At 55.6% G+C, this 57,671-nt stretch carries 53 protein-coding genes and 2 tRNA genes (1 of these 55 running past the window's edge); 24 read left to right on the top strand and 31 right to left on the bottom strand.

Annotation, left to right across the window (positions count from 1 at the left end; all coding sequences use genetic code 11):
* The first annotated feature begins 25 nt into the window (after positions 1-25).
* Both ACTJJA_RS22900 and ACTJJA_RS22905 read left to right on the top strand, forming a co-directional pair.
* Positions 26-102: transfer RNA gene (locus tag ACTJJA_RS22900), tRNA-Asp, on the top strand.
* 53 nt (positions 103-155) lie between these two features.
* Positions 156-231: transfer RNA gene (locus tag ACTJJA_RS22905), tRNA-Trp, on the top strand.
* A 97-nt stretch (positions 232-328) separates the two neighbouring features.
* Here ACTJJA_RS22905 and hdfR read toward each other — a convergent pair.
* Positions 329-1,150, bottom strand: coding sequence for an HTH-type transcriptional regulator HdfR (gene hdfR, locus ACTJJA_RS22910; RefSeq protein ID WP_182402035.1), 822 nt, complete (start codon positions 1,148-1,150; stop codon positions 329-331).
* Positions 1,151-1,268: 118 nt separating this feature from the next.
* Here hdfR and ACTJJA_RS22915 point away from each other — a divergent pair, with 118 nt between their 5' ends.
* Positions 1,269-1,607, top strand: coding sequence for a DUF413 domain-containing protein (locus ACTJJA_RS22915; protein ID WP_008501577.1), 339 nt, complete (start codon positions 1,269-1,271; stop codon positions 1,605-1,607).
* Positions 1,608-1,636: 29 nt separating this feature from the next.
* Here ACTJJA_RS22915 and ACTJJA_RS22920 read toward each other — a convergent pair whose 3' ends face one another.
* Entirely contained in the window at positions 1,637-3,157 is a 1,521-nt protein-coding gene (locus tag ACTJJA_RS22920) for a YifB family Mg chelatase-like AAA ATPase (RefSeq protein WP_440669274.1), read from the bottom strand.
* 342 nt (positions 3,158-3,499) lie between these two features.
* Here ACTJJA_RS22920 and ilvL point away from each other — a divergent pair, with 342 nt between their 5' ends.
* The 7 genes from ilvL (at position 3,500) to ilvA (ending at position 10,050) form a co-directional block, all read left to right on the top strand.
* Complete coding sequence (ilvL, locus tag ACTJJA_RS22925; protein ID WP_001311244.1) at positions 3,500-3,598, top strand: ilv operon leader peptide; 99 nt, start codon at positions 3,500-3,502, stop codon at positions 3,596-3,598.
* An 86-nt stretch (positions 3,599-3,684) separates the two neighbouring features.
* A complete protein-coding gene (ilvX, locus tag ACTJJA_RS22930; RefSeq protein WP_166792073.1) occupies positions 3,685-3,735 on the top strand; it encodes a peptide IlvX in 51 nt (16 codons plus the stop codon).
* A gap of 2 nt (positions 3,736-3,737) precedes the next feature.
* On the top strand, positions 3,738-5,384 hold the full coding sequence (gene ilvG, locus ACTJJA_RS22935) for an acetolactate synthase 2 catalytic subunit (protein WP_440669275.1): 1,647 nt from the start codon (positions 3,738-3,740) through the stop codon (positions 5,382-5,384).
* Positions 5,381-5,644, top strand: a complete 264-nt coding sequence (ilvM, locus tag ACTJJA_RS22940) for an acetolactate synthase 2 small subunit (RefSeq protein WP_006179206.1) — start codon at positions 5,381-5,383, stop codon at positions 5,642-5,644. The genes ilvG and ilvM overlap by 4 nt, the downstream gene beginning before the upstream one ends.
* An 18-nt stretch (positions 5,645-5,662) precedes the next feature.
* Positions 5,663-6,592, top strand: coding sequence for a branched-chain-amino-acid transaminase (gene ilvE, locus ACTJJA_RS22945; RefSeq protein WP_014885677.1), 930 nt, complete (start codon positions 5,663-5,665; stop codon positions 6,590-6,592).
* Positions 6,593-6,652: 60 nt separating this feature from the next.
* Complete coding sequence (ilvD, locus tag ACTJJA_RS22950) at positions 6,653-8,503, top strand: dihydroxy-acid dehydratase (RefSeq protein ID WP_421511229.1); 1,851 nt, start codon at positions 6,653-6,655, stop codon at positions 8,501-8,503.
* A gap of 2 nt (positions 8,504-8,505) precedes the next feature.
* Positions 8,506-10,050: a threonine ammonia-lyase, biosynthetic gene (ilvA, locus tag ACTJJA_RS22955; protein ID WP_010436672.1), complete on the top strand. Its 1,545-nt coding sequence runs from the start codon at positions 8,506-8,508 to the stop codon at positions 10,048-10,050.
* 45 nt (positions 10,051-10,095) lie between these two features.
* Here the strand turns inward: ilvA and ilvY are convergent, their stop codons facing one another.
* Positions 10,096-10,986, bottom strand: a complete 891-nt coding sequence (ilvY, locus tag ACTJJA_RS22960; RefSeq protein WP_010436673.1) for an HTH-type transcriptional activator IlvY — start codon at positions 10,984-10,986, stop codon at positions 10,096-10,098.
* A gap of 152 nt (positions 10,987-11,138) precedes the next feature.
* Here ilvY and ilvC point away from each other — a divergent pair, with 152 nt between their 5' ends.
* Positions 11,139-12,614, top strand: a complete 1,476-nt coding sequence (gene ilvC, locus ACTJJA_RS22965; RefSeq protein ID WP_440669276.1) for a ketol-acid reductoisomerase — start codon at positions 11,139-11,141, stop codon at positions 12,612-12,614.
* A gap of 37 nt (positions 12,615-12,651) precedes the next feature.
* Here the strand turns inward: ilvC and trmL are convergent, their stop codons facing one another.
* From trmL to ACTJJA_RS23010, 9 genes are all read right to left on the bottom strand, one after another.
* On the bottom strand, positions 12,652-13,125 hold the full coding sequence (gene trmL, locus ACTJJA_RS22970) for a tRNA (uridine(34)/cytosine(34)/5-carboxymethylaminomethyluridine(34)-2'-O)-methyltransferase TrmL (RefSeq protein WP_440669277.1): 474 nt from the start codon (positions 13,123-13,125) through the stop codon (positions 12,652-12,654).
* Between the two features lie 45 nt (positions 13,126-13,170).
* Positions 13,171-14,511: an MFS transporter gene (locus ACTJJA_RS22975; protein WP_440669278.1), complete on the bottom strand. Its 1,341-nt coding sequence runs from the start codon at positions 14,509-14,511 to the stop codon at positions 13,171-13,173.
* A 180-nt stretch (positions 14,512-14,691) separates the two neighbouring features.
* The gene (lldD, locus tag ACTJJA_RS22980; protein WP_440669279.1) at positions 14,692-15,879 is read right to left on the bottom strand and encodes an FMN-dependent L-lactate dehydrogenase LldD; all 1,188 of its coding nucleotides are present in this window, start codon (positions 15,877-15,879) and stop codon (positions 14,692-14,694) included.
* Positions 15,876-16,649 carry a transcriptional regulator LldR gene (gene lldR, locus ACTJJA_RS22985; protein ID WP_010436677.1) on the bottom strand — a complete coding sequence of 258 codons (774 nt, stop codon included), beginning with the start codon at positions 16,647-16,649 and terminating at the stop codon, positions 15,876-15,878. Before lldR ends, lldD begins: the two co-directional genes overlap by 4 nt.
* Positions 16,646-18,301 carry an L-lactate permease gene (gene lldP, locus ACTJJA_RS22990; RefSeq protein ID WP_010436678.1) on the bottom strand — a complete coding sequence of 552 codons (1,656 nt, stop codon included), beginning with the start codon at positions 18,299-18,301 and terminating at the stop codon, positions 16,646-16,648. Before lldP ends, lldR begins: the two co-directional genes overlap by 4 nt.
* Positions 18,302-18,580: 279 nt before the next feature.
* The gene (locus ACTJJA_RS22995) at positions 18,581-18,943 is read right to left on the bottom strand and encodes a YibL family ribosome-associated protein (RefSeq protein WP_010436679.1); all 363 of its coding nucleotides are present in this window, start codon (positions 18,941-18,943) and stop codon (positions 18,581-18,583) included.
* Between the two features lie 57 nt (positions 18,944-19,000).
* Positions 19,001-19,591, bottom strand: a complete 591-nt coding sequence (gene mtlR, locus ACTJJA_RS23000; RefSeq protein WP_440669280.1) for a mannitol operon repressor MtlR — start codon at positions 19,589-19,591, stop codon at positions 19,001-19,003.
* Positions 19,588-20,736, bottom strand: a complete 1,149-nt coding sequence (gene mtlD, locus ACTJJA_RS23005; protein WP_440669281.1) for a mannitol-1-phosphate 5-dehydrogenase — start codon at positions 20,734-20,736, stop codon at positions 19,588-19,590. Before mtlD ends, mtlR begins: the two co-directional genes overlap by 4 nt.
* A gap of 97 nt (positions 20,737-20,833) precedes the next feature.
* Positions 20,834-22,741: a PTS mannitol transporter subunit IICBA gene (locus tag ACTJJA_RS23010; RefSeq protein WP_010436684.1), complete on the bottom strand. Its 1,908-nt coding sequence runs from the start codon at positions 22,739-22,741 to the stop codon at positions 20,834-20,836.
* A gap of 661 nt (positions 22,742-23,402) precedes the next feature.
* On the opposite strand from ACTJJA_RS23010, the gene ACTJJA_RS23015 reads away from it, so the two are divergent.
* From ACTJJA_RS23015 to selB, 5 genes are all read left to right on the top strand, one after another.
* Positions 23,403-23,759: a DUF3302 domain-containing protein gene (locus ACTJJA_RS23015; RefSeq protein WP_010436687.1), complete on the top strand. Its 357-nt coding sequence runs from the start codon at positions 23,403-23,405 to the stop codon at positions 23,757-23,759.
* Positions 23,760-23,761: 2 nt separating this feature from the next.
* A complete protein-coding gene (locus ACTJJA_RS23020) occupies positions 23,762-24,898 on the top strand; it encodes an HlyD family secretion protein (protein WP_089599703.1) in 1,137 nt (378 codons plus the stop codon).
* A 91-nt stretch (positions 24,899-24,989) separates the two neighbouring features.
* Positions 24,990-25,598 (top strand): glutathione S-transferase, encoded by a 609-nt coding sequence (locus tag ACTJJA_RS23025; RefSeq protein WP_440669282.1) that lies wholly within the window; start codon positions 24,990-24,992, stop codon positions 25,596-25,598.
* Positions 25,599-25,700: 102 nt separating this feature from the next.
* A complete protein-coding gene (gene selA / locus ACTJJA_RS23030; RefSeq protein WP_440669283.1) occupies positions 25,701-27,086 on the top strand; it encodes an L-seryl-tRNA(Sec) selenium transferase in 1,386 nt (461 codons plus the stop codon).
* Positions 27,083-28,921: a selenocysteine-specific translation elongation factor gene (gene selB / locus ACTJJA_RS23035; RefSeq protein WP_440669284.1), complete on the top strand. Its 1,839-nt coding sequence runs from the start codon at positions 27,083-27,085 to the stop codon at positions 28,919-28,921. Before selA ends, selB begins: the two co-directional genes overlap by 4 nt.
* A gap of 3 nt (positions 28,922-28,924) precedes the next feature.
* Here the strand turns inward: selB and ACTJJA_RS23040 are convergent, their stop codons facing one another.
* A complete protein-coding gene (locus ACTJJA_RS23040; protein WP_440669285.1) occupies positions 28,925-29,809 on the bottom strand; it encodes an ROK family protein in 885 nt (294 codons plus the stop codon).
* Positions 29,810-29,974: 165 nt separating this feature from the next.
* Between ACTJJA_RS23040 and exaC the strand changes: the two genes are divergently transcribed.
* On the top strand, positions 29,975-31,513 hold the full coding sequence (gene exaC, locus ACTJJA_RS23045) for an acetaldehyde dehydrogenase ExaC (protein ID WP_042716601.1): 1,539 nt from the start codon (positions 29,975-29,977) through the stop codon (positions 31,511-31,513).
* Here the strand turns inward: exaC and ACTJJA_RS23050 are convergent.
* Complete coding sequence (locus ACTJJA_RS23050; RefSeq protein ID WP_303569431.1) at positions 31,510-32,475, bottom strand: LysR family transcriptional regulator; 966 nt, start codon at positions 32,473-32,475, stop codon at positions 31,510-31,512. The two genes, exaC and ACTJJA_RS23050, sit on opposite strands and share 4 nt — an antisense overlap.
* Before the next feature lie 117 nt (positions 32,476-32,592).
* On the opposite strand from ACTJJA_RS23050, the gene ACTJJA_RS23055 reads away from it, so the two are divergent.
* The 3 genes from ACTJJA_RS23055 (at position 32,593) to ACTJJA_RS23065 (ending at position 34,150) form a co-directional block, all read left to right on the top strand.
* The gene (locus tag ACTJJA_RS23055; RefSeq protein ID WP_440669286.1) at positions 32,593-33,333 is read left to right on the top strand and encodes a MipA/OmpV family protein; all 741 of its coding nucleotides are present in this window, start codon (positions 32,593-32,595) and stop codon (positions 33,331-33,333) included.
* Positions 33,334-33,542: 209 nt separating this feature from the next.
* Complete coding sequence (locus tag ACTJJA_RS23060; RefSeq protein WP_071993467.1) at positions 33,543-33,728, top strand: type II toxin-antitoxin system HicA family toxin; 186 nt, start codon at positions 33,543-33,545, stop codon at positions 33,726-33,728.
* 14 nt (positions 33,729-33,742) lie between these two features.
* Positions 33,743-34,150, top strand: a complete 408-nt coding sequence (locus tag ACTJJA_RS23065; protein ID WP_440669287.1) for a type II toxin-antitoxin system HicB family antitoxin — start codon at positions 33,743-33,745, stop codon at positions 34,148-34,150.
* A gap of 3 nt (positions 34,151-34,153) precedes the next feature.
* On the opposite strand, the gene ACTJJA_RS23070 is transcribed toward ACTJJA_RS23065, so the two are convergent.
* The 3 genes from ACTJJA_RS23070 to ACTJJA_RS23080 form a co-directional block, all read right to left on the bottom strand.
* A complete protein-coding gene (locus ACTJJA_RS23070) occupies positions 34,154-35,230 on the bottom strand; it encodes a type I restriction endonuclease (RefSeq protein ID WP_440669288.1) in 1,077 nt (358 codons plus the stop codon).
* A gap of 205 nt (positions 35,231-35,435) precedes the next feature.
* On the bottom strand, positions 35,436-37,385 hold the full coding sequence (locus tag ACTJJA_RS23075; RefSeq protein WP_440669289.1) for a glycoside hydrolase family 127 protein: 1,950 nt from the start codon (positions 37,383-37,385) through the stop codon (positions 35,436-35,438).
* A gap of 10 nt (positions 37,386-37,395) precedes the next feature.
* Entirely contained in the window at positions 37,396-38,796 is a 1,401-nt protein-coding gene (locus ACTJJA_RS23080; RefSeq protein WP_420985866.1) for an MFS transporter, read from the bottom strand.
* Between the two features lie 225 nt (positions 38,797-39,021).
* Here ACTJJA_RS23080 and ACTJJA_RS23085 point away from each other — a divergent pair, with 225 nt between their 5' ends.
* Positions 39,022-39,840: a helix-turn-helix domain-containing protein gene (locus ACTJJA_RS23085; protein WP_440669290.1), complete on the top strand. Its 819-nt coding sequence runs from the start codon at positions 39,022-39,024 to the stop codon at positions 39,838-39,840.
* Here the strand turns inward: ACTJJA_RS23085 and araD are convergent, their stop codons facing one another.
* From araD to yiaK, 8 genes are all read right to left on the bottom strand, one after another.
* Entirely contained in the window at positions 39,841-40,536 is a 696-nt protein-coding gene (gene araD, locus ACTJJA_RS23090) for an L-ribulose-5-phosphate 4-epimerase (protein WP_440669291.1), read from the bottom strand.
* Entirely contained in the window at positions 40,530-41,390 is an 861-nt protein-coding gene (locus ACTJJA_RS23095) for an L-ribulose-5-phosphate 3-epimerase (RefSeq protein WP_010436719.1), read from the bottom strand. The genes araD and ACTJJA_RS23095 overlap by 7 nt, the downstream gene beginning before the upstream one ends.
* A 2-nt stretch (positions 41,391-41,392) precedes the next feature.
* A complete protein-coding gene (ulaD, locus tag ACTJJA_RS23100) occupies positions 41,393-42,046 on the bottom strand; it encodes a 3-keto-L-gulonate-6-phosphate decarboxylase UlaD (protein ID WP_440669292.1) in 654 nt (217 codons plus the stop codon).
* Entirely contained in the window at positions 42,043-43,548 is a 1,506-nt protein-coding gene (locus ACTJJA_RS23105; RefSeq protein ID WP_440669293.1) for an FGGY-family carbohydrate kinase, read from the bottom strand. Before ACTJJA_RS23105 ends, ulaD begins: the two co-directional genes overlap by 4 nt.
* Positions 43,549-43,643: 95 nt before the next feature.
* Positions 43,644-44,963 (bottom strand): MFS transporter, encoded by a 1,320-nt coding sequence (locus ACTJJA_RS23110; protein WP_440669294.1) that lies wholly within the window; start codon positions 44,961-44,963, stop codon positions 43,644-43,646.
* 48 nt (positions 44,964-45,011) lie between these two features.
* On the bottom strand, positions 45,012-45,938 hold the full coding sequence (locus tag ACTJJA_RS23115) for a DUF4862 family protein (RefSeq protein ID WP_440669295.1): 927 nt from the start codon (positions 45,936-45,938) through the stop codon (positions 45,012-45,014).
* A 26-nt stretch (positions 45,939-45,964) separates the two neighbouring features.
* Entirely contained in the window at positions 45,965-46,432 is a 468-nt protein-coding gene (locus ACTJJA_RS23120) for a YhcH/YjgK/YiaL family protein (RefSeq protein WP_089599684.1), read from the bottom strand.
* A 10-nt stretch (positions 46,433-46,442) separates the two neighbouring features.
* The gene (gene yiaK / locus ACTJJA_RS23125) at positions 46,443-47,441 is read right to left on the bottom strand and encodes a 3-dehydro-L-gulonate 2-dehydrogenase (protein ID WP_172701678.1); all 999 of its coding nucleotides are present in this window, start codon (positions 47,439-47,441) and stop codon (positions 46,443-46,445) included.
* Positions 47,442-47,666: 225 nt separating this feature from the next.
* Between yiaK and yiaJ the strand changes: the two genes are divergently transcribed.
* Positions 47,667-48,485: an IclR family transcriptional regulator YiaJ gene (gene yiaJ, locus ACTJJA_RS23130; protein ID WP_010436731.1), complete on the top strand. Its 819-nt coding sequence runs from the start codon at positions 47,667-47,669 to the stop codon at positions 48,483-48,485.
* Positions 48,486-48,488: 3 nt separating this feature from the next.
* Positions 48,489-48,944, top strand: coding sequence for a 4Fe-4S dicluster domain-containing protein (locus ACTJJA_RS23135; protein ID WP_440669296.1), 456 nt, complete (start codon positions 48,489-48,491; stop codon positions 48,942-48,944).
* 4 nt (positions 48,945-48,948) lie between these two features.
* Here ACTJJA_RS23135 and avtA read toward each other — a convergent pair whose 3' ends face one another.
* Positions 48,949-50,205, bottom strand: a complete 1,257-nt coding sequence (gene avtA / locus ACTJJA_RS23140; RefSeq protein ID WP_440669297.1) for a valine--pyruvate transaminase — start codon at positions 50,203-50,205, stop codon at positions 48,949-48,951.
* A gap of 195 nt (positions 50,206-50,400) precedes the next feature.
* A complete protein-coding gene (locus ACTJJA_RS23145; protein WP_440669298.1) occupies positions 50,401-52,431 on the bottom strand; it encodes an alpha-amylase in 2,031 nt (676 codons plus the stop codon).
* A gap of 314 nt (positions 52,432-52,745) precedes the next feature.
* Here ACTJJA_RS23145 and ACTJJA_RS23150 point away from each other — a divergent pair, with 314 nt between their 5' ends.
* The gene (locus ACTJJA_RS23150; protein WP_089599674.1) at positions 52,746-53,570 is read left to right on the top strand and encodes a protein bax; all 825 of its coding nucleotides are present in this window, start codon (positions 52,746-52,748) and stop codon (positions 53,568-53,570) included.
* Between the two features lie 39 nt (positions 53,571-53,609).
* Here the strand turns inward: ACTJJA_RS23150 and xylR are convergent, their stop codons facing one another.
* The 4 genes from xylR to xylF form a co-directional block, all read right to left on the bottom strand.
* A complete protein-coding gene (gene xylR, locus ACTJJA_RS23155) occupies positions 53,610-54,788 on the bottom strand; it encodes a D-xylose utilization transcriptional activator XylR (RefSeq protein ID WP_089599673.1) in 1,179 nt (392 codons plus the stop codon).
* A gap of 34 nt (positions 54,789-54,822) precedes the next feature.
* Positions 54,823-56,004 carry a xylose ABC transporter permease XylH gene (xylH, locus tag ACTJJA_RS23160; RefSeq protein ID WP_010436746.1) on the bottom strand — a complete coding sequence of 394 codons (1,182 nt, stop codon included), beginning with the start codon at positions 56,002-56,004 and terminating at the stop codon, positions 54,823-54,825.
* Positions 55,982-57,523 (bottom strand): xylose ABC transporter ATP-binding protein, encoded by a 1,542-nt coding sequence (locus tag ACTJJA_RS23165; protein WP_010436748.1) that lies wholly within the window; start codon positions 57,521-57,523, stop codon positions 55,982-55,984. The genes xylH and ACTJJA_RS23165 overlap by 23 nt, the downstream gene beginning before the upstream one ends.
* 71 nt (positions 57,524-57,594) lie before the next feature.
* Positions 57,595-57,671: the 3' end of a D-xylose ABC transporter substrate-binding protein gene (gene xylF / locus ACTJJA_RS23170; RefSeq protein WP_440669304.1), read on the bottom strand. It continues 916 nt past the right edge of the window; 77 of the gene's 993 nt are visible here — the last part of the coding sequence; its start codon lies off the right edge, out of view — the gene reads right to left on this strand; the stop codon is at positions 57,595-57,597.

The raw sequence follows: 57,671 nt of genomic DNA on the forward strand, positions 1-57,671 counted from the left end.
CCGGTGGTTACAAGCAGTCTTCGGTGGAGCGGTAGTTCAGTCGGTTAGAATACCTGCCTGTCACGCAGGGGGTCGCGGGTTCGAGTCCCGTCCGTTCCGCCACTTATTAAGACATCAAGCCTGCCTTTTAGGCAGGCTTGATGGTAAGAAACTTTAGGGGCGTAGCTCAGTTGGTAGAGCACCGGTCTCCAAAACCGGGTGTCGCGAGTTCGAGTCTCTCCGCCCCTGCCATATAGAATCCTTTGCTTCGGCAAAGGATTTTTTTTGCCTGTAATACGACAAATACCTCTTCTAATAAAGAAGCCTGCATCTCTGCAGGCTTTTTGCGTTAGTCCATGATATTGATTTTTAGAAGATCTTTAATCTGCGACTGCTTATCGCTGTTCTGCAGCCAAATAGCATATAACGGTCTGGAAAGCGTCGTGGAATCTGCGACGGTATGCAGACCCGGTCTGCTGTCTGCCCAGCGAGTAGGTAGCCAGGTGCAGCCCTTTAATAAAGGCAGCTGCTGGCAGGCAATCTCCGCAGAGCTTGTTGTTAACTGGGGGACATCATCGCTGGCAATCAACCCAGACTCATGTTGCTGAAAATCCGGGCCCCATTCCAGACGCAGATAATTCAGGTCGGCTTTCATCATTGATGGCTCAGAAGCATAAAGCGCAAGACCAAACTGCCCTACGATCTGGCTGCTAAATTCGTCCATCTTGGGGGCTTCGGTCGTGATCAGAAGATCCAGTTGGCGCTCATGGAGTTGCTTAACCAGCGACTGACGTTGCGCAATTCTGGCCTCAAATTGCAGATGCCCGTGTGAATGATACAACCGACTCAACCATTGACTGAGCATGCATTCCCACAGGGATGCGCTGGCCCCAATTGAGAATTCATTGTGTCTTGAGGTATGCGCAACCTCTTTACGCGCCGCTTGCCAGGTGTTCATCAATGTCTCCGCATACGGAAGCAGTTTTTCACCGGCAGGCGTGAGGCGGATATTGTTGCGATGGCGGGTAAAAAGATTCACACCCAGTTGATTTTCCAGCTGTCGAATACGAAAACTGACTGCTGACTGCGTCAGGTAAAGGGCTTCAGCGGCTCGCCCGAAGTGACGCGTTCTGCTCACTTCAAGGAAAGTTTTTAGCAATTCCGTATCCACATCTTTCTCCACAAAATTATTTGTCGTTATGATTTAAATGTTTTGTTTTACACTCTGTCAAGCGTAACTAATACTCCGCGCCATAAATAGCTCGGCCAAAGAATTAGGAGCGTGTAGGATGGCGGAAAGCTTTACGACGACTAATCGTTTTTTCGACAATAAACATTATCCGCGCGGGTTCTCTCGTCACGGCGATTTCACCATCAAAGAAGCTCAACTGCTTGAGCGCCATGGTTATGCCTTTAACGAGCTGGATCTGGGTAAGCGTGAACCTGCTACCGAAGACGAAAAACAGTTTGTTTCTGTGTGCCGTGGTGAGCGTGAGCCGCAGTCTGAAGCAGAACGTGTATGGATCAAGTATATGGCACGCATTAAGCGTCCAAAGCGCTTCCATACGCTGTCTGGCGGTAAGCCGCAGATGGAAGGTGCAGAAGACTACACCGAGTCTGACGACTAAGATGGTGAGAAGGGGCTACGGCCCCTTTTTTATGCCAGCAACTTCTGTAGATGCAGCAGCAAGCGGTCGATAGCGCGATAGCTCAGCGCTTCCTGCAAATGTTTCCTTTCAATGTCAGTACAGCCCTCCACGTCAGCAATGGTTCTGGCCACTTTCAACAGACGCTGCCACGCGCGTATGGACAGCCCAAACCGCGTCAACGTCTCTTCCAGCCACCCCGCATCCTCACCGTTAAGTGAACAAAACTGTCGGATCCCGGCATTATCCAGCCGCGCATTCAGTCTGTTCTGACGAGCATACTGTCGCGCCTGCGCCGCGATAACCCGCTCGCGAACATTCGCAGAGCTTTCACTCTGTATACCCGTCTGCCTGAGTATGCCAGGCGGTGGAAGCGGGATTTCCAGTGATAAATCGAAACGATCGAGGAACGGGCCGGACAGCTTTCCCAGATAGCGCAGCGTCTGCTCTGGCGTGCAGCGGTTATGATTCCCCTGATAGTGTCCCGTGGGGCTGGGGTTCATCGCCGCGACGAGCTGAAACCTGGCGGGATAGCTTAGTTTGGCACGCGTGCGTGAGATATGTATCTCGCCGGATTCAATGGGTTCCCTCAGTGCATCCAGCACGCGGCGCTCAAATTCAGGCAGCTCATCGAGAAACAGAATGCCATTGTGCGCCAGTGAGATCTCACCCGGCCCCGGAATAGACCCACCGCCGACCATTGCCGTCAGTGAAGCGCTATGATGCGGGGAACGAAAAGGACGTCGGCGCCACTGTTTTTGCAGCGACGTAGAACCGATCAGGCTATATATGGCGGCGCTTTCCAGCGCTTCATGATTATTAAGCGGTGGGAGCAACCCACTCAACCTGCTCGCCAGCATGGTTTTACCCGTACCCGGTGGGCCAATCAGCAGAAGATTGTGTCCACCCGCTGCCGTGATCTCCAGCGCCCGTTTCCCTTGCTCCTGTCCCATGATCTCGCTGATATCCTCTGGTACATCCGTTACCTCATCGTCACACTCTTCCGGTTCGGACAGCTCATGTCGCCCTTCCAGCCAGGCACACACTTCCTGAAGATGCCCCGCTATAAGGCATCCCTTTTCTGCAATAAGACTCACTTCTGATGCGTTTTCATTGGCGACAATGATTTGCCGCCCTGCACGGATTGCCTCCAGCGCTCCGGATATTGCACCGGGAACGCCTCTTAACGCGCCTGTGAGCGCGAGTTCGCCCACGAACTCGTACGAGCCTAGCCTGGTTGTATTAAGCTGCTCAGAAGCCGCGAGAAGCGCAATCGCGATAGGTAAATCGTATCGTCCCCCCTCTTTGGGTAGATCGGCGGGGGCAAGGTTGATGGTGATCTTCTTCGCGGGGAAGGTATAACCGCTATTTATTATTGCGCTGCGAACGCGATCCCTCGCCTCTTTAACCGTCGTTTCCGGTAGCCCGACAAGCGTGAGTCCCGGCAGCCCATTACTCAAATGAACCTCTACGGAAATCAGCGGTGCCTTCACCCCGAGAGCCGCACGCGTATAAACAACTGACAGTGACATTTGCACTACCTCCTGGTGTGACTATGTCAGCGCATGTATTGTCTTTTTAGCGTCATTTTGTGAATTTAAGGCACCTGTTCAGGTATTTTCACGCCGTATTCATACCATTGCATAATCATGGAAGCCTTCTCGCAGAACGTGAAAAACCGCGTTTTGACGCTGTAGTCCGCCGTGAAAAAAATGAAAAATATTCATTTTCTATTTTCCTCATATAAAACAACGATTTTAAGAAATATGATTTGCTGGCTAATCAAGTGAGCCATAAATAAATCTTGTGTTTGTTTTGAATTCTGTGATAACTCTTTAGGTATTCCTTCGAACAAGATGCAGAAAGAACTGAAAATGACAGCCCTTCTACGAGTGATTAGCCTGGTCGTGATTAGCGTGGTGGTGATTATTATCCCACCGTGCGGGGCTGCACTTGGACGAGGAAAGGCTTAGAAATCAAGCCTTAACGAACTAAGACCCCCGCACCGAAAGGTCCGGGGGTTTTTTTATGACTAAAAAACGTAAACGAGGAGCAGAGTATGACGACTAGCACAAAATTCTGTTTCTCCAGATTTATGACGGGGAACTAACTATGAATGGGGCACAATGGGTTGTACATGCGTTGCGCGCGCAGGGAGTAGAAACCGTATTCGGTTATCCGGGTGGCGCAATTATGCCGATTTACGATGCACTGTATGACGGCGGCGTGGAACACCTGTTGTGCCGACACGAGCAGGGTGCAGCGATGGCGGCCATTGGTTACGCCCGTGCCACAGGCAAAACCGGTGTCTGCATGGCCACTTCAGGCCCAGGCGCAACTAACTTAATCACCGGTCTTGCGGATGCCCTGCTGGATTCCGTTCCCGTTGTCGCCATCACCGGGCAGGTGGCGTCTCCGTTCATCGGTACCGATGCTTTCCAGGAAGTCGACGTCCTTGGTTTATCGCTGGCCTGCACCAAACACAGCTTCCTCGTCCAGTCTCTGGAAGAGCTGCCGCGCGTAATGGCTGAAGCATTTGAAGTCGCGAATTCTGGTCGTCCTGGTCCGGTTCTGGTCGATATCCCGAAAGATATCCAGGTGGCACCTGGCGATCTGGAACCCCACTTCTCTACCGTTGAAAGCGACAATGCGTTTCCGGATGCGGAAGTTGAAGAGGCCCGTCAGATGCTGGCGCAGGCGAAACAGCCGATGCTGTACGTCGGCGGTGGCGTCGGCATGGCACAGGCCGTTCCAGCCCTGCGCGAATTTATCGCAACAACGCAGATGCCAGCGACCTGCACGTTGAAAGGTCTGGGTGCCGTAGACGCGAACTACCCATACTATCTGGGCATGCTGGGGATGCACGGCACCAAAGCGGCAAACCTGGCGGTGCAGGAGTGCGATCTGCTCATCGCCGTAGGCGCCCGTTTTGACGACCGCGTCACCGGCAAGCTGAATACCTTTGCGCCGAACGCCAAAGTCATCCATATGGATATCGACCCGGCGGAGATGAACAAGCTGCGTCAGGCGCACGTCGCGCTGCAGGGCGATCTCAACGCGCTGTTACCGGCACTGCAGCAGCCGCTGGATATCAACGCGTGGCGTCAGCACACCGCAGACATGCGCACTGAGCACGCCTGGCGTTACGACCATCCCGGTGAGGACATCTACGCGCCGCTGCTGTTGAAGCAGCTGTCCGACCGTAAACCGGCTGACAGCGTCGTCACAACTGACGTAGGCCAGCACCAGATGTGGTCCGCGCAGCACATGACCTACACCCGCCCGGAAAACTTCATCACCTCCAGCGGGTTAGGGACGATGGGCTTCGGTCTGCCAGCAGCCGTTGGCGCGCAGGTTGCCCGCCCGAACGATACCGTTATCTGTATCTCCGGTGACGGCTCCTTCATGATGAACGTTCAGGAGCTCGGCACCGTTAAGCGTAAGCAGTTGCCGCTGAAAATCGTCTTGCTCGACAACCAGCGTTTAGGGATGGTTCGCCAGTGGCAGCAGCTGTTCTTCCAGGAGCGTTACAGCGAAACGACTCTCACCGATAACCCCGATTTCCTCACCCTGGCCAGCGCCTTTGGCATCCCTGGCCAGCACATCACCCGTAAAGATCAGGTTGAAGCGGCGCTCGACACCATGCTGAACAGCGATGGGCCTTACCTGCTTCATGTCTCAATCGACGAACTCGAGAACGTCTGGCCGTTGGTACCGCCTGGTGCCAGTAACTCACAAATGATGGAGAAATTATCATGATGCAGCATCAGGTCGCCGTACAGGCTCGCTTCAACCCAGAAACCTTAGAGCGCGTTTTGCGCGTGGTGCGTCATCGTGGTTTTCAGATTTGCTCTATGAATATGGAAACGGCCACAGACGCCCAGAACATCAGTATCGAATTAACCGTTGCCAGCCCGCGGTCGGTCGACTTACTGTTTAGCCAATTATCAAAACTGGTAGACGTTGCCCATGTTGCCATCTGCCAGAGCACAACCACATCACAACAAATCCGCGCTTAAGCGTGACAGGACGAAAAAATGACGACAAAAAAAGCTGATTACATTTGGTTCAACGGTGAGATGGTTCGCTGGGAGGACGCGAAGGTCCACGTGATGTCCCACGCGCTGCACTACGGTACCTCCGTGTTTGAAGGCATCCGTTGCTACGACTCTCACAAAGGACCAGTGGTGTTCCGCCATCGCGAACACATGCAGCGTCTGCATGACTCAGCCAAAATTTATCGTTTCCCGGTTTCTCAAAGCGTTGATGAGCTGATGGAAGCCTGTCGCGAAGTGATCCGTAAAAACAACCTGACCAGCGCCTATATTCGTCCGCTGGTCTTCGTGGGCGACGTCGGCATGGGCGTGAACCCGCCAGCCGGTTACAACACCGATGTGATCATTGCCGCGTTCCCATGGGGTGCCTACCTGGGTGCTGAAGCCCTGGAGCAGGGGATCGACGCAATGGTCTCTTCCTGGAACCGCGTGGCGCCAAACACCATCCCGACAGCCGCGAAAGCGGGCGGCAACTACCTTTCTTCCCTGCTGGTCGGTAGCGAAGCGCGCCGCCACGGCTATCAGGAAGGTATCGCCCTGGACGTGAACGGCTACATCTCTGAAGGCGCGGGTGAAAACCTGTTTGAAGTAAAAGACGGCATCCTGTTCACGCCGCCGTTCACCTCGTCCGCGCTGCCGGGCATCACCCGTGACGCCATCATCAAGCTGGCGAAAGATCTGGGTATCGAAGTGCGCGAGCAGGTGCTGTCCCGCGAATCGCTGTATCTGGCCGATGAAGTGTTCATGTCCGGTACCGCGGCTGAAATCACGCCAGTGCGCAGCGTAGACGGTATCCAGGTGGGCGAAGGCCGCTGTGGCCCGGTCACCAAACGTATTCAGCAAGCGTTCTTTGGCCTCTTCACCGGCGAAACAGAAGATAAATACGGCTGGTTGGATCAGGTTAATCACTAAGTATAAATTTGGGACGGCACGCACCGTCCCATTAAATAGTCAGACGGGAGTAAATAAAGCATGCCTAAGTATCGTTCAGCCACCACCACCCACGGCCGTAATATGGCGGGTGCCCGCGCACTGTGGCGCGCCACCGGAATGACCGACGCCGATTTCGGCAAGCCGATTATCGCCGTGGTGAACTCCTTCACCCAGTTCGTACCGGGCCACGTGCACCTGCGCGATCTCGGCAAGCTGGTTGCCGAGCAAATCGAAGCCTCCGGCGGCGTGGCGAAAGAGTTCAACACCATTGCGGTGGATGACGGTATCGCGATGGGTCACGGGGGCATGCTCTATTCACTGCCGTCGCGTGAGCTGATCGCCGACTCGGTTGAGTACATGGTTAACGCCCACTGCGCCGATGCGATGGTCTGCATCTCCAACTGCGACAAAATCACCCCGGGGATGCTGATGGCCTCCCTGCGCCTGAATATTCCGGTGATCTTCGTCTCCGGCGGTCCAATGGAAGCGGGGAAAACCAAGCTCTCCGACAAAATCATCAAGCTCGACCTGGTCGATGCGATGATCCAGGGTGCGGACCCGAAAGTCTCAGACGAGCAGAGCGACCAGGTTGAGCGCTCCGCGTGTCCGACCTGCGGCTCCTGTTCCGGTATGTTTACCGCCAACTCCATGAACTGCCTGACCGAAGCGCTGGGTCTTTCTCAGCCGGGTAACGGCTCGCTGCTGGCGACCCACGCCGACCGCAAACAGCTGTTCCTTAACGCCGGTAAGCGCATCGTTGAATTGACTAAACGCTACTACGAGCAGGACGATGCCAGCGCGCTGCCGCGCAACATCGCCAGCAAAGCCGCGTTTGAAAACGCCATGACGCTGGATATCGCCATGGGCGGTTCCACCAACACCGTTCTGCATCTGCTGGCCGCCGCGCAGGAAGCCGAAATCGACTTCACCATGAGCGACATCGACAAGCTGTCCCGTAAAGTGCCGCAGCTGTGTAAAGTCGCGCCGAGTACCCAGAAATATCATATGGAAGACGTACACCGCGCGGGCGGCGTGCTGGGCATTCTGGGCGAGCTGGATCGTGCGGGCCTGATGAACCGTGAAGTGAAAAACGTGCTCGGCCTGACGCTGCCGGAGTCGCTGGACCAGTACGACGTGATGCTGACCAAAGACGACGCGGTGAAAAAAATGTTCCGCGCGGGTCCTGCCGGTATTCGCACCACCCAGGCGTTCTCCCAGGACTGTCGCTGGGACACCCTGGATGATGACCGCGCTGAAGGCTGTATCCGCTCGCTGGAGCACGCCTACAGCAAAGACGGCGGTTTGGCCGTGCTGTACGGTAACTTTGCGGAAAACGGCTGCATCGTGAAAACCGCAGGTGTGGACGACAGCATCCTGAAATTTACCGGTCCGGCGAAAGTGTACGAAAGTCAGGATGAAGCAGTAGACGCTATCCTCGGCGGTAAAGTGGTGGCAGGCGACGTGGTCGTCATTCGCTACGAAGGGCCGAAAGGCGGTCCGGGCATGCAGGAGATGCTCTACCCAACCACCTTCCTGAAATCCATGGGCCTCGGTAAAGCCTGCGCGCTGATCACCGACGGACGTTTCTCCGGCGGCACCTCCGGCCTCTCTATCGGCCACGTTTCGCCGGAAGCGGCAAGCGGCGGCAACATTGCGATCATCGAAGACGGCGATCTTATCGAAATCGACATTCCGAATCGCGGCATTCAGCTCAAGCTGAGCGATCGGGAAATTGCGGCCCGTCGTGAAGCGCAGGAAGCCCGCGGCGACAAAGCCTGGACGCCGAAAGACCGCCAGCGTGAAGTCTCCTTCGCCCTGCGCGCCTATGCGAGCCTTGCCACCAGTGCAGATAAAGGCGCGGTGCGCGATAAATCTAAACTTGGGGGCTAATGATGGCCGAGTCACAACCCTTATCCGCCGCTCCCGAGGGGGCGGAATATCTGAGAGCGGTGCTACGCGCGCCGGTCTATGAAGCCGTGCAGGTCACGCCCCTGCAGAAAATGGAAAAACTCTCGTCGCGCCTCGACAATGTCATTCTGGTGAAGCGCGAAGACCGTCAGCCGGTGCACAGCTTCAAGCTGCGCGGCGCCTACGCGATGATGGCCGGGCTGACCGACGAGCAGAAAGCGCGCGGCGTGATTACCGCCTCGGCGGGCAACCACGCCCAGGGCGTGGCGTTCTCGTCTGCCCGTCTGGGGCTGAAAGCGCTGATCGTGATGCCGGTCGCTACCGCAGACATCAAAGTTGATGCGGTCCGCGGTTTCGGTGGTGAAGTGCTGCTCCACGGGGCTAACTTCGACGAAGCAAAAGCCAAAGCGATTGAGCTGGCGCAGCAGCAGGGTTTCACCTGGGTGCCGCCGTTCGACCACCCGATGGTGATTGCCGGGCAGGGCACGCTGGCGCTGGAACTGCTGCAGCAGGATGCCCATCTCGACCGCGTGTTTGTGCCGGTCGGCGGTGGCGGCCTCGCGGCGGGCGTCGCGGTGCTGATCAAACAGCTGATGCCGCAGATCAAAGTCATCGCCGTTGAAGCGGAAGACTCTGCCTGCCTTAAGGCGGCGCTGGATGCGGGTCATCCGGTAGACCTGCCGCGCGTCGGGCTGTTTGCCGAGGGCGTGGCGGTGAAGCGCATTGGGGATGAAACCTTCCGCCTGTGCCAGGAATATCTCGACGACATCATCACCGTCGATAGCGACGCCATCTGCGCGGCGATGAAAGATCTGTTCGAGGATGTGCGTGCGGTGGCGGAACCTTCCGGCGCGCTGGCGCTGGCGGGCATGAAAAAATACATCGCGCAGCATAATATTCGCGGCGAGCGTCTGGCGCACGTGCTGTCTGGTGCAAACGTGAACTTCCACGGCCTGCGCTACGTTTCCGAGCGCTGCGAGCTGGGTGAACAGCGTGAGGCGCTGCTGGCGGTGACCATTCCGGAAGAGAAGGGCAGCTTCCTGAAGTTCTGCCAGCTGCTGGGCGGCCGTTCGGTGACGGAGTTTAACTACCGTTTTGCCGATGCAAAAGACGCCTGCATTTTTGTCGGCGTGCGTCTGAGTCGCGGCGTGGAGGAGCGCAAAGAGATCCTCAACCTGCTGCATGAGGGAGGCTACAGCGTGGTCGATCTCTCTGACGACGAGATGGCAAAGCTGCACGTGCGCTACATGGTCGGCGGGCGTCCATCGAAGCCGCTCAAGGAACGCCTGTTCAGCTTTGAGTTCCCGGAATCGCCGGGCGCGCTGCTCAAGTTCCTGCATACTCTTGGAACACACTGGAACATCTCTTTGTTCCACTACCGCAGCCACGGCACCGACTACGGCCGCGTGCTGGCGGCATTTGAACTGGGCGAGCACGAGCCGGATTTCGAAACGCGGTTGAACGAGCTGGGCTACGAGTGCCATGACGAAACCCACAACCCGGCGTTCCGCTTCTTCCTCGCGGGCTAAGGGTTGAGCTGCGTGTAGGCTGGGTAAGCGCAGCGCCACCCGGCTTTAGTGGTTCGGCAATATCTTCCAGAACGCATCAATAAGCGGCTCATGCAGCCGCTTTTTTTGTGCGCACACGCCAAGCTCAAACGGCGTTTTCTCGTCGCTGCGCTCTAAAATCATCACGCGATTGCGCACCGGCTCCGGGCTGTTGTCCAGCACCACTTCCGGCAGCAGCGCCACGCCGCAGCCCAGCGCCACCATCGACACCATTGCCTCATGGCCGCCGACCGTGGCGTATATCGATGGGTTGCTGATCTTCTGACGACGGAACCACAGCTCAATGCGGCGGCGAACCGGGCCCTGATCGGCCATGATAAACGGCACCGTGGACCAGTCCGGTTTTTCCACCGACACCTGATTACGCACCGGGCAGGGCAGCGCCGGGGCAATCAACACCACCGCCAGATTTTCCAGCATGGAGAACGCCACCGCGCCCGGCAGGGTTTCGGGTTTCCCGGCAATGGCGAGATCTGCTTCGCCCGTCACCACTTTTTCCATTGCGTCGGCGGCATCGCCGGTGGTGAGCTTAATTTCGACCGACGGATGCGCCGCGCGGAAGCGGTCGAGAATGGGCGGCAGATGGCTATAGGCGGCGGTCACGGAGCAGAAAATATGCAGCTCGCCGGAAAGCGACGGCCCTTGCTGGTCGATGGTGTGTCGCAGCTGCTGGTACTGCAACAAGGTCTGCTGGGCAAAGACGCGCAGTTCTTCACCGGCTTCCGTCAGCGTGACGGTGCGGTTATCGCGCACGAACAGCGGCTGGCCGAGGTCTTCCTCAAGGCGCTGGATCTGGCGCGAAAGCGTGGAGGGGCTGACGTGCATCGCCCGGGCGCTGCGGCCAAAGTGACGGCTTTCCGCCAGGTGCAGGAACATTTTCAGATCGCGTAAATCCACCGATTCCACTCCCTCTTTTTACATTGCAAAAACTGCAACATGACGTTGTGAATATATCAATTTCCGCAATAAATTTCCTGTTGTAATGTGGGTACATTCTCGCTGAAACGCGAACCGAACAATAAGACACACAACATCACGAGGTATCACCCATGGCTAACTACTTTAATACACTGAACTTGCGCCAGCAGCTGGCGCAGCTGGGCAAATGCCGCTTCATGGCGCGCGACGAATTTGCCGATGGCGCGAGCTACCTTCAGGGTAAAAAAGTGGTCATCGTCGGCTGTGGCGCACAGGGTCTGAACCAGGGCCTGAACATGCGTGACTCCGGGCTGGATATCTCTTACGCCCTGCGTAAAGAAGCGATTGCCGAAAAGCGTGCTTCCTGGCGTAAAGCGACCGAAAACGGCTTCAAAGTGGGTACCTACGAAGAGCTGATCCCGCAGGCGGATCTGGTGGTTAACCTGACGCCAGACAAGCAGCACTCAGACGTTGTGCGTTCCGTACAGCCGCTGATGAAAGACGGCGCGGCGCTGGGTTACTCCCACGGCTTCAACATCGTTGAAGTGGGCGAGCAGATCCGTAAAGACATCACCGTAGTGATGGTGGCACCGAAGTGCCCGGGTACCGAAGTGCGTGAAGAGTACAAACGTGGCTTCGGCGTGCCGACCCTGATCGCGGTTCACCCGGAAAACGATCCGAAAGGCGAAGGCATGGCGATTGCCAAGGCATGGGCAGCGGCAACTGGCGGCCACCGTGCGGGCGTTCTGGAATCGTCCTTCGTTGCTGAAGTGAAATCTGACCTGATGGGCGAGCAGACCATTCTGTGCGGCATGCTGCAGGCCGGTTCTCTGCTGTGCTTCGACAAGCTGGTGGAAGAGGGTACCGACCCGGCCTACGCGGAAAAACTGATTCAGTTCGGCTGGGAAACCATCACCGAAGCGCTGAAGCAAGGTGGTATTACGCTGATGATGGACCGTCTGTCCAACCCGGCAAAACTGCGTGCTTACGCGCTGTCTGAGCAGCTGAAAACCATCATGGCACCGCTGTTCCAGAAACACATGGATGACATCATCTCCGGCGAATTCTCTTCCGGCATGATGGCGGACTGGGCGAACGACGATAAAAACCTGCTGACCTGGCGCGAAGAGACCGGTAAAACCGCGTTTGAAAACGCTGCACAGTTCGACGGCAAAATCAGCGAGCAGGAGTACTTCGATAAAGGCGTACTGATGATCGCGATGGTGAAAGCAGGCGTTGAGCTGGCATTCGAAACCATGGTGGACTCCGGCATCATCGAAGAGTCTGCGTACTATGAATCACTGCACGAGCTGCCGCTGATCGCGAACACCATCGCCCGTAAGCGCCTGTATGAAATGAACGTGGTTATCTCTGATACCGCAGAATACGGTAACTACCTGTTCTCTTACGCTTGCGTACCGCTGCTGAAAGAGTTTATGACCACTCTGCAGGCAGGCGATCTGGGCAAAGCGATTCCAGAAGGTGCGGTTGACAACGCGCAGCTGCGTGACGTAAACGACGCGATCCGCAGCCACGAAATCGAGAAAGTGGGCCAGAAACTGCGCGGCTACATGACCGATATGAAGCGTATCGCGGTAGCAGGCTAAATCGACGAATCGGGTGGCGAAAGCCACCCGACATGTTTCAGCTACGCAGTACTGCGCCGGGGTATCCCAGCTGGCGCCACGCCTCATACACCACCACCGACACCGCATTCGACAGATTCATGCTGCGGCTGTCCGGCATCATAGGAATACGAATTTTTTGCTCGGCTGGCAAGGCATCAAGAATGGTGGCTGGCAGGCCGCGCGTTTCCGGGCCAAACATCAGATAATCCCCGGCCTGATAGCTAACGGCGCTGTGCGCTGGGGTGCCTTTGGTGGTCAGGGCGAACATGCGCTGCGGTTTTTCGGCTTCCAGAAACGTGGCGTAATCGTGATGGCGAACGACGGCAGTAAATTCATGGTAATCCAGCCCCGCGCGACGCAGGCGCTTGTCGTCCCACGTGAAGCCCATCGGCTCAATGATATGCAGGCGAAAACCGGTGTTGGCGCACAGTCGGATGATGTTGCCGGTATTGGGTGGAATTTCTGGTTCGAATAAAACGATGTTAAGCATGCTGCCCCCTTAATTGCGGGGGCAGAATAGCAGAAAAGAGCGGGACTACGCGACGCTGGTTTCCTGCGCGCGGCAGCGCAGCATTTTGTAGCAGGTTGCCGCAGCGGCCACCAGGGCGGGCACGCTGAGGATCATTAAAATACTGTCTGCCTGCCACTGCATAGAAAGAAGCTGGGCGCTGGTCATGGTTCCCGCCACGCCGCCAAAGCGGCCGATCCCCTGCATCCAGGCGATACCCGTGGCGCGGCACTCGGTAGGATAAAAGGTGGCCGCCAGGGTTTGCATTCCGGACTGTGCGCCATTCATTGCGATGCCCATCAGGAAAATTAACCCGCCAAACAGAACGATATGGTTATGCTCAATGCCCAGCAAAAGAATGAGGCCCATTGTCAGCACGAAGCCGCCCGCGACTACCTTGTGCGCTTCCCAGCGGTCCATCATCCAGCCCGCAAGCAGAATACCTGCGGTACCGCCGAAGGTGAACAGCGAGGTGAGCCAGGCCGATTCCGCCAGTGCATAGCCCATGCCCTGCATCAGCGTCGGCATCCAGCTCAGCAGGACGTAGTAAATAACCAGTCCCATAAAGTAGGTCACCCACAGCATCAGGGTGCCGGGTAACCAGGGTTGGGAGAAAAGCTGCGCTACGCTCCCTTTCTTAGAGACGACCTTCTCTTCCGCGAGGAAAAAGCCCGTGACGCCATCCAGCGTGCTGCGCGCGAACCGGCTAGCGATGCGGCGAATCTGCATGACGTCTTTCCCGCGCTGCACCAGAAACTTCACCGACTCCGGTAAAAGCAGCGCCAGCAGCAGCGTTAAAATGAGCGGCGCAATCGCACCGGTCAGCAGCACGCTTCGCCAGCCATGGTGAGGAATAAGCCAGGAAGAGATCGCGCCGCCGCCTGCCGCACCCAGAGGAAAGCCGCAGTACATGGTATTAATGGCCATGGCGCGGCAGCGCTGAGGGGCAAACTCGGAGATCAGCGTGATGGCGTTCGGCATCGCGGCACCGAGCCCCAGGCCTGTCAGAAAACGCCATAGCGTCAGGGTATTCAGGCTTTGTGCCCAGGCCGTGCCCAGACTCGCCAGGCCGAAGAACAGACACGAAAAGACCAGCACGCGTTTGCGTCCCACTTTGTCGGACACCGGGCCAGCAATAAGCGCCCCCAGCGACAGCCCCAGCAGCGCCGCACTCAGTACCGGCCCCAGATCCTGTTTATGTATTCCCCATTCGGCCGACAGCGTCGGTGCAATGTAACCCATCGCGGCGGTATCGAAACCATCGATCGCCAAAACCAGAAAGCCCAGCACAATCAGAAGCCAGTGAAACCCTGAAAAGCGACTTTCATCGATCACCTGCTGAATATCCACCCGACCTGAATACGTCATACGATCCCCTCTGAAGTGATGTTGTTTTTGTGCTCTTGTATTTGCTTGTCTATACAATTGCGGAGGGGCGGGTTGTGTCAAATTTTCTTATCTAATATGTTAACTGGATGTTATTTTCGACAAAAAAAGCGCCCGAGGGGGAAATCGGACGCATGAAAAACAAAGGTTAACAGGAGAAGATCAGGCCGCGTTTCCTTGAGAAAGCGGGGCCAGCGCAGCAGGCAGTTTACTGAGTTCCTGCACCAGCGAATCCTTGCTAATTTCGCTAATCGTCTTCGCACCGGTCAGCGTCATCGCCACCTTCATCTCTTTCTCGATCAGGTTCAGCAGGTTCGCCACGCCCGCCTGACCGCTGGTGGCCAGCGCGTAAAGGTACGCACGACCCAGCAGCACGCTGTCTGCCCCCAGTGCAATCATGCGTACCACGTCCAGCCCGTTACGAATGCCGCTGTCGGCCAGAATCGCGATGTCCCCTTTCACCGCATCGGCGATGGCGGGCAGCGCGCGGGCAGAAGAGAGCACGCCGTCGAGTTGGCGTCCGCCGTGGTTAGAGACCACGATCCCGTCCGCGCCGAAGCGCACTGCGTCGCGGGCATCTTCCGGATCGAGGATCCCTTTGATCACCATCGGGCCGTCCCAGAATTCGCGGATCCACTCCAGGTCTTTCCACGAGATGGACGGATCGAAGTTATTTGCCAGCCAGCCGATGTAATCTTCCAGTCCGGTTGGTTTACCGAGATAGGTCGAAATATTTCCCAGATCGTGTGGACGTCCGTTCAGACCCACATCCCACGCCCACTGCGGGTGGGTGACGGCCTGCCAGTAGCGGCGCAGCGCGGCGTTTGGGCCGCTCATGCCGGAGTGCGCATCACGGTAGCGCGCGCCAGGCGTCGGCATATCGACGGTAAACACCAGCGTGGAGCAACCCGCCGCTTTCGCGCGCTCCAGCGCGTTACGCATAAAGCCGCGATCGCGCAGGACGTACAGCTGGAACCACATCGGGCGCTTGATGGTCGGGGCGACCTCTTCAATCGGGCAGACGGACACGGTGGAAAGCGTAAACGGAATGCCTTTCGCATCCGCGGCGGCGGCGGCCAGCACTTCGCCACGACGGGCGTACATACCGCACAGGCCTACGGGCGCGAGCGCCACCGGCATGGAAAGCGTCTCGTTGAATAGCCTTGTCTCAAGGCTCAGGTCAGACATATTTTTCAGCACGCGCTGGCGCAGGGCCACTTCTGACAGATCCTCCACGTTGCGGCGCAGGGTGTATTCGGCATACGCCCCGCCGTCGATGTAGTGGAACAGGAAAGGGGGCAAAATGCGCTGCGCCGCGGCGCGATAGTCACTGGCTGCTGAAATAATCATGCTTTGTTCTCCCTGGAAATATCGTTGTCGCCAGGCAGACGGGTAATGCGCGCCTGTCGGGCCTGATCTTCATCGAATCGTTTAATGGTGGTGTGCACGAAGCCGAGATGCGCCATCATCGCCTTGCGCGCGGCCTCGGCATCGCCCGCCAGAATGGCGTTGAGCACCGCCTCGTGCTGTTCGGTTAGCTGAGCAAAAACCGGCGGGACCAGATACATACGCTGGCGGCTCTGCTTTACGGAGGACTGCAGCAGGTCGAAGAACCCGCGCATGGTCTGCAGCAGAACCACGTTGTGCGACGCCTCGGCAATCGCCAGGTGAAACCGCACGTCCGCCTGCGAGGCGATGTCCGGATCGCTGCTTTGCGTGGCTTCGAAACAGGCTTTGAGCTTCTCTTTGTCGGCCTCGGTTGCCCGCATTGCCGCGTGCCACGCGGTGCTGGTTTCGATGGCGTGACGCGCTTCAAGGATGTCAAAGCTGTAGTCCGGGTCGTTTTCCATCAGCGTTTTCAGCGGCTGGACGATATTTTGCTCGGACCAGTCATCATGCTGCCAGCGCACGAAAGTACCGCCGCCGCGACGGCTCAGCAGCACCCCTTCGTTAACCAGCGTCGCCAGCGCCTCGCGCAGTGAATTGCGCGACACGCCAAGCTGGGCGGCAAGCTGGCGTTCGGCGGGCAATTTCATGCCCGCTTCCAGATGTTGTTCTTCAATCAGCGCCCGCACGCGAGTGGCAATCTCGTCGGAGAGGCGTCTGGGCATCACTATCATGGAATCATCCAGGTTAAGACATAGGCCTGCAGCGTGGTAATAACGCCCACCATGCAGGTAAATATCAGGCTGTGTTTAACGGTAAAGCGGAACAGATCCGACTCTTTACCCACCAGTCCCACCGCGGCACAGGCAATGGCGATGGACTGCGGGGAAATCATCTTCCCGGTCACGCCGCCGGTGGTGTTAGCGGCGACCAGCAGCACGTCCGACACGCCAATCTGCTGCGCTGCCGTCGCCTGCAGGGCGGCAAACAGGGCGTTTGATGAGGTATCTGAACCGGTCAGGAACACGCCCAGCCAGCCGAGGAACGGCGAGAAGAAGGTAAACGCGTGGCCGGTATGCGCCAGGGCTAACGCCAGCGTCGAAGACAGGCCGGAGTAGTTCGAGATAAACGCGAACGCCAGCACCATGCCGATGGAGTAGATCGGCAGCATCAGCTCTTTAATCGTTGCCGCAAAGGTCTGCACTGCGGCGGCAGGCTTCATGCGCAGCCACACCACGGAAAGGATAGCGGCAAACAGAATGGCCGTGCCGGTAGCGGAGAACCAGTCAAATTTGAACACCGCAGCGTACGGCGTGGCGTCGTGCACCACCGGCGGCATACGCGCGACCATCTTGTCGAGGAACGGCACGGAGATGTTAATCACCATGTCGTACAGCGCGCCGCCAGGAGCGAACAGCGCTTTAAACGGTGGAACGCTCCACAGCGTCACGGTGGCGGTCAGGAACAGAAACGGTGACCAGGCGCGGACGATCTGCCCGGCCGTATAGCCCGTGCGGGCCAAAGTCTGGTCCACATGTGAGGCACCCATATCGGCAAAGCGGAAGATGCGCACCGGCTGCCAGCGTTTCAGGAACAGCGTCAGACAGACCAGCGACACCAGGGAAGAGATAATGTCTGGCAGTTCAGGGCCGAGGAAGTTGGAACTGAGATACTGGGCAATCGCGAACGAACCGCCCGCCACCATCACCGCGGGCCAGGTCTCTTTCACGCCGCGCCAGCCGTCCATAATCGCCATGATCCAGAACAGCACGATGATGGTCAGGAACGGCAACTGGCGGCCCACCATCTGGCCGATCTCAAAGCTGTCCAGCCCGGTCACCTGTCCGGCCACCAGAATCGGGATCCCCATCGCGCCGAAGGCTACCGGCGCGGTATTCACAATCAGGCACAGGCCCGCGGCATACAGCGGGTTAAAGCCCAGACCCACCAGCAGCGCCGCGGTGATCGCCACCGGTGCGCCAAATCCTGCTGCCCCTTCCAGAAACGCTCCGAAGGAGAAGCCGACGATCAGCATCTGCAAACGCTGGTCCGGCGTGATGGAGAGAATAGACGAGCGAATGATGTCGAACTGCCCGGTTTTTACCGAGATTTTGTAGACAAAAACGGCGGCGATGATGATCCACGCAATCGGCCAGAGTCCGTAGAAGAAGCCATAGACGACGGAGGCCAGCGCGCGATCGACCGGCATTTTGTAGAAGAACAACGCCACCATCAGGGCGATGGCAACGGTATACGTCGCGGCGAGGTAGCCCTTCAGCTTGAGCTTAATCAGCGCAAAGAAGAAGAACAGAATCGGAAGCGATGCGATCAGGCTCGACAGCCAGATATTCCCGGCCGGATCGTAGTTTTGTTGCCAGAGGCTCATGCAGGTCTCCTGGGGACCACACAGTTAGCGTTGCGGGTGAGTCTCCGCTCATCTCTGCGTCACAATCTGTGTAAAAGTGGTCCTGCCAATGTTGTGTTGTAGGGTTAATGACAATGAATGGTTAACCAAATGTTATGGGTGGGCAATGGGTTTGTGAGCGAAAATAATGGAATTGTGAACCAGGGAAGGAAGAAAAGGGGAATTGGTTGGGCCAATTTGAAGCGGGGTGGGATCTGATGCCCTCACCCCGGCCCTCTCCCACAGGGAGAGGGAGAATTATCAGAACGCGGTCTTACAAAAGCCCGTCATCTCTTTCAGGCCCATTTCGCGGCCAAGCTCGGTCATCGGGTGCACCACCACCAGGCCACGGACGCTTTTTTTCAGCTTGCCCATGTCGGCCTGCTCTTTTTTGGTGATCGCACGGCGGTGTGGCATGTTCATCAGCTTTTGCGCTTCTTTGCTCAGCTTCTGGCCCTTCACTTCGCGCAGACGCTCGATTTCTGTTTCCAGCGTGGCAGCTTCTTTCTCCAGCTCGGCGTACTTCTCAGCGGAATCCACCAGGGAGAGGCCAGCCATCTGGTGACGGATGAGATCCAGACGGTCGCTCAGGCGTTTAATTTCGTTCTTTTCGACTTCTTTCATGACAAATGACTCTAAATCGGGGGAATTTACAGGAAGGATACACCAATGTGCGCAGGCTTACTTCTGAAACGCTTTTTTTAAGCTGATTCGGGAAATCAGCTCAGTCAGGGAAAGGACCATGGTGGAACGGACAACCTGTTGATAACGCAGCTTTTGCATCGCGTACAGCTCAGGGTCGCTGTTATCAAAATGGGGTGCAGGGGGCAATGCGGTGACGCAGTGTAATTCGCCGAAAGGCCCAAGAATTTCATCATCAGTAAAGGTGTACTCATTACCGTCATGATTTAACTCTTCGCGTAATGCCATCAGCAATTCAGCGTCTTCATACTCTGGCCTGCTTAGCACGCCAAGGCCGTAAATCAGCTTCAGACGCACTGAAAGATCGCCCAGCGGTCCGTCTCCGTCCAGTAACGGTTCTACAGCATATTTTACCGCGTAGTCGTCTTTGCGAAACACCTGAAGCACCAGGATATTGACCGCCTCAGTTAACAGCTCGACGGCGGCAATCAGGAAACTTCGTACGGTTTTGCCAGCATTCAGACGCTCAAGCACACGGTTTTCAAAGGCCTGGGTTTGTTCCATTATTGCCTGCATATCTGACAATCTGTTATTCGGGCGCAGGTTAACCTGCGCCGGACTCTGTATCATTTGGTTGCGTTATATGCGCTTACCGCCTCCGCCACCACGTCGCTGTTGGCGTCCAGACCGGAAATCTGCGCCAGCGCAGCCTGCGCGCCGTTGTCATCAATCAGCTGAGCCAGCTCAATCGCCTGCGGATCCTGCTCGCTGCGGTAGTGCATTGCGGCCGCGATCCCTTTCACCAGGTTGGCGTGCGGCAGACCGTATTCCAGCGTGCCCAGCAGCGGCTTAATCAGGCGATCGCCCGCGCTCAGTTTACGCAGCGGCTGACGACCCACGCGCTCAACGTCATCTTTCAGATACGGGTTTTCAAAACGACCGAGAATTTTCTGGATGTATGCTGCGTGTTTATCAGCATCAAAACCGTAGCGTTTGATCAGCACCGCGCCGCTCTCTTCCATTGCCCCTTTCACCACCGCGCGGATCTTCTCATCGAGGATCGCGTCACGAATGGTCTGATGACCGGCCAATTTTCCGAGGTACGCGGTTATAGCATGACCCGTGTTCAGCGTGAAGAGTTTACGTTCGACAAATGCCATCAGGTTATCAGTTAATTCCATCCCCGGGATGGTAGGCAGGGTGCCTTTAAACTGGGTTTTATCGACGATCCACTCGCTGAAGGTTTCAACAGTCACTTCCAGCGGGTCGTTGGTTGCAGATTCTGATGGCGGTACGATACGGTCAACGGCGGAGTCGACAAAGCCGACGTGCGTTTCAACCCATGCTTTGTCTTCGTCAGCGACAGCCGCCAGAACGTGGCCTTTCAGCTGCGTGGTGCCGCGCACCATGTTTTCGCAGGCGATGATGTTCAGCGGAGCGTCGTTGCCCTGTGCTTTACGTTTCGCAAGACCTTTTGCCACCGCAGGCGCGATACGCTCAAGCACCACCGGACCTACCGCCGTGGTGACCAGATCAACGCTGGCAATCAGGTCGATAACGTCGTCGCCAATGCTGCTTACCGCATTCACGCCCGACACGGTTTCAACCTGCTCGTTTTCACCCACTACGCGGACCTGATAGCTATGACGGGCATTCAGGGCATCCAGGACCACCTGATTCACATCGGCAAACGTCAGCGTAATGCCCGCGTCTGCCAGCAGTTTGCCGATAAAACCACGGCCAATGTTACCTGCGCCAAAATGTAATGCTTTCATAGTATTAACCTTCATTAATGTTTTTACCCGAGAGGGCTGGGGTGAGGCTTTTCCCTCACCCTAACCCTCTCCCAAAGGGAGAGGGAATAGTTGGAACTTACTTGTTCAGCAGTGCCAGAACTTCTTCAACGCTTTCAGTCTGTGCCAGGCGCTCGATAACAGACTCATCGTCCAGCGCGTTGGTCAGGCTGGTAATCACCTGAATGTGCTCGTTGTTGCGTGCGGCAATACCAATCACCAGACGGGCGATGTCATCTTCTTCTTCGCCGAAGCGCACGCCGTCAGGGTACTGACAGAACACCACGCCCGTTTTCAGCACGCGGTCTTTTGCTTCAACCGTACCGTGCGGAACCGCGATGGATTCACCCAGGTAGGTTGGGGTCAGTTTTTCACGTTCCAGCATTGCGTCAACGTATTCTGGCTGAACGTAGCCGCCTTTCACCAGCTGCTCACCGGCAAAGCGAATCGCTTCTTCTTTGTTGGTCGCGGTACGACCGAGGAAGATGTTTTCCGCACCCAGTTTGAACAGGTGAGCATTGCTCTCGTCGAAGCTGTCCTGCAGGCTGCTACGCACTTTGACTTCATTGTCTTCGTGACGCTGTGCCGCAACCAGACGCTCTGTCAGGCTGGTGTACAGGCCGCTATCGAGGAAGTTAGTCAGCGAAATGTGCTGCGCCTGAGGCACCTGACGCATGGCGCGTTCGGTCAGATCGCGGTGCGTGATCACCAGGTCAACGTCCGGTGGCAGGCTGTTAATCGCGCTGTTAGTGACAGAGATATTGGTCAGACCCGCATCCTGTACTTTCTTACGCAGCACGCCTGCACCCATTGCGCTGGAGCCCATACCGGCGTCACAGGCAACGATGATTTTACGCACGTGGCTCAGGTCGTTAGAGACATCGCCAGCGGCCAGCGGGGTAGCGCCTTTGGACTCCGCTTTCATGTCATGCATACGACGGGTTGCCGCTTCGATATCGTCGTCTTCTTTCACTTTGCTGGTTTTCAGCAGGATAGACGCCACCACGAAGGAGACCGCCATAGCCGCACAGATCGCCGCGATGTTAGCGAAGTAAGCCCCTTTTGGCGTCATCGCCAGTACCGCCAGGATAGAGCCCGGAGACGCTGGAGAAACCAGACCACCGCCCAGCACGCTCAGCGTGAACACACCCGTCATACCGCCGAGGATAACGGCCAGGATCAGACGTGGGTTCATCAGCACGTACGGGAAGTAAATTTCGTGGATACCGCCCAGGAAGTGAATGATAGCCGCGCCGCCCGCAGACTGCTTAGCGCTGCCGCGACCAAAGAACATGTACGCCAGCAGAACGCCCATACCCGGACCCGGGTTCGCTTCAATCAGGAAGAAGATGGACTTGCCGAGGTCATGGGACTGCTGAATACCCAGCGGTGAGAAGATACCGTGGTTGATGGCGTTGTTGAGGAACAGGATTTTCGCCGGTTCAACAAAGATAGACGCCAGCGGCAGCATGTCGTGCGCAACCATGAAGTTAACGCCTGCTGCCAGAATTTTGGACAGCACTTCAACCGCAGGGCCAATGCCCATGAACGCCAGAATCGCGAGGATCATCCCGATGATGCCCGCTGAGAAGTTGTTCACCAGCATTTCGAAGCCGGATTTGATTTTGCCATCAACCCAGACGTCGAATTTCTTAATCGCCCAGCCGCCCAGAGGACCGGCAATCATGGCGCCGAGGAACATCGGCATATCCGCACCGACGATAACACCCATGGTCGTGATGGCACCCACGACGCCACCACGGTCACCGCCGACCAGACGACCACCGGTGAAACCGATGAGCAGCGGCAGCAGATAGGTAATCATTGGACCAACAAGCTTCGCCAGCGTTTCGTTAGGCAACCACCCTGTCGGAATGAACAATGCAGTGATGATACCCCACGCGATAAACGCGCCGATGTTTGGCATCACCATGTTGCTGAGGAAACGACCAAAGCTTTGAACTTTGATCTTGAAATCGGATGACATAAAACACCCCTTCTTATGTTTACGCTTAGGCTTGCGGCCCGAGGTTTATCGTTAATGTGCGGCGGCAGAGGTAGCCGGGCCCTGTTCTGATGCTGTGAAATCTGGCACTGAATCGTTCAACTGTCCAGACAGCGAAAATTTGTGTGATCTCAGTCACGTAAATGTAGGGGGTGAGGCGAATAATGAAGTGATCTCCATCACAAAATCAGTGTGTAAAATAAATACAACGCGTAGAAAAGAAGCAAAACCACTCTTGTTTTGTGATTGGCATCACATTTTGTCGCCGCCTGTTTGTTTCTGAGATGTGACTGGATTCACAAAATATTTTTATGCAGATTTGTCTGCATGTGATCCCTGGCAAACTTTGCTTTGCCATTCGACGCCAGGATGAAAGAAAGCAACACGGAAAGCTAAAAAACCACTTTTAAGATGTGGTATGGCGAAAAAGGAAAAGGTAGATTACGCTCATAATGTAAGGTTAAGTATATTATTATTCAGGATATATTTTGACACGCTTATAAACTTGCATGGAGATATTATAAAAACCGATACTCCCCGCCTTTGAAATAACAAGCATTGCTCTTTTGTTTAAAAATAAACTAATTAGGCCGCGCACTGTTTTATTAATTTAATGAGTTGACGTTGTTTAAGTGAGGAGAATATGTTTCTCAACTATTTTGCGCTGGGTGTATTGATTTTTGTGTTCCTGGTTCTGTTTTACGGAATCATCGCTATTCATGACATCCCTTATAATATGGCGAAAAAACGTAACCATCCCCATGCCGATGCTATCCATACGGCGGGGTGGATAAGCCTGTTTACGCTCCATGCCATTTGGCCGTTTCTGTGGATATGGGCCACGTTGTATCGGGAAGATCGCGGCTGGGGTATGCAGAACCATATCTCAAAACCGGATGAGGTGCCGGGTATGGATGCTCTGACCCAACGCGTAGCCGAACTCGAGCAAAAACTGGCCGCAGTGCAACCCGCTGCCGATAAAAATACGCTGGAGCGCTGATCATGGATTTGTTGATTATTCTGACCTATGTGGCCTTTGCATGGGCCATCTTTAAAATATTTCGTATTCCGGTCAACCAATGGACGCTCGCCACCGCAACCCTGGGTGGGGTATTTATTGTCGCGGGCCTTATCTTATTAATGAATTATAACCACCCGTATACCTTTACGGCGCAAAAGGCGGTTATTTCCATTCCGATCACGCCGCAGGTGACGGGAATAGTCACGGAAGTGACCGATAAAAATAACCAGCTTATTAAAAAAGGCGAAGTGTTATTTAAACTAGATCCGGGCCGCTATCAGGCACGCGTCGACCGGCTGAAGGCAGACCTGGTGACTGCCACGCACAATATCGACAATCTGAAAGCACAGCTCTCGGAAGCGGTCGCGAATACGACACGCGTGTCCGCTGAACGCGATCGTCTGTTTAAAGATTATCAGCGCTACCTGAAAGGCAGCCAGGCGAAGGTGAATCCGTTCTCTGAAAGCGATATTGACAACGCGCGTCAGAACTACCTGGCACAGGATGCGATGGTGAAAGGCTCCGTTGCCGAACAAACGCAGATTCAAAGCCAGTTAGACAGCATGGTAAATGGCGAACAGTCGCAGATTGCTTCTCTTCGCGCCCAGCTGGCGGAAGCCACCTATAACCTCGATCAGACCGTGGTGCGTGCGCCAAGCAATGGGTATATCACCCAGGTGCTGATCCGTCCGGGTACCTATGCCGCCGCGCTGCCGCTGCGTCCGGTAATGGTCTTCATTCCTGAACAGAAACGCCAAATCGTGGCGCAGTTCCGCCAGAACTCGTTACTGCGTTTGAAACCGGGCGACGAAGCGGAAGTGGTGTTTAACGCACTGCCGGGCCAGGTGTTCACCGGTAAACTTACCAGCGTCCTGCCGGTGGTGCCGGGAGGGACTTACCAGGCGCAGGGCGCGCTGCAGGCGCTGACGGTTGTACCGGGCACCGATGGCGTGCAGGCGCTTATCGAACTGGAGCCAAACGCGGACGTTGATGCGCTGCCTGACGGTATCTACGCCCAGGTGGCGGTCTATTCCGACCACTTCGCCCACGTCTCGGTGATGCGTAAGGTCTTGTTACGTATGACCAGCTGGATGCACTACCTCTACCTCGATCACTAATCTCTCCCGAGGCAGGAATGCGATATGCATACCTGCCTTTTTTCGCTGCTTGATCCATACTGACCTCTTTGTGAGCATTCAGGAGCAGGCAATGAAACTCATCGGCAGCTATACCAGTCCCTTCGTGCGTAAAATCTCGATTCTCCTGCTGGAGAAAGGGATTGAATTTGAATTCGTCAATGAACAGCCCTACAGCGCCGAAAATGGCGTTGCGCAGTACAATCCGTTGGGCAAAGTCCCTGCCCTGGTGACCGATGAGGGTGAATGCTGGTTTGATTCGCCGATAATTGCGGAATACGTCGAACAACTCGGCGTTGCGCCAGCCATGCTGCCGGCCGATCCAAAAGCGGCGCTGGCCATGAAGCAAATCGAAGCGCTGGCAGATGGCATCATGGATGCGGCGTTAACCTCCGTGCGGGAGCTGGCACGGCCTGTCGCCCAGCAGTCGGCAACGGAGCTGCTGCGCCAGCGTGAAAAAATCAACCGCAGCCTGGACAGATGCGAGCAGCTCATTCGGGAAGGAAAAATTCAGGTCGATAGCGTGGATCTGGCAACCATTGCCATCGTCTGTGCTATTGGATATCTCAACTTCCGCCACGTTTCCCCGGGATGGTGCGTCAACCGTCCGTTGCTGGTTAAGCTCGCGGAAACGCTTTGTCAGCGCGAGAGCTTTGCCCGTACCGAACCGCCAAAGGCTTGACGCGGGATATAACACTTCCCGCCAGGAGGCGGTACAATCCCGCCACATGTTAACTCCCTCTCCCGTCGGGAGGGGGGAAGATATTTACTCGCCGGGCGCATTATGACTACTCATCATTCCCTCTACAGCCAGATTCCTGCCACCGATCGTCTACTTCGCGAACCGCGTATTCAAACCGCTCTGGAACAGTTCGGTCATACCGCCACGGTCGACATGCTACGCCAGCTTCAGGACGAAGCCCGACGTCATATTCAGGCTGAAAATGCGCTGCCCGCCTGGTGTGAGCAGTGGGGGGAGGAAGCGCAGAGAAGGCTGGGAGAGAAAACGCAAAGCGCGTTACGGCCGGTCATCAACCTGACGGGGACCGTGCTGCATACCAACCTGGGGCGCGCGCAACAGGCTGAAGAGGCGGTCGCGGCGGTGGTGCAGGCTATGCGCTCGCCGGTGACGCTGGAGTACGATCTGGACGGCGCTGGGCGCGGTCACCGCGACCGGGCGCTGGCGGAGCTGCTATGCCAGCTGACCGGGGCGGAAGATGCCTGCATTGTAAATAACAACGCGGCAGCGGTACTGCTGATGCTGGCGGCGACCGCCAGCGGCAAAGAGGTGGTGGTTTCCCGCGGCGAGCTGGTGGAGATTGGCGGAGCGTTTCGCATTCCGGACGTGATGCGCCAGGCGGGCTGTACGCTGCATGAGGTCGGCACGACCAACCGCACGCATGCGAAAGACTACCGCGCGGCGGTGAATGAAAATACCGCGCTGCTGATGAAGGTCCACACCAGCAATTACCATATAGAAGGTTTTACCAAAACCGTTGATGAAGCGGAACTGGCGGCGATGGGTCACGAGCTGAATGTCCCGGTGATTGCCGATCTCGGCAGCGGTTCGCTGGTGGATTTAAGCCAGTACGGTCTGCCAAAAGAGCCCATGCCGCAGCAGATGATTGCCGCTGGCGTGAGCCTGGTGAGCTTTTCCGGCGATAAACTGCTGGGCGGGCCGCAGGCGGGGATTATCGTCGGCAAGCGCGAGCTGATAGCCCAGCTGCAGCAACATCCGCTGAAGCGCGCGTTACGCGCCGATAAAATGACGCTCGCCGCGCTGGAAGCGACCCTGCGGCTCTACCTGCACCCGGAGAAGCTGGCCGAGCGCCTGCCTACGCTGCGCCTGCTGGGCCGTGACGCCGCCTCGATTCGCGCGCAGGCTGAATTACTGTTGCCGCAGGTTGCGCCGCATTACCCCGATTTTGCCGTGCGCATTGAGCCCTGTCAGTCGCAGATTGGCAGCGGATCGCTACCGGTAGACCGGCTGCCGAGCGAAGCGCTGACCTTCACGCCGCGTGATGGACGCGGTAGCCACCTTGAGGCGCTGTCGGCGCGCTGGCGTGCGCTGCCAACGCCCGTGATTGGCCGTATTTACGATGGCCGAATGTGGCTGGATTTACGCTGTCTTGAAGATGAAGCGCGATTTCTGGAGATGCTGTTGAAATGATTATTGCCACCGCCGGTCACGTCGACCACGGAAAAACTACGCTGTTGCAGGCCATTACCGGCATTAACGCCGATCGCCTGCCGGAAGAGAAAAAGCGCGGCATGACCATCGATCTGGGTTATGCCTACTGGCCGCAGCCCGATGGCCGCGTGCTGGGCTTCATTGATGTACCGGGACATGAAAAATTTCTCTCCAACATGCTCGCAGGGGTGGGGGGGATTGACCATGCCCTGCTGGTGGTCGCCTGCGATGACGGCGTGATGGCGCAAACGCGTGAACATCTTGCGATCCTGCAGCTGACGGGCAACCCGCAGTTAACCGTCGCACTCACGAAAGCCGATCGCGTAGATGAGGCGCGCCTGAATGAGGTGCGCGATGAAGTACAGGCGACCCTGCGTGAATATGGTTTTGCTGATGTACCGTTGTTTGTCACCGTGGCGACAGAAGGGCGTGGTATTGACGAACTTCGCGATCGTTTGCAGCAGCTTACGTCACGTGAACACCCCAGCCATCACCGCTTCCGTCTGGCTATCGACCGGGCGTTTACCGTAAAAGGTGCGGGACTGGTGGTGACCGGCACCGCGCTGAGCGGTGAAGTAAACGTAGGTGATACGCTCTGGCTGACGGGAGTGAATAAACCAATGCGCGTGCGTGGGTTGCATGCGCAAAATCAACCCACTGAGCATGCCCATGCCGGGCAGCGTATTGCGTTGAACATCGCCGGGGATGCGGAAAAAGATGCCATCAACCGTGGTGACTGGCTGCTGGCTGACGCCCCGCCTGAGCCCTCCGGACGGGTGATTGTTTCTCTCCAGACCCATGCGCCGCTGACCCAATGGCAGCCGCTGCATATACACCATGCAGCCAGCCATATCACCGGGCGCGTATCGTTGCTGGAAAACGATCTCGCCGAGCTGGTGTTTGATGCGCCGCTCTGGCTTGCGGATAACGACCGGCTGGTGCTGCGCGATATCTCGGCGCGGGAGACGTTGGCCGGGGCGCGCGTGGTGACGCTCAATCCGCCACGTCGTGGCAAGCGTAAGCCGGAGTACCTGCAGTGGCTGGCGGCACTGGCGCAGGCCAGCGATGATAAGGCCGCACTGCGGATCCATCTGGAGCGTGGTGCGGTGAATCTCGCTGATTTTGCCTGGGCGCGCCAGCTGAGCGTTGAAGGGTTGCGCCAGTTAACCCAGGAGCCTGGCTTTATTCAGGCCGGTAACAACATGCTGAACGCGCCGGTTGCCGCACACTGGCAGCGCAAGATACTGAGTACGCTCGCTATCTACCATGAACAGCATCAGGATGAACCCGGTCCGGGGCGTGAACGTCTGCGACGCATGGCATTGCCGATGGAAGACGATGCGCTGGTACTGCTGCTGATTGAAAACATGCGGGAAAGCGGGGTGATTAAAAGCCATCACGGCTGGCTGCATTTGCCGGATCACAAGGCTGGTTTTACCGCCGAGCAAGAGGCGGTCTGGCAAAAAACGGCACCGCTGTTTGGCGATGAACCCTGGTGGGTCCGCGATCTCGCGCGTGAAACCCATACCGATGAGCAGCTGATGCGGCAGGTATTGCGTCATGCCGCGCAACAGGGGCTGATTGTGGCGATCGTTAAAGATCGCTATTACCGTAACGATCGGATCGTGGCGTTCGCGAATCTGATCCGCGAGTTGGATCAGGCTCGCGGATCAACCTGTGCGGCAGATTTCCGTGACCAGCTGAACGTGGGCCGCAAGCTGGCGATTCAGATCCTGGAATATTTCAACCGTATTGGGTTTACGCGTCGTCGGGGTAATGACCATCTGCTTCGCGACGCGCAGCTGTTCCCTTAAGCGTTACGCATGACGAGCGAGTTTCTGCTTCGCCAGCCATACCGCGCCCAGTCGTCCTGCCTGGTTACCCAGTTCACAGGGCAGAATGGGCACCTTAAGCGCCTCCCACTCCTCGAATCGCTGTAGGTACTTATCGAGCAGGAGATAAATTTTTTCCTGCTCGCTTATCCCGCCGCCAATCAGCACTGCCTGGGGATCGAACATCGAGATCACGCTGTAAACGCCGCGCGACAGAAAATGCGCCCAGGCTTCAATGGCTTCGCGCAGATGCACGTCACTTTCCATACGTTTAAACAGCTCTTCCCCGTGGGGCATTTCGTCTTCCGACAGCGCCAGCGCACGGCTGCAGGCTTTCATCAGGCCACTGGCAGAGGCCACCTCATGCATCGGTTCGCCCTTGTCCCCTACGGGCAGCACGCCAAATTCACCCGCACGGTAATGCGACCCGCGATAGAGATCGCCTTCCATCACAATCCCGCCGCCAATGCCCGTGCCGATGGTGATGCAGACGAAATGTTCGTAGTCCTTGCCTGCGCCCTGCCAGCGTTCGCCCAGTGCCGCACAGTTAGCGTCATTTTCCACGGTAACGGGAAGATCGGTCAGCCCGGCAAACAGCTCGCAAAGGTTTTCACCATCAAGATACTCAAGTGCCCCCGCTTTTGCCGCTTCGCCGGTATGGTGGTTAATATGGCCGGGAAAACTGACGCCAATGCCGACAATGTCATTTTCCTTCCGGTACTCTTCGACAACGCTTTTCCATTTCTCTTTGAATGAGGTTGTATCCTCAGGGGTATCGTACTCATCGGACGTGAGTTCCTTGCCGTTTTCATCAATCACGCCGTGTTTGATGTGGGTTCCGCCCACGTCAAAGCCGATAAATAGCTGCATCGCATCGTTCCTCATGAGCCCTTGAGCTGTTAAGTATGGCTCAGCGGCAGAAACGAAACGTAAAGTACGGTAATCCGTGATACGCCTCGTAAACCCGTCACCGGTTGGCGAGAAAATCGCCAGCGGGAGCTACCCTTGTTGTACACCAACAGCAAGGAGATGGTCATGACAAACAATCCTCCCTCATCACGTATCCAGCCTGGCGAGTATGGTTTTCCCCTCAAGCTGAAGCCCCGTTATGACAACTTTATTGGCGGCGACTGGGTAGCGCCCGTCGACGGTGAATACTATTCCAACCTCACGCCCGTCACTGGCCAGCCGCTGTGCGAGATAGCCAGCTCCGGCAAGCGCGATATCGACCTGGCGCTGGATGCTGCGCACAGAGCTAAAGATAAATGGGGGCAGACTTCCGTTCAGGACAGAGCCGCGATGTTGTTCAAAATCGCCGACCGGATGGAGCAGAATCTGGAGCTGTTAGCCACGGCTGAAACCTGGGACAACGGCAAACCGATCCGTGAAACCATGGCGGCAGATGTGCCGCTGGCGATTGACCATTTCCGTTATTTTGCCTCCTGTATTCGTGCTCAGGAGGGGGGAATAAGTGAAGTTGATAAAGACACCGTGGCGTACCATTTCCACGAGCCGCTGGGTGTGGTGGGGCAAATCATCCCGTGGAACTTCCCGCTGCTGATGGCGAGCTGGAAAATGGCGCCCGCGCTGGCGGCCGGGAACTGCATTGTGCTCAAACCGGCGCGTTTAACCCCGTTGTCGGTGCTGCTGTTGATGGAGGTGATTGGAGACCTGCTGCCGCCAGGCGTCATTAACGTCGTCAACGGCGCCGGGGGCGAGATTGGGGAATATCTCGCCACCTCAAAACGTATCGCTAAGGTGGCGTTTACCGGGTCGACGGAAGTGGGCCAGCAAATCATGCAGTATGCGACCCAGAACATCATCCCGGTGACGCTGGAGTTGGGCGGAAAATCACCGAACATCTTCTTCGCTGACGTTATGGATGAAGAGGATGCGTTCTTTGATAAAGCGCTGGAAGGGTTTGCGCTGTTTGCCTTCAACCAGGGGGAAGTGTGCACCTGTCCAAGCCGCGCGCTGGTGCAGGAGTCCATTTATGAGCGCTTTATGGAGCGGGCAATCCGTCGCGTGGAGTCGATTCGTAGCGGTAACCCGCTCGATAACGTCACGCAGATGGGCGCGCAGGTGTCGCACGGGCAGCTGGAAACCATTCTTAATTACATAGATATAGGTAAGAAAGAGGGCGCAGAGATCCTGACCGGTGGCCGCCGTAAGGTGCTGGGGGGGGATCTGCAGGAGGGTTACTACCTTGAACCGACAATCCTGTCCGGTCAAAACAACATGCGCGTCTTCCAGGAGGAAATTTTCGGACCTGTGCTGGCCGTAACAACCTTCAAAACCATGGAGGAGGCGCTGGAGATTGCTAACGATACGCCGTATGGCCTGGGGGCGGGCGTCTGGAGCCGCAACGGAAATCTGGCTTACAAAATGGGGCGCGGTATTCAGGCCGGACGCGTTTGGACCAACTGCTATCACGCCTATCCGGCGCATGCGGCATTTGGTGGTTACAAGCAGTCGGGTATTGGGCGTGAAACCCACAAAATGATGCTGGAACATTATCAACAGACAAAATGTCTGCTGGTCAGCTATTCCGATAAACCGCTGGGCCTGTTTTAGGTACCTAAATCAGGCCGTCCCTGGACGGCCTGATTGATTTGCTGGCGCAGGCAGTTCAGTACACCGTCCAGAACATACTGCACGCGCCAGGGTTGATATTCGCGCTTGCGGAATATTGCTGTCAGATCGAGCCACCACTCTTCCTGATGTGGGAAACAGGGGACCAGCATGCCATGCGTCAGTTCTTTTTTTAGACTTTCTTTTGGCGCGAAGACAATACCAAGATTATTTCGAGCCAGTTCAAGTGCCGTCTGCGTATTATCACAAATATAATTCCCGGTCACTTTATAGTCTTGCGCCTCTTCACTGCCGTGTACTCGGAAGCGCCAAATGTTGGCATCATCTACTAACATCGAGTCTATTAATATACACGAATGATTTATTAAGTCTTCCGGCCCTTTAATGGGGTGTTGAGTTAAATACTCTTTGCTGGCAAATGCGGTGACGGAATATTTTGTCAGCACGCTGGCGACCAGGTTTTCATCTTTTGGCTGGGCGTAAGTAATGAGAATGTCGCAATCGTCCGGAAACGTCACACCGTCGGAAAACTCGTTCCGATCGAGGTTATAGGTTTTTAACGACAGGCGAATATCACCAATCTCTTCTATCTTATGGATCACATGACGCGCCAGATAGGTCACGATACCTGTCGGGGCATAAATCGTCACTTTGCCGCGTTTTTCATGTTTATAATCGGCAATAAAATTAATAAGTTGGCTATTTTTATCCAGTGTGGCATTCACATAAGGCAGCAACGCCTCACCGAATTGCGTCAGCGCCAGCTGGCGTGTCGTACGTTCAAACACCTTGAGTCCAACGCGGGTTTCAAAATCGGATAAATATTTGCTGACATTGGCCTGCGCCATCCCCAGCAGGGCAGCGGCATCGCCAATACTGTGGGTGGCGGCGATGACGGAAATAATTTTTAATTCACGTGGTTTCAACTGCAAGCTATTCATCATGCACGCCCATCTATATGATTTTATATATAGTATTATATAAACGGCAGCGTTGCTTTGGCAAATTTGTAACCATTATTATGCGCCTCGCTTGTTCGGCGTTTAAATGGATTGCATAGAATGACTGTTAAATATAATTTACTCATCGCTGCCGCATTATTTTCGACATCATCGGTAATGGCTGGCGACTTTTCACTAGGGGCGGGGGCGGTATTTAACGAGTCGCCTTACAAAGGGTATAACGAAAATACCACCGCTGTACCGTTAGTTAGCTACGAAGGCGATAACTTCTATGTGCGTCAAACCACGGGAGGATGGATCCTGTGGAAAGACAGTAAGAATGAATTCAGCCTGACCGCATCCTGGATGCCACTGCATTTCGACCCGGATGACAATGACGATCATCAGATGAAGCATCTTGATGAGCGTAAAGCTTCGGCATTCCTCGGCGGCGCGTACTACCGCCATGAAAAATGGGGTTCCCTGAAATTTGCCGTTTCCGGTGACGCGATGGATGAAAGCGGCGGGGTGGTGGGTGAAATTTCTTACTTCCGCCCAATCCGCATGGAACGCCTGACGCTGACGCCTTCTGTGGGCATTTTCTACAGCGATGAAAGCTATAACGACTACTACTACGGCGTGTCTGGCAGCGAGTCTCGCCGCTCAGGTCTGAATGAATACACCGCAGGCGACAGCTGGACGCCATACGTTGGCCTGGCAGCAAAATATCAATTAACCCAGAACCTGTACCTGAATGCCAGCGCGGTCTACACCGTGTTGCCTGACGACGTGAAGAACAGTCCGATGATTGACCGTGACGACAGCTTCGCGCTGATGACCGGCCTGACCTGGCGTTTCTGATGCGGTAAAGCCGGGTGGCGGCTTCGCCTTACCCGGCCTACGATCGTGCCTGCATTTTTATCGGCAATACAACGTATTCCTTTTTCATTTCTCGATGCTTCTTCCTGTTCCGCCAAAACACGGCTGCACTGATGTTCCTTATGCGCTAATGTGATTCAATCCGATAGCGATGGTGTGTATCATGTGTATAATCATGGAAGGATTGGGATGTGAAAAGTGCGGATGTCATTACTGTTCTGATCAGCCATGGCTGGAAATGTGTCAGAACGAAAGGAAGTCATCACCAGTTTCGCCATCCCGAACAGAAAGGGCTGGTTACTGTCCCACATCCTAAGAAGGATATTAAACCGGGCACTCTCGCCCAGATCTGGCGGCAGGCGGGAATTAAACACTGATATCAGGAGTAGTTATGTTTTATCCGGCTTACATTCATTCTGACTCCGACGGTAGCGCCAGCGGCTTTTTCCCTGACGTTCCAGGCTGCTTTTTTGCAGGTGATTCCCTGGACGAGGCTTTTCAGGATGCACGTGATGCGCTCACCGCGCACTTCGAAGCGCTGTTTGAAATGGATGATGCACTGCCTCTTCCGGGTAATGTGGAAGCGCATCTGGAAAGTCGTCCTGAGGATTTCACCGGCGGGCAATGGCTGTTGGTGGATATCAATATGAAACAGTTCGACGGCAGGGCCGAGCGTATCAACATCACGATGCCTCGACGTTTGCTGGTAAAGATTGATTCCTATGTCAGCGAGCATCCTCAGTTCGGTAATCGAAGCGCATTTCTGGCTGAGGCAGCACGTCGCGTGCTGCCTGGGTAAAGATTAATTATAGAGAGCTGCGGTTGCTTTCAGGATATCAGCAAAGGAATAGATATCATCTACCGTCGCTATGGGATGACGCGTTTCATTTTTTTCTATATCGAAAAGACCGATGTATTTTTGCGTGCGATTAAAATGTAATCGGCAAAGGGGTTTGCGGTTGTTGTCATCTACAAGAATACCAAAGTAGCTTTTGGTATCTCTGTGAGTTATACGGGGTGCCTCCAGTACCGCTCTGGTGATTGCTTTAACAATATGATATCCCTCGAGCTCCTCTAGCGTTGTTACCACATCGCTTTCGTCTTTATGTTCGTCTTCCTCAATATATGAGGACTCATTTGGGGTTTCGATGATCGCTGGATTTATGCCCGTAATGGCTGACTTGAGGCGCTCATTTACCTGATCATTTATGTACTGGCCTGCAGCTTTTTTAGTCAAATTTAAAAAAGACTCTCTAACTTTTTGGGTCAGAATCCCATCATAAACTCGGGATGCAAAAAATTTCACAAAGTCATCTTCAGGGTTATTTAGCTGAGTATGCAGTATTTTTTTGATTTGGCTGACATATTTTAATTCACCAGCAGCATTGATAATTGATTCCAAATCAAACGAAGACTTAGTTAATTTTTTTAACTCAGGTATTATATTCTCGTCAATATCAAGAAGGTCTACTTCCAAAAATGGTTTTTCATCCATTTTATTAGGAGCATCCAGGTCGGTAAAGAATTTATAATTTTGTCCATTGGTGAGGATTGAGATTCTGGCATTTGTTACATGGAAATACCTGAATAACTGCGAGGCATGATTTATATTTAATGGCTCGCCAATTTTCTTACATTCAATAAGTATCTGTACATCATTGTTTTTCATTATAGCATAATCGATTTTCTCACCTTTTTTTGTACCAACATCACAGACAAATTCAGGTGTCACTTCTGAAGGATCAAAAACATCATAACCCAGAACGTTATGAATGAATGGCATTACAAATGCAGTTTTTGTTGCTTCTTCAGTATTAATCACATCAAGTTGTTGTTTTATTTTATTTGATAAGGCATTTAATCTTTCAGTGAATTCCATGGGATATCCTTATTTTTAGCTGTGTGTCTGTATGGAATAACACTAAAACGCATGTCAGACAATGGTATGTCTGAGTTGAACGTCCGCAAAAAAACAATACCGAGGGTTAGATCACATTGTCTTTCAATAGATGATAATCAGTGAGCTCGACATCACCGAGCTCCATAAAAATATTTTATATTAATAAAGGTGGCATTATTCTTGTTTATGCTTCATCCACCCATATCCGCATTTCCCCTTCTCCCCGGTTAGCCCAGCTAAACCAGGGAATAAAGGTCAGCGTCTGGGGCTGACGTTGTACCGGCGAGCGATCGTACTGCCACAGCGCATCCGTGTCCTTCACGTGACACCCAATCCCCTCTGCCTGTATCAGCATCTTGTGCGCGAACATCCCTTTCCCTTCAAAGACTCTGAATTCGCTGTTTTCAGGCAGAGAAAGGTGATGAAGATTGGCACCGTTATCGGCCTCTTCCAGACAGTAGACCAGCGGTCCGCGCTGCAGGGCGACTTTCCCCGCCTGCTGGCGGACCTGTGGGTTGCCATACACTCGGCGAACCGGCATAGGTAACGTTAGCGTTATGACGTCACCCTCCTGCCAGCTGCGGGTCAGATAAAGGTATCCACGGGAGATCTCGCCCGTTACCGCTTCACCATTAAATAAAACGTCAGGCGCGGCACACCAGTCCGGCAGCCGCAGGGCGAGCGTATGCGTGACGGGAGCAGGCGAGGTAATGTCGATTTTTACCTGTTCATGCCACGGATAGTTACCGCTAATTCGCAGCGCCAGGGTTTCGTCGCCAACCGGAATGGTGACATCGTTGCCCACGTAAAGGTTAATAAAAAGTGCATCCTGGCGGACGGTATAAATGTAATGCCCCAGCGAGGTCAGCACGCGGGCGATATTCGGCGGGCAACAGGCGCAGCCAAACCAGCGCTGGCGGACGGGTTTCACGTGATCGAAGATATGGTTGAACGCCAGCGTTTTCGGGTGCACTTCCAGCGGGTTCACATAGAAGAAGTGTTTTCCGTCCAGCGCCATTCCGCCCAGTACCGTGTTGTATAACGCGCGCTCCATCACGTCGGCGTAGTGGCCGTCGGCCTCCATCTCCAGCATCCTGCGGGCAAACATCATCAGACCGATGGAGGCACAGCTTTCGGCATAAACCGTATCGTTGGGCAGATCGTAATCGCTGCTGAACGCCTCGCCGCTGCTTTGCGAGCCGATTCCACCGGTAATGTACAGCTGGCGCTGCGCCATATTTTTCCACAGCCGCAGACAGTCCTGCCGTTTACCCTCGTCATGGCTCAGGCGCGCCAGATGCGCCATGCCCGCCATCAGGTAGACAAAACGCACCGCGTGGCCAATGGCCGTTTGTTGTTCAGAAAGCGGCTGATGCGCCTGGCTGTAGGCTTTGTCCTTGACCATCCAGGCTGGGCCATAGGTGTTCCAGTATGATGTTCTGCCGCGTTTCTCGTATTCGATATCATAAAAGTGAGGCTGCACACCGCGTTGTTCGATGAAATATTTCACCAGAGTGAGATAGCGGGGCTCCTGCGTGATGTCGTAAAGCCTCATCAGCGCCAGCTCGATTTCCGGGTGGCCCGGATAACCGTGTAGCTGGTTTTCACCGGGACCAAACACGCTGTCAATATGGTCTGCTAGTCTGCAGACAACATCCAGCAGATGGCGTTTTCCTGTGCCCTGGAAATACGCCACGCCCGCTTCAATCATATGCCCGGCGCAGTACAGCTCGTGGCATTCGGCCAGATTCGTCCAGCGCTCGTTGGGCGCTTTCACCGTAAAGTACGTGTTGAGATAACCATCGTCACATTGCGCCGCCGCGACCAGCGCAATCACCTCGTCGGCGGTTTTTTCCAGTTCAGCATCCGGTTTCTGGCACAGCGACCACGCCACGGCTTCGAGCCATTTCGCGACGTCGCTGTCCTGAAATACCATGCCGTAGAAATCGCCTTGCTCCAGGCCCGCCGCAATGCGGAAGTTGGTGATGGCGTGGCTGGGTTCGGCTTCCGTCACGCGATCGTTTAGCGCATCCCACTGGTAGGGGATCACCACCTCACGCACCAGCCGTTGATACTGCCCGAGAAACGGGTCGTTAATTTTCAGTTTATGCAGGTCGGCTTCCATTATGGACATCGTGTTCTCCTCAGGAGGGTATGTGACGCTGGCGCAGGTCGGTTGCAATGCGCGACATCATAGGATTGTTGAGTCTGCACCAGCGGATAGAGACGGCCAGCAGCAGATGAAAAAGGGCAGGCAGCAGCGTCTCCATGGCGGTGATGCCCTGCAGTGAAGCAGGCGTCTGATTGCCCGCGCCTGGCTGGTAGGCGACGGCGATAAACACCAGGCTGATGATCCCGGCGCTGGACGCCCACGCAAGCTTGATGAAAAACAGGTTGAAGGCGAAGTTCATCCCCGACGAACGCACGCCGGTTTTCCACTCGCCGTAGTCGTCGGCAAACGCCATCAGCGAGAAGTGCAGCGGCAGGGTAAACCCGAGGATGACGCCGTTGCTCAAAATGACGATCAGCCAGAGGGTCTGGTACGCCGGGCCGCCAGGCAGGAACCACATTCCCGCCGCGAGCGCGGCGAGGACCAGGTTGGTGTAATAGTAGAGTTTGACGGTATCAATACGGCGCGACAGCGGGCTGACGATCACCGCGCCCAGAATGGCGGCAAAGGTCACCATGGTGAAAAACAGCGAGGTATACGTGGTACTGCCCTGCAGCACGTAGGTGATGAAGTACATATACCCGCCGCCTCGAATATTGAAGACATTGATCAGCAGGAACGACATCACCAGCATCAGCAGCAGCTGATCGTTTTTACGCAAACCGGCCAGATGCTCACGCAGGGTGAATTTGCCCATCAGCGCCAGCGGGACGCGCTCGCGTACCCAGAAGAAGCAGCACAGGAACATCACCACGGCGACAGCGCACAGCACCCCAACGCCAAGCTGGTAACCTTTTGCGGCATTGCCCTGGCCCAGCTCCGCGACCAGCCACGGCAGACCGACCGAGACCAGGAAGCCCGCAACGCCGCAGAGTACAAAGCGCCATGACTGGCAGGAGATCACCTCATTGTGACGGGTCGTCATGGTGTTGATCAGCGCGCAGTATGGAACGTTGATGGCGGTATAACCAACGGACAGCAGCAAATAGGTGCCGAACGCCCAGGCGATTTTCACCCCCATGCTGGCTTCCGGAACGGTGAACGTCAGTACGCCGATAATCCCAATCGGGAAGGCGACCCACAGCTGCCACGGGCGAAAACGTCCCCAGCGGCTTTGCGTGCGGTCGGCAATAATGCCCATTACCGGATCGGAAATGGCGTCAAATACGCGCAAGGCAATAAAGAGCGTGCCAACGAGCGCAGGCGTCAGACCAAAAATATCGGTATAGAAGAAGGTCAGAAAATTCATGATCAGGCAGGTAATCACCGTACCGCCCGCATCACCCAGGCCGTAGCCAATTTTTTCGCGGACGGACAAGTGGCTATCTGTTGCCCCTTGTGTCACGTCTGACTCTGTAATCGGTGTGGAAGTCATGAAGTAACTCCTCAGTAATCGAATTTATTATCGTATTTGTGCAAGGTACTCATTTATTCTGCACCGAACGGAAAGGCCAACAAGGGAAGGGAAAAGTATAAAAAGATGACGATTCCGACCTAATGATAAAAATGTGATTCCGATCGGACAGTTATTCGAATATTGATTAATAATCAAAGCGTAAGTTGAATATCAACGGCAATAAAAGCGGAATGGTGAATATCCATGCTTGAATTATCCATAGCGTTTCCGATTAAGGTCCAAAATGGCGGGTTATTTATCTCCCGGGGCGTGGGCCGCCATCCTGCGCGAAAATTAACATCATGGGAGATTATATTTGTCGAAAAAGGGACATTAACGATTCAGGAGGAACAGCGTATTTTTGAGGTTCACGCGGGAGAAAGTTTACTTCTCTGGCCGGGCCGTCGGCATGTCGGCGTGGAGGATTTCCCGGCTGACCTGCGCTTTTATTGGCTCCATTTCGAGGTTGAAACGCCAGATGCAACGTTACCCAATGCCGCCCCTCTGGCAATAGAACAACACTGTCGCGTAAGGGATGCGCAATATGTCATTGCGCTATTTCGGCAGTTTCTCAGCGAGCAGGAGAAATTACAGCGAAGCGTGGCGCTGGAGATGATTTTATTACTTATTTTGCAACAAGTATCCCATTCTTCAGGCTATGAGGACAGTGCAGATGAAGCCGGTGCGGCGATGGCGTGGAAGGCGAAGCAGCTTATTCGCACGCAGTTTCATTTACCGCTTTCTACGTCGCAGCTGGCAAAAGCATTGCACTGCAATGCCGATTATCTCGGGCGGGTGTTTCGCCGGACTTTCCATTTAACCCTGACGGAGGCGATACATCGCCAGCGCGTCAGGGCAGCGGAAAAGCTGTTGCTGGATGGCTCTGCCTCCCTCACCGAAGTGGCAACCCGCTGCGGCTTTAATGACGTGGGCTATTTTCGGCAGATATTTTCAAAACATACGGGATTAACCCCCGCCGTCTGGAAACGGCGGTACTGTAAAGAGCATATTAATTCCGGCTGATCACTGGCCGTAATAGGCATTCGCCCCGTGCTTGCGCAGATAATGTTTATCCAGCAATTCCTGCTGCATAACCGGTAACTGCGGCGCAAGCTGGCGTGAGAACAGGCCCATATAGGCGCACTCTTCCAGTACCACGGCATTGTGGACCGCATCGGCAGCGTCTTTGCCCCAGGCGAACGGACCGTGGGAGTGCACCAATACTGCCGGGATCTGCATCGGGCTTAAGTCGCGCTCCTCGAAGGTGTTAATGATCACTTCACCCGTCTGGTATTCGTACTCGCCCGCGATTTCAGCCGTGGTCATCCGTCGCGTGCAGGGGATCGCCCCGTAGAAATAGTCTGCGTGCGTTGTGCCCCACGCCGGTAAATCCTGGCCCGCCTGCGACCAGATGGTAGCGTGGCGGGAGTGGGTATGCACGATGCCGCCAATCTCCGGGTAACGGCGGTACAGCGCGAGGTGGGTCGGCGTGTCTGAAGAGGGCTTTTTGCTGCCTTCAACCACCTGGCCGGTGGCGATATTCACCACCACCATATCCTCCACCGTCATGACGTCGTACTCCACGCCGGACGGCTTGATCACCATCATGCCGCTTTCGCGATCCACCGCGCTGACGTTGCCCCAGGTGAAGGTCACCAGCTGGTGGGCGGGCAGCGCCAGGTTTGCCGCCAGCACCTCTGCTTTGAGTTGTTCTAACATGTCATGCCTCCTTCCTGCATACGGGCTTCAATCCAGCGGCGCGCCTGGATGATTTCCAGCACCGGCTCTTTTGCTTTTTCAGTCCACATTTCAATCAGAAACGCGCCGCGATAGTTCAGCTTATTCAGCGTGTTAAACACGCCAACGAAATCGACGCAGCCTTCTCCAAACGGCACGTCGCGGAACTGTCCGGGACTTTGTGCGGTGACGGGCTGGGTGTCCTTCAGGTGAATTGCCGCAATGCGGTCAATGCCCAGCGTCAGCTCGGCGGTGACGTCGTTGCCCCACGCGCTCAGGTTGCCGACATCCGGGTAAACGCTGAACCACGGCGAGGCGAGCATGTCGTCCCACTTTTTCCACTTGCTGATGGAGTTCATAAACGCGGTGTCCATGATCTCCACCGCCAGCATCACCTGCGCGGCGGCGGCCTGCTCGACGGCCCACGCCAGCCCTTCGGCAAAGCGCTGCTGCGTGCCTTCATCATGCTCTTCGTAATACACGTCATAACCCGCGAGCTGGATGGTGCGAATGCCTAAGTCACGCGCCAGCCTGATGGCTTTGGTCATGATCTCGCGGGCGCGTTGGCGCACGGTTTCATCCCGGCTGCCAAATGGGAAGCGACGGTGGGCAGAAAGACACATCGACGGGATCGCCACGCCGGTTTCCAGCATCGCTTCAACCAGCGAAGCGCGCTGTGTGGTGCTCCACTCGAGGCGTGACAAACGCTCGTCGGTCTCGTCGACGGACATCTCAACAAAATCGAACCCGCAGCTTTTCGCCAGCACCAGGCGCTCGGGCCAGGAGAGATCTTTCGACAGCGCTTTTTCGTAAATACCTAACGGATGTTGACGCATGGTTACGCTCCCCAGATGTCGCGGATTTGCGAATGGAATGCCTGTGCCACCTGCGGCGGATTAGCGGCGCCTGCCAGCGCGCGTCCGGCAATAAAGGCTTTTACGTTGATCTGCTTAAACAGCGGCAGGTCGGCAGGGGTGATACCGCCGGTAATCGAAAGCTGCAAACCGATATCGGAGAGCGCCCCCATTTTCGCGAGATCCGCTTCGCCCCACTGCTGACCGCTGGCCTGCGCGTCGCGCCCGCGGTGGTAGATAGCCTGCTTCACGCCGACGCGATGCCACGCGCGCGCGTCGTCCAGCGTCCAGTTGCCAAACAGCTCCATCTGGATTTCTCCCCCGCAGCGCAGTGCGACCTCGTGGCCTCGCTCAACGGTTGCCAGCGGGGCGGCGCAGATGATGGTCATCCAGTTCGCGCCCGCGCCAAACGCCTGCTCAGCCAGCGTTTCTCCGGCATCGGCGACTTTCCAGTCCGCCACGATGATTTTATCCGTGCACTGTTCGCGCAGGGCGCGTACGGCGCTCAGCCCTTCGGTCAGGCACAAAATGGTGCCCGCTTCGACGATATCAACGTGATCTGAAAGCGCCGCGACGTCGCGCTGGGCGGCCTGAAGTGAGGTATGGTCGAGCGCCAGCTGCAGTAATGGTCGGCTCATAGGTCGTACTCCTTAATACGGGCGTGATAGTCCTGAAGTGCTGAAATCAGTAACTGGTAACGGTGATATTTGCGCTGGTAGGCCGCATGGGCGCGCATGTCGGGTTCAATCACCCGAATGTCGTGTTTGAGGGTGCGCTGCGCAGCATGGAAATCGGGGTAGACGCCGGTGCCTACCAGCGCCGCCAGCGCCGCGCCGGAGCAGCCGGTCTCTTCCACCTGCGGCAGCTCAATCGCCAGCCCGCTGACGTCGGCGAGCATTTGCATCCACACGTCCGAATGGGTCGGGCCACCCGTGACGCGCAGCGCCTGCACCTGGGTAAAGCGCTCAAGCATGCGGTTGAGGTGGGTCATGTGGCTGAACACCACGCCCTCGTAAACGGCCTGCAGAAGATGCGCGCGGGTATGCAGCGCCTGCATGCCGTAAAACCCACTGGTCATCTCCAGCCCGGCGTTGCTGCCGTAGAGGAACGGCAGGAAGAACACCTCGCTTTCCGCTTTCGGCAGGCTGGCGACGGCATGGTTGATCTCATCGAATGACATGTCGCCCCATTGGGCAGTGAGCCACTCAAGATTGCCGGATGACGTCGGGCTGGCTTCATGAACGATGTACTGCTGCGGGTGGACGTAACGGCCATACACATAGGGGAACGGCTCGTTATCGCGAAGCGCATTGGCGATCCCGCTGGTGACGGCCCAGGTACCCATGACGGCATTCAGCGTGTGTTCGTCGTGCAGCCCGGCGCAGATCGCGGTGGAAACCACATCAAACAGTCCACCAACGACGGGCGTGCCCGCCGCGAGACCGGTAAGCGCGGCTGCCTGAGGGGTGATTTCCCCGCAAATTTCTGCTGAACCGACAATCGGCGGCAGGGCGCCGTCAATTTCGCTGATACCGAGCCAGCGCGTGAGCTGGGGATCGTACTGCCCGGTATTCATGTTGTAGAGGTTGGACTCGGAGATGTTGCTCTCCTCGCAGCCCTTCACGCCGGTCAGACACCAGCGTAGATAGTCGTGCGCCATCATCACGCAGCCGATCTGCTGATACCGCTGCGGCTCGTTCTCTTTCACCCAGCGCAGGAGTGAGGCTGGGTGCCCTGTCCACAGGGTCTGGCGCGTATGCGGATAGAGCTTTTCGGGAATGCCGTCCTGCTGCCAGCGCTGCACGATCTCCAGCGCCCGGCGGTCTGAGGAGAGCATGGCGTTGCCCAGCGGTTGGTCTTGTTTATCGAGCAGAAACAGTCCCTTGCCCTGAGCAGAAATGCCGACGCCTTTGATCTGCTCTCCGTCGATGCCTGAATGTTTGAGCAGCGTGGCGACGGTAGCGTAGCAGTGCTGCCAGAGTTGAGGCATATCCCGCTCCGCGTAACCTGCGCGCGGGCTGAGCGTGGCAACGGAGCGGCGCTCGATGCAGATTTCCTTGCCCTGGCTGTTGTATAACCCGGCTTTCAGATAAGTACCGCCACAATCGATACCCAGCCAGAAGAGCTCTTTTTCACTCATCTTCATCTCACTTAATTGCCGGGTGGCGCTTCGCTTACCCGGCCTACGATTCGGTTTTCTCCCTCTCCCCGTGGGAGAGGGCTGGGGTGAGGGCATCAGGCCGCACGTTTATGTGGATTCACCGTGGGATTAGGCTCTGCACCGGCATCGCATTTCGCCGGTAACAGCAGGGCCAGCAGCGACGCCAGCGCCAGAGAAACCGCCAGGCAGTAAACGCCCGCGTCTTTGCTGTACAGGGTGATCAGCACCCCAACCGCATACGGGCCGCAGAAGCCACCGAGGTTGCCCAGGGCGTTGATCACGCCGCGCGCGCCGCCCGCCATCTCTGCGCTGAACAGACGCGCCGGGATAGTCCAGAACACGCCCGCTGCGGATTGCAGGAAGAACCCGCAGCCCACCAGTGCGGAATACGCCAGCCAGGTACTATCTTTCAGCGCCACGGAGAGGAACATGCAGAGCGCAAAGCCAATCAACGGCAGGGAGACAAACAGCTTGCGCTTGCCGGTGCGGTCAGAAAGCGTTGAGAACAGGAACATCCCCGCAATGGCCCCGATGTAAGGCAGGATGGCGAGCATGCCCACCTGACCGATGCTGGTGTGCGTCAGCTCCTTCAGGATGGTCGGCAGCCAGAGCGTGTAGCCGTAAATCCCGGTCTGGTAAAAGAAGTTCAAAGCGATCAGCTGCCACATGGTTTTGTCGGAAAGCACTGCGCCGAGTGACGCGTTTTTCACCTCTTTGCCAGCGATGGCCTGTTGTTCAGCCGCCAGCGTTTGCACCAGATAGTTTTTCTCCGCTTCTGAAATCCAGCGGGCTTCCTGCGGTCGGTCGTAAACGGTGAACGCCCACAGCACCAGCACAACGACGGACATCAAACCTTCAATGATGAACAGCCAGCGCCAGTCGAGTGCGGTGATGATCCAGCCCGAAAGCGGGGCGGTGATAATCCCGGCGATGGGGACAAACATAATTACAATGGCATTGGCGCGACCGCGTTCGGCATCCGGGAACCAGTTGCTGATCATGGTGAGCACGACGGGCAGCATCCCGCCTTCCGCCACGCCGAGTAAGAAGCGCAGCACCAGCAGCTGATACTGATTCGTCACCAGGCCCGTGAGCACAGAGATCACCGCCCAGGCAACCAGCGACCAGCCGATAAACTTCTTGCCGCTGCCGTGGACGGCAATCTTGCCGCCGGGAACCTGCAGGAACAGATAGCCGATAAAGAAGATCCCACCTGCCAGGCCCGCCATAGTGGCGGTAATACCCAGCTCTTCATCCATACCACCGGGCATGGCAAAGGCGATATTTACGCGATCCATATACGAAATGATGCAGGCGATAAGAATAGGAGGAATGATTCTTAGCCAGCGCTGGCGCGGAATGTCCGCTTGTAGAGTATTCGAGTAAGTGTTCATATTTACTGTCTCAGTCAATGTAACCGGAATAGGGATATTTTTTTATTGTTATTGTGTTGCTTTATTCATTTCGCTAATGCCGTCGCGCAAAATAGCGATGCGATGGCTGACGTCAGCATTAGCATTTATTTCCAGTAATTTAATACCGGAGAATTTCAACGTTGCGGCGCTCGCCGCAGTAAAGAGTGATTTTGCGTCTTCAGTAGACATCAAACTGTCGGCGCAGAATGAAGAAAACGGCGCGTGCAGATCCTGCCATTCACCGTATTCCCCGCGGGTAGTCGTGCCCGAAAACATCAGTGCACCCAGCTTTCCGGCACGGAGTGCGGCCTGAACATGTTCCAGCGGGAGCGTCGTATTTCGGCCCTCGATAGCCGAGCGCGCCCAGTTGATACAGACGCTGATATCGGTGTCTTTCACCACCTCCAGCACCTGCGCTAAAGGCAAGAAGCCCTTGCGCGGTGCCAGGCCGGTCATGGCATCGCAGTGTTCCAGCACGAGATCGCAGTCCCAGTCCCAGCCTGCGATTTCCTGGATCGAGCGGGAAAACGCCTCGGTAGCCTGCTCGACGGAAGCATTGCCCGCCTGTGGAGCCGCCTGCATCTCCAGAGCAATCACTTTGCCTGGAAAACGGGCGTTCACGGCGTTAACTTTCTTGTGCAGATGCCGGTAAAAGTCTACGCATGCTTTACGCTGCGCTTCGTCGGCTGAGGCCAGGCCAAACGCGCCGTTGCTGCCGCGGCGGCGCATGGTTTCCATGACTGCTGTGACGACGATTTGCCAGTCGCCCGGCGTATGACGGAACAGCCATTCATCACCAAACGGATGGAGATCTTCAAGGCACGGCTGTTCCAGCCCGCGAATGTTCGGCGTGTCGGAAAGTTCCCGCCAGAATGTTTGTTCTTCTTGTTCCCCTTTCTGGTGAAACGAGGGTGCGCAGGGGTACGCACCAATAATAAAACCGGTGTTGGTCATTTCGCGTTCCTGTATTTATCAGTAAATTAATCTAATTCGCTGACGGCCACTTTCACCACAATTTTACGAATTGCGGCTTCCTTGTTCTTAATACAGGCAGGACGATGCACATCCTGCGGGAAAAATATGGCATAGCTGCCGGGTGTCATTTCGATAAAGGATTCATTTTCGCTGTCGTGATAAAAAATAATATCCCGCTGTTCCAGTAATGATTCGCTTATTTCGTTATTACCGGTATCAATGGCAATACCGATTTTTTCTTCACCCCATGCTAAAAACTGAATATCCAGATAACGGCGGTGCACTTCCGGGCGGTTCTCGTGCGGCTCCTTTGTCGTCAGGTCGAGAACCTGGGCAAAAATAGTGCGACCTTCAATTTCCACCACGCCTGGCGGCAGGGTGGTGAAATCCGTAGCACGTAAAAAATGAAGCGCTTTTTCAATCGCCCGCGGCAGACGGCACGGATTGGGCTGGGAAATATGTCCGAATATCATGGTCCACTCCTTACAGAGACTGGATTTTCGCCCACACGCTGTCGTCGATGGTGATGCCGTCGCGGCGGTTCTCTTCCAGCAGGCGCGTGAATTCATGGCCCGGAAGGCGGACGGCAACGTTTTCATCAGACCGCTGCGCGGTGGTGATGAAGTCCATAATGCGCTGCAGCTTCGCATCGCGGGTTGGGCCGTCGATCAGGCGATCAACCTCGATGGCGATAAAGATCTGCGACACGCCATACTCGTCGCTGTTGTCCTGGGTCACTTCCGCGACGGAGGATCCGTTGGAGAGCAGGGTGGCGATCATGTCGAGCACGATGGATAAGCCAGACCCTTTCCAGTAGCCCATCGGCAGAATGCGGCGGTTTTTCTCAATCACGCCTGGCTCTCGGGTGAGATTACCCTCGTCGTCAAAGCCGCCATCGACCGGCAGCTCGCGCCCGGCCAGGCGATTCACCTCCAGCATGCCGTAGGAGAACATCGACATCGACATATCGACCATGGTGATTGGGTTAGAGGGAATCGCCACGATCAGCGGGTTGGTGCCGATGCAGCACTCTTTTGATCCCCATGCGGGCATGACGGCAATAGAGTTGGTCCAGCATATGCCGATATAGCCCTTCTCCGCCGCCTGCCAGCCGTAACTGCCGCCGCGCATCCAGTGGTTCGCGTTACGCAGTGCCACCAGACCAATACCGTGGTCGGACGCCAGCTCGGTGGCGCGATCCATCATCTTTTTCGCCGTCAGGTTGCCGATAGAGCGCTGGGCATCCCACTGTTCGATGGCACCCAGCGTCATTACCCGTTTTGGCTGAGCGTCGGGAATGATATCGCCTGCATCAAGCTGCTGAATGAAACGCGGAAAACGGTTAACGCCGTGCGAATAAACGCCGGATTCCGTGGTGCGGGCGAACATCTCGGCGCAGGCGTCTGCGGTTTCCGCTTTCACGCCGCGATCGAGCAGAACCCGATTAAACGCCGCTTTTAACTCTTCAAAGGTCACTTTCATCCCTGTTCTCCTGTTCTTTTTCGGGGCAAGTGCGAGTGCTTTTTTATCGCTAAATTTCACTATGCGAAATCTGATTTCAAATATAGCGATCAAATTTTGTCAGATCAACGACATTCATGTTTTTCAAAAGCGATTAAAATCAATTGGTTGTGTTTTTTCTGTTGAGATCGTGAACTGAACCACACTTTGCGCTACCATCAGGGCGCGACAAAAAGGAGCCATTTGATGAGCACGAAAGAGAGCGAAATGACGCAAGAAAAAGAGAGGCCAGCAGGTAGCCAGAGCTTGTTTCGCGGCCTGATGCTGATTGAGATCCTCAGCAACTATCCGAACGGGTGTCCGCTTGCGCACTTATCTGAACTGGCGGGGCTGAATAAGAGCACCGTGCACCGCTTGCTGCAGGGGCTACAGTCGTGCGGGTACGTGACCCCTGCACCCGCGGCGGGCAGCTATCGCCTGACCACCAAATTTATCGCCGTCGGGCAAAAGGCCCTGTCGTCGCTGAATATCATTCACGTGGCCGCTCCGCACCTTGAGGCGCTGAACATTGCCACCGGCGAAACGGTGAACTTCTCCAGCCGGGAAGACGACCACGCGATCCTGATTTATAAGCTCGAACCGACAACCGGTATGCTGCGCACGCGTGCCTATATTGGCCAGCATATGCCGCTCTACTGCTCCGCAATGGGCAAAATCTACATGGCGTTTGGTCATCAGGATTACGTGGCGAGCTACTGGGAAAGCCATCAGGAACAGATCCAACCCTTGACCCGCAACACCATTACCGAGCTGAGTGCGATGTATGATGAGCTGGCGGAAATTCGCGATCGCAGCATGGCGATGGATAAAGAAGAGAACGAGCTGGGGGTTTCCTGCATTGCCGTGCCGGTCTTTGATATCCACGGGCGCGTGCCGTATGCGATCTCCATTTCGCTGTCGACGTCGCGCATGAAGCAGGTGGGTGAGAAGAACTTGCTCAAGCCGCTGCGCGAAACGGCAGAGGCTATCTCAAAAGAACTGGGTTTTAACGTGCGCGAGGCGTAACAGATGAACCGATTTATCATGGCGGATTCGGAAAAATGCATTGGGTGCCGCACTTGCGAAGTGGCCTGTGCGGTTTCGCATCAGGAATTCGTCATCGCAAATGATTTCATGCCCCGCATTCGGGTGGTGAAAGGGGGTTCTTATACCACTGCGGTCGGGTGTCATCAGTGCGAGGATGCGCCCTGTGCAAATGTGTGCCCCACCGGGGCAATCCGACGCTCAGCCGGAGCCTGGCTCGTTGAGCAGGCGCGCTGCATCGGGTGCAAAAGCTGTATGGTGGCGTGCCCGTTTGGGGCGATGCAGGTACAGAGGGTGGGGGATCATGTGCAGGCGCTGAAATGTGATTTATGCGCGCATCGCGAGGGCGGACCTGCCTGCGTTGAGGCTTGCCCGACCCACGCGTTAAGCTGTGTCGATCCCGCCAGATTACGCACCGAACGGCTGCATCATCTGGCGTAAGAACTTACTGACCGTTTTCGCGCCAGGCGTTCTCAATCTCTTCCGCGAGAATTTTCACACCCGCTTCGATTTTTTCTGGATCAGGCACATAGTTCATGCGCATGCACTGGTGCGTGTGCGGCCACGGTTTATCCAGCCCCGGGAAGAAGTAATCGCCCGGCACCATCAGCACACCACGCTTTTTAAGTCGCTGGTAGAGAAGTTCCGTCGTAATCGGCAGATCCTTGAACCACAGCCAGAGGAAAATCGCGCCTTCTGGTTTGTGGATCAGGCAGCGTTCTTCCGGCAAATAGCGGCGAATTGTCGCAATCGTTTCCTGAACGCGCTGGTAATAGAACGGCTTAATCACGTCATTCGACAGGCGCAGCAGGTCGTTGCGCTTAATCATTTCGCACATCATCGCCGGGCCGATGCCGCCGGGTGAAAGGCTGATAATGCCGTTCATGTTGGTAATGGCGGTGATGATTTTTTCATTGGCAATGATGATGCCACAGCGGCTGCCCGGCAGGCCCAGTTTAGACAGGCTCATGCACAGAACGATGTTTGGGTTCCACAGCGGGCGGGCTTCGCTGAAGATTATCCCCGGGAACGGCACGCCGTAGGCGTTATCGATCACAAAAGGGATGCCGTGCTGATTGGCCAGCGCGTCCAGTTTCATCAGCTCGTCATCGGTAATCACGTTGCCCGTTGGGTTGGTAGGACGTGATACGCAGATCATGCCCGTCTCTTCACCAATATGCAGGTGTTCAAAATCGACGTGATATTTGAACTGGCCTTCTGGCAGCAGTTCGATGTTCGGGCGCGCGGAGACAAACAGGTCTTCTTCGAGGCCGGAATCGGCATAGCCGATATACTCCGGTGCCAGCGGGAACAGCACTTTTTTGGTCGTGCCGTCGGCGCGACGTCCTGCGAACAGGTTAAACAAGTAGAAAAACGCGCTCTGGCTGCCGTTTGTCAGTGCAATATTCTGTGGCTCAATATCCCAACCCAGCTCTTCACGCAGCATATCGGCGAGGAGTTTCAGCAGTTCGGTTTTACCCTGAGGGCCGTCATAGTTGCAAAGTGCATCGGTTGCTTTGCCGCTTTCCAGCATCTGAGCGAGCAGGCTCTGGAAATAGGTAGTCATCTCCGGGATTTGAGCCGGGTTTCCGCCGCCGAGCATGATTGCGCCCGGTGTGCGCAGCCCGTCGTTGAGGTCCTCCATCAGGCGGGTAATGCCTGAATGGCGGGTAAATTTGTCGCCGAAAAGTGAAAACGTCATAGCAGGTGATCTGTCGGGCTTATTATGAAAGGGGGTAACCATAACGCTAGCACCGTGCTGGTGCAAATCAGGTGATGTGGTCGGATTTGTTGTTTTATAGGGTGGGTTTGGATTTTTGTAGTGAATCGTTCTGGTTTGTTTCCCCCTCACCCCGGCCCTCTCCCCTGTGGGGAGAGGGTTAGGGTGAGGGGCCGTTTATTGATTACCCGCCCATACCACCATCACTTTATCGCCCTTGTGCTCGCGCACGAAGCCGTAGCCTTCCTTCAGTGACAGCGTGGTTTGCTTGCCTTCACCAGTCGCCGGGTGACGGGCGCGGAACTGACCCAGAGTTTGCCAGTGAGCGACGGTTAAGGCCTGTTTGCCCGTCACGTCCTGCCAGTTCATGTCCGAGCGTGTGCCCTGAAGCGGGTCGGAGCCTGTTGGGCCGAACGGACGTTCAGATTCATCGCCGTAGTAAATCTGCACGCTGCCCGGCGCCAGCATGAGCAGCTCCGCCGCGCGCTGGCCTCCTTCTCGGAACAGTCGCGTATCGTGTGACGAGAGATAGCTCAGCACATTGAAGCTTTGCAGTTTCTCCGCCATCTGCTGCCACGTCATATCGATATCAGCCAGACAGTCCACCGCTTTCGCCGCCTGCTCCTGATAGTCAAAGTTGATCATTGCGTCGAAACCGTGGCGGTAATAATCGCTCTGCATCACGCCGTGGCCCCATGCTTCACCGGTCATCCAGAAGGGCGCATTGTCGAGTTTTTTATCGGGGTTCGCCGCTTTCCACGCTGCCAGTGCCTGGCCTGCCTGATCTTTCAGCTGCTGCCATGCGTCGAGTTCAACGTGCTTTGCGGTATCAACCCGGAAGCCGTCGATACCGTAGTCACGAACCCACTGGCTGAGCCAGTGGGTCAGGTAATCCCGGGGCGTGAAATTCGTCATCGCTTTCGCGCCGGTGTCGGGCTTGTGTTGATAAAAGTTCGGCAAACCTGACGGGGTAGTCGATTCCGTTTTCAGATCCGGCAGGAAGGCCAGCGACATGGTCAAATCGTCGAAGCCGGGGTTGTCGTAATCACCAATGTCGGTGCGGATCCATTTCTTGCCCCACCATTTTTCCCATGCGGCTTTGTCGCTAAAGTTGATGTAGTCGTTAAAGCTGTGCCAGCTTTGGCCCGCGCCGGGTTTCCAGTCCGTCCAGCGTTCACCCAGCGTTTTCTTCAGCTCATCGCCCTGCAGATACAGCGCGCCAAACTGGTACTCCTGCATGTCCGCAAGGGTCGCGTAGCCAACGTGGTTCATGACGATATCAAACAGAATACGGATACCGCGCTTGTGCGCTTCGTCAACAAGCTGGCGCAGGTCATCTTCGGTGCCCATGTTGGCATCGAGCTTCGTCCAGTCCTGCGTGTAGTAACCGTGATAGGCGTAGTGAGGGAAATCACCTTTGGTTCCACCGCCCACCCAGCCGTGGATTTGCTCCAGCGGGGAGCTTATCCACAGCGCGTTGACGCCCAGTTGCTGCAGGTAGTCGAGCTTGCCGGTAAGCCCCTTGAGATCGCCGCCGTGGAAGGTGCCGATCTCCTGCATGCCGTCTTTATGACGGCCATAGCTGTTGTCGTTGCTCGGGTCGCCATTCACAAAGCGGTCGGTCAGCACGAAATAGACGGTGGCGTTTTGCCAGCTGAAGGGCGCGGGCTGGTCGGTTTCGGCACGCTCAAGCAGCAGCAGGCCGTTGCTGTTGGCGGCAGGCTGTAGGGTGATTTTGCCGTTCTGCACCGTCGCCGTCTGTTTGCTGTAGAAATCACGCACCACTGTGCCTTCAGGGAAGGTACTGCTTACCTCCAGCGTCAAAGGTTTGCCGTCCCACTTTGGACACTGACGGGCGACGTTCGCGACAGGTTGCTCCGTTGTACTCTGAATGGTCAGCATCAGGGTTGGTGTCCCGGAGCGGGTATCGACGCGCATCTGATAATCACCGTCACGGAATAGCCGCCACTGGGGCGGTGTGCCCTCACAGTGCTTGAGCGACAGCATCTCATTGAGTTTTATGGAGCCCGTAGGCTGCCAGCACGTGTTGTCAAAACTCACTGTTAAAGGACGGGTACCCTTCGCGAGCTTTGCCTGGCTGGTGAAGACCCCGGTTCCTTCCGCGCGAAAAGCGCTAAATCCCGGCGATGACCAGTCTGCATGTGCCAGTGCGGGTAACATCAGGAGAGCCAATGCGGTGCGTTTCATTCCATTTTCCTGTCGCGGATTTTTTGACCAGTGTGCCACCGGGTACTGAGGAAAAACTCCTCCTCCGACGGTTTCTGCCAGGAGGACGCGAAGGGATGAGTGATCCCGCGCAAAATTAGGCAGTTATCTGCGATATCGCACACATTTTTTCAGAATTGATGCTTTAGTGAGCATGTTTCAGGTGACATAGTTTCGGATTTGGACTATTTCTATACGTGCTCTGGAAGACTATTTTTGATATGATTTGAGATTCCGCTCTCAAATTTGTGAAAAAAATAAGGTGTTGGGATGATTACATCCGACCAGGAGACCTAATGATATCGACTCCCATTCGACGATATGGGGCTGCGATACTCATGTTACTCACCATGGCATTTTCGGGTGAGGTGCTTGCGAAGACGCACACGGATACAACGAGTAAGAAAGCCCACGTAATAAAGACGACAAGTAGTAAGGTTAGCAGTAAACAAGAGTATTCTCGCAATAGTGCAAAGAGTAGTTCACTTCCTGATTTGCGAAAATACCCTTCCGGAACACCAAGGAAAAAAGCGTTTCTCCGGACGGTAATGCCTTACATCACGAGTCAAAATGCCGCGATTACTGCGGATCGTAACTGGCTGATCTCAAAACAGTACGATAGCCGCTGGTCGCCGTCTGAGCGCACGCGCCTGAAAGAAATTTCAAAACGCTACAAGGTGAAATGGAATGGCAACACGCGTCGTGTGCCGTGGAATTCACTTCTGGAGCGTGTAGACATCATTCCGGGCAGCATGGTGGCAACGATGGCCGCCGCTGAAAGCGGTTGGGGTACCTCGAAGCTGGCGCGCAATAACAACAATCTTTTCGGCATGAAATGCGTGAAAGGGCGTTGTAACAATGCTCCCGGTAAAGTGAAAGGCTACTCGCAGTTTGAATCGGTCAAAGATTCCGTGAATGCCTATGTCGTGAATCTGAACACGCATCCAGCCTACTCATCCTTCCGTAAGTCTCGCGCCCAGCTGCGTAAAGCGGATCAGGAAGTGACGGCCAGTACGATGATCCACAAGCTGAAAGGTTATTCCACCCAAGGGCAGCGCTATAACAACTATCTGTTTGCGATGTACCAGGATAACCAGCGCTTAATTGCCGCGCATATGTAATCCCCAAAAAACGCCTTCCATCGGAAGGCGTTTTTCTTTTTATATCAGTACTTCGCTATACCGTTCCCGGTACTCTTTCGGCGTGGTCTCATACTCCTTTCTGAAAACCGAGTAGAAATACTGCAGCGACGGGTAGCCGCACATTTGTGAAATTTCATTGATGGAAAGCGACGTGGAGATCAGCAGGCTGCGCGCTTTCTCCAGTTTTTCCGCATGAATAACGGCGTGAATAGTTTCACCCACTTCCTCTTTAAAGCGTTTTTCCAGGTTTGAGCGAGAAATGCCGACCGAATCCAGCACCTGATCCACCTTAATGCCTTTGCAGGCGTGGTTGCGAATGTAGTGCATTGCCTGAATGACGGCCGGGTCGCTTAAGGAGCGATAATCGGTTGAGCGGCGTTCGACGACACGCACAGGCGGAACCAGCAGGCGCTGAAGCGGCAAGGCTTCGTTGTCCAGCAGGCGGTGCAGGAGCTTTGCGGCCTGATAGCCCATTTGACGGGTTCCCTGCGCGACAGAGGAGAGCGCCACGCGAGACAAATAGCGGGTTAACTCTTCGTTATCAATACCAATTACGCACAGCTTTTCAGGCACCGGAATATGCAAATGTTCGCAGACCTGCAGCACGTGGCGCGCACGAGCATCTGTTACCGCAATAATCCCTGTCTGGGGCGGCAGCGTTTGCAGCCAGTCCGCCAGGCGGTTTTGCGCGTGCTGCCAGTTTTCAGGTGCGGTTTCCAGCCCCTGATACACCACACCACGATATTTCTCCTTTGCGACCAGCTGGCAGAACGCATGCTCGCGCTCTACCGCCCACCGTTTGCCGCTTGAAGAGGGCAACCCGTAAAAGGCAAAGCGATGCACGCCTTTCTCTTTTAAATGGAGAAAAGCGGCCTCGACCAGCGCATGGTTATCGGTTGCGATGTAGTGGACTGGTGGATAGTGATCGGGCGAATGATACGAGCCGCCGACGCCCACAATGGGAACGTCGACGTCTGTTAGCAATTGCTCAATGACGGGATCGTCATAGTCAGCGATCACGCCATCGCCCAGCCAGTCTTTGATGTTCTCCAGACGGGTGCGGAAATCTTCTTCAATGAAAATATCCCACTCGGATTGCGACGCCTGCAAATATTCACCAACCCCTTCAACCACCTGACGGTCGTAGGCTTTGTTGGCATTGAATAACAACGTAATGCGGTGACGCTTTTCAAACATGGCTCACTTTCCCAAATAAGTAACAATACTGTTCTCAGGCACGTCGCTTGGTTGCAGAGTCCATCCAGACTGCCAGCAAAAGAATCGCTCCCTTCACGATATACTGCCAAAACGTTGGGACGTCCATCATGCTCATCCCGTTATCCAGCGAAGCCATAATAAATGCGCCCATCACCGCACCTGCCACGCTGCCGACACCGCCTGCGAGACTGGTCCCGCCGATGACACACGCAGCGATGGCATCCAACTCGGCAATGTTTCCTGCCGACGGTGAACCGGCCCCCAGACGTGAGCTGAGGATCAGCCCTGCAATCGCCACCATCAGGCCGTTGATGGCAAAGACAGCGAGTTTGGTGCGTTCGACGTTGATCCCTGACAGACGTGCCGCCTCAAGATTACCGCCAATGGCATAAATACGACGACCAAACGCGGTGCGCGTAGCCATAAACATGCCGCCCAGCAGCAAGAGCGCCAGCAGCAGAACGGGCGTCGGGACACCGCGGTAATCGTTCAGCAGCCAGATGGCACCCAGCACAATCACGGCGGTGAGCGCCTGACGACCGACCACGGAGGTCGATGCCGGAGAAGCCAGCCCCAGCGCCTGACGGCGCATACGGCCACGCCACTGCCATGCGATGAAGGCCATCATGCCCACCACGCCGATCGTAAAACCGATGCCATCAGAGAGGTAGCTCTGCCCAATCTGCGACATAGACGCGCTGGTGGGAGAGACGGTAGTGCCGTTGGTGATGCCAATCAGAATCCCACGGAAGGCCAGCATCCCGGCCAGGGTGACGATGAATGACGGCACCTTACGGTAGGCAACCCACCACCCGTTCCACGCCCCCAGTACCAGACCCAGCGCCAGCGTCACGACAATGGTGAGCGGCAGCGGCCAGCCGAGCCAGACATCAAATATCGCCGCCACGCCGCCGAGCAGGCCCATCATCGACCCGACCGACAGGTCAATCTCCGCTGAGATAATCACAAACACCATCCCCACGGCCAGAATGCCGGTGATGGCAGTCTGGCGCAGCAGGTTAGAGATATTACGGGCACTTAAATAGGAGCCATCGGTCATCCAGGTAAAGAACAGCATGATGGCGATAATCGCCGCGATCATCACGAAGACCTGCAGGTTTAGCGCTTTCAGCCCTGCGAACGCGCCGGGTGTCGGCACAGCGACTTTGATATCAGACGGATTGCTTTTCGACATGACGTTCGCTCCTTAGGGCGGCTTCCATCACCTGCTCCTGCGTCAGGTTCTGGTTAATCAGATTGGCTTTCAGTTTCCCCTCGTGCATAACCAACACGCGGTCGCTCAGGCCGAGCACTTCAGGTAATTCAGACGAGATGACAATGACGGCAATGCCTTGCTGCACAAGCTGATTAATCAGCTTGTAGATTTCATACTTCGCGCCGATATCAATCCCGCGAGTCGGTTCATCCAGGATTAAAATTCGCGGGTTGAGAAGGAGGCAGCGCGCCAGAATCGCCTTTTGCTGGTTCCCCCCGCTGAGGCGTCCAATGGCCAGTTCCGGGGAGGAGGTTTTGACCTTGAGCCTGGCAAGTGACTGAAGAATACACTGCTGCTCGGCAGCGTCGTCCAGGCTCGTCAGGGCGCCAGAGAACTGGTTTAGCGCCGCCAGCGTGATGTTTTTCCCGACAGCCATTACCGGCACGATGCCGTCTTTTTTGCGATCTTCTGGCACCATGGCAATGCCATGGGCAATCGCCTGCTGGCAGTTGTCGATTTTTACCGGCTGACCATCGATGTAAATGCTGCCTTCCCAGCGTCCGGGCCACACGCCAAACAGGCACTGCACGGCTTCGGTTCGACCTGCGCCCACTAAACCCGCAATGCCAAGGATTTCACCGCGGTGAAGGGAAAAAGAGACGTCGTTAACTCGCCTGATATGGCGATTCACGGGATGCCATGCAGTGAGATTTTCCACGCGCAGGATTTCGTCTCCCACGGCGTGGGGTTCGTTCGGATAGAGCGCAGTGAGTTCGCGCCCTACCATCATGGTGATGATGTCATCTTCACTCATGCCCTCCGCTTCACGCGTGCCGATGTGTTGCCCGTCGCGGATCACGCAGATGGTGTCCGAAATGGCTTTCACCTCATTAAGCTTGTGCGAAATATAGATGCAGGCGATACCGTGGTTTTGCAGATCGCGGATGATATTGAGCAGAACAGCGGTTTCCTGTTCAGTGAGCGAGGCCGTTGGCTCATCGAGGATCAGCAGTCTTACCTGCTTGTTCAGGGCTTTGGCGATTTCGACCAACTGCTGCTGCCCCAGACCAAGATCCCCCACGCGGGTATCCGGTGAAATGCTGAGGCTCACCTGCGCCAGCAGCTTTTCACAGCGCAGCGTCATGGTGTCGTAATCCAGCACGCCGTGACGTGAGATTTCTGCCCCCAGGAAGATATTTTCCAGCACGGTGAGGTGCTTCACCAGTGCCAGTTCCTGATGAATAATGGCGATACCTTTACGTTCAGTATCGCGAATGTGTGTGGCCTGAATGACCTCACCGGCAAAGACGATTTCACCCTCATAGCTGCCATGTGGATAGATCCCGCACAGCACTTTCATCAGCGTCGACTTGCCTGAACCGTTTTCACCGCACAGCGAGACCACTTCGCCAGGGTTTAGCCGCAGGCTCACGTTATCGACCGCTTTCACCGCGCCAAAGGCTTTGGTGATGCTCTTCATTTCTAGTAAATAAGACATAACTGCTCCACGTGACCTGAGGGAGAACAGGACAGACCGGTGCGCCCCTGCCGGGCAGGGGCAGCGCGGGATTACAGTTCACTCTTCTTGTGGAAACCGTCTTTAATGACAGTGGCGTCAATATTCTCTTTATTGACTTCAATCGGGG

Source organism: Enterobacter sp. 22452, from assembly GCF_052045065.1.
GTDB classification, from domain to species: Bacteria; Pseudomonadota; Gammaproteobacteria; order Enterobacterales; family Enterobacteriaceae; genus Enterobacter; species Enterobacter mori.

Bases quoted from the DNA above. Each gene is read 5' to 3' on its own strand.
- ACTJJA_RS22915 (WP_008501577.1), top strand. From the start codon at position 1,269: ATGGCGGAAAGCTTTACGACGACTAATCGTTTTTTCGACAATAAACAT.
- ACTJJA_RS22920 (WP_440669274.1), bottom strand. From the start codon at position 3,157: ATGTCACTGTCAGTTGTTTATACGCGTGCGGCTCTCGGGGTGAAGGCA.
- ilvL (WP_001311244.1), top strand. From the start codon at position 3,500: ATGACAGCCCTTCTACGAGTGATTAGCCTGGTCGTGATTAGCGTGGTG.
- ilvG (WP_440669275.1), top strand. From the start codon at position 3,738: ATGAATGGGGCACAATGGGTTGTACATGCGTTGCGCGCGCAGGGAGTA.
- ilvM (WP_006179206.1), top strand. From the start codon at position 5,381: ATGATGCAGCATCAGGTCGCCGTACAGGCTCGCTTCAACCCAGAAACC.
- ilvE (WP_014885677.1), top strand. From the start codon at position 5,663: ATGACGACAAAAAAAGCTGATTACATTTGGTTCAACGGTGAGATGGTT.
- ilvD (WP_421511229.1), top strand. From the start codon at position 6,653: ATGCCTAAGTATCGTTCAGCCACCACCACCCACGGCCGTAATATGGCG.
- ilvA (WP_010436672.1), top strand. From the start codon at position 8,506: ATGGCCGAGTCACAACCCTTATCCGCCGCTCCCGAGGGGGCGGAATAT.
- ilvC (WP_440669276.1), top strand. From the start codon at position 11,139: ATGGCTAACTACTTTAATACACTGAACTTGCGCCAGCAGCTGGCGCAG.
- trmL (WP_440669277.1), bottom strand. From the start codon at position 13,125: ATGCTTAACATCGTTTTATTCGAACCAGAAATTCCACCCAATACCGGC.
- ACTJJA_RS22975 (WP_440669278.1), bottom strand. From the start codon at position 14,511: ATGACGTATTCAGGTCGGGTGGATATTCAGCAGGTGATCGATGAAAGT.
- lldD (WP_440669279.1), bottom strand. From the start codon at position 15,879: ATGATTATTTCAGCAGCCAGTGACTATCGCGCCGCGGCGCAGCGCATT.
- lldR (WP_010436677.1), bottom strand. From the start codon at position 16,649: ATGATAGTGATGCCCAGACGCCTCTCCGACGAGATTGCCACTCGCGTG.
- lldP (WP_010436678.1), bottom strand. From the start codon at position 18,301: ATGAGCCTCTGGCAACAAAACTACGATCCGGCCGGGAATATCTGGCTG.
- ACTJJA_RS22995 (WP_010436679.1), bottom strand. From the start codon at position 18,943: ATGAAAGAAGTCGAAAAGAACGAAATTAAACGCCTGAGCGACCGTCTG.
- mtlR (WP_440669280.1), bottom strand. From the start codon at position 19,591: ATGATACAGAGTCCGGCGCAGGTTAACCTGCGCCCGAATAACAGATTG.
- mtlD (WP_440669281.1), bottom strand. From the start codon at position 20,736: ATGAAAGCATTACATTTTGGCGCAGGTAACATTGGCCGTGGTTTTATC.
- ACTJJA_RS23010 (WP_010436684.1), bottom strand. From the start codon at position 22,741: ATGTCATCCGATTTCAAGATCAAAGTTCAAAGCTTTGGTCGTTTCCTC.
- ACTJJA_RS23015 (WP_010436687.1), top strand. From the start codon at position 23,403: ATGTTTCTCAACTATTTTGCGCTGGGTGTATTGATTTTTGTGTTCCTG.
- ACTJJA_RS23020 (WP_089599703.1), top strand. From the start codon at position 23,762: ATGGATTTGTTGATTATTCTGACCTATGTGGCCTTTGCATGGGCCATC.
- ACTJJA_RS23025 (WP_440669282.1), top strand. From the start codon at position 24,990: ATGAAACTCATCGGCAGCTATACCAGTCCCTTCGTGCGTAAAATCTCG.
- selA (WP_440669283.1), top strand. From the start codon at position 25,701: ATGACTACTCATCATTCCCTCTACAGCCAGATTCCTGCCACCGATCGT.
- selB (WP_440669284.1), top strand. From the start codon at position 27,083: ATGATTATTGCCACCGCCGGTCACGTCGACCACGGAAAAACTACGCTG.
- ACTJJA_RS23040 (WP_440669285.1), bottom strand. From the start codon at position 29,809: ATGCAGCTATTTATCGGCTTTGACGTGGGCGGAACCCACATCAAACAC.
- exaC (WP_042716601.1), top strand. From the start codon at position 29,975: ATGACAAACAATCCTCCCTCATCACGTATCCAGCCTGGCGAGTATGGT.
- ACTJJA_RS23050 (WP_303569431.1), bottom strand. From the start codon at position 32,475: ATGATGAATAGCTTGCAGTTGAAACCACGTGAATTAAAAATTATTTCC.
- ACTJJA_RS23055 (WP_440669286.1), top strand. From the start codon at position 32,593: ATGACTGTTAAATATAATTTACTCATCGCTGCCGCATTATTTTCGACA.
- ACTJJA_RS23065 (WP_440669287.1), top strand. From the start codon at position 33,743: ATGTTTTATCCGGCTTACATTCATTCTGACTCCGACGGTAGCGCCAGC.
- ACTJJA_RS23070 (WP_440669288.1), bottom strand. From the start codon at position 35,230: ATGGAATTCACTGAAAGATTAAATGCCTTATCAAATAAAATAAAACAA.
- ACTJJA_RS23075 (WP_440669289.1), bottom strand. From the start codon at position 37,385: ATGTCCATAATGGAAGCCGACCTGCATAAACTGAAAATTAACGACCCG.
- ACTJJA_RS23080 (WP_420985866.1), bottom strand. From the start codon at position 38,796: ATGACTTCCACACCGATTACAGAGTCAGACGTGACACAAGGGGCAACA.
- ACTJJA_RS23085 (WP_440669290.1), top strand. From the start codon at position 39,022: ATGCTTGAATTATCCATAGCGTTTCCGATTAAGGTCCAAAATGGCGGG.
- araD (WP_440669291.1), bottom strand. From the start codon at position 40,536: ATGTTAGAACAACTCAAAGCAGAGGTGCTGGCGGCAAACCTGGCGCTG.
- ACTJJA_RS23095 (WP_010436719.1), bottom strand. From the start codon at position 41,390: ATGCGTCAACATCCGTTAGGTATTTACGAAAAAGCGCTGTCGAAAGAT.
- ulaD (WP_440669292.1), bottom strand. From the start codon at position 42,046: ATGAGCCGACCATTACTGCAGCTGGCGCTCGACCATACCTCACTTCAG.
- ACTJJA_RS23105 (WP_440669293.1), bottom strand. From the start codon at position 43,548: ATGAGTGAAAAAGAGCTCTTCTGGCTGGGTATCGATTGTGGCGGTACT.
- ACTJJA_RS23110 (WP_440669294.1), bottom strand. From the start codon at position 44,963: ATGAACACTTACTCGAATACTCTACAAGCGGACATTCCGCGCCAGCGC.
- ACTJJA_RS23115 (WP_440669295.1), bottom strand. From the start codon at position 45,938: ATGACCAACACCGGTTTTATTATTGGTGCGTACCCCTGCGCACCCTCG.
- ACTJJA_RS23120 (WP_089599684.1), bottom strand. From the start codon at position 46,432: ATGATATTCGGACATATTTCCCAGCCCAATCCGTGCCGTCTGCCGCGG.
- yiaK (WP_172701678.1), bottom strand. From the start codon at position 47,441: ATGAAAGTGACCTTTGAAGAGTTAAAAGCGGCGTTTAATCGGGTTCTG.
- yiaJ (WP_010436731.1), top strand. From the start codon at position 47,667: ATGAGCACGAAAGAGAGCGAAATGACGCAAGAAAAAGAGAGGCCAGCA.
- ACTJJA_RS23135 (WP_440669296.1), top strand. From the start codon at position 48,489: ATGAACCGATTTATCATGGCGGATTCGGAAAAATGCATTGGGTGCCGC.
- avtA (WP_440669297.1), bottom strand. From the start codon at position 50,205: ATGACGTTTTCACTTTTCGGCGACAAATTTACCCGCCATTCAGGCATT.
- ACTJJA_RS23145 (WP_440669298.1), bottom strand. From the start codon at position 52,431: ATGAAACGCACCGCATTGGCTCTCCTGATGTTACCCGCACTGGCACAT.
- ACTJJA_RS23150 (WP_089599674.1), top strand. From the start codon at position 52,746: ATGATATCGACTCCCATTCGACGATATGGGGCTGCGATACTCATGTTA.
- xylR (WP_089599673.1), bottom strand. From the start codon at position 54,788: ATGTTTGAAAAGCGTCACCGCATTACGTTGTTATTCAATGCCAACAAA.
- xylH (WP_010436746.1), bottom strand. From the start codon at position 56,004: ATGTCGAAAAGCAATCCGTCTGATATCAAAGTCGCTGTGCCGACACCC.
- ACTJJA_RS23165 (WP_010436748.1), bottom strand. From the start codon at position 57,523: ATGTCTTATTTACTAGAAATGAAGAGCATCACCAAAGCCTTTGGCGCG.